Source organism: Puniceibacterium sp. IMCC21224 (genome assembly GCF_001038505.1).
Taxonomy (GTDB): Bacteria; Pseudomonadota; Alphaproteobacteria; order Rhodobacterales; family Rhodobacteraceae; genus Puniceibacterium.
The window spans coordinates 1,035,359-1,091,646 of record NZ_LDPY01000001.1; the positions used below are offsets into that span (position 1 = coordinate 1,035,359).

54 protein-coding genes (2 of these 54 running past the window's edge) are annotated in these 56,288 nt (G+C 61.6%); 26 read left to right on the top strand and 28 right to left on the bottom strand.

The annotated features are described in order from the left end of the window. The 4 genes from IMCC21224_RS04790 to IMCC21224_RS04805 all read left to right on the top strand — a co-directional run. Positions 1 to 237 carry the 3' end of an ABC transporter substrate-binding protein gene (locus IMCC21224_RS04790; RefSeq protein WP_156178127.1) on the top strand. 864 nt of this gene lie to the left of the window's left edge, so only the last 237 of its 1,101 coding nucleotides appear in the window; its start codon lies beyond the left edge, outside the window; the stop codon is at positions 235 to 237. A 63-nt stretch (positions 238 to 300) separates the two neighbouring features. After that, positions 301 to 1,161, top strand: a complete 861-nt coding sequence (locus tag IMCC21224_RS04795) for an ABC transporter permease subunit (protein WP_047994379.1) — start codon at positions 301 to 303, stop codon at positions 1,159 to 1,161. Next, entirely contained in the window at positions 1,158 to 1,940 is a 783-nt protein-coding gene (locus IMCC21224_RS04800; RefSeq protein ID WP_047994380.1) for an ABC transporter permease, read from the top strand. The genes IMCC21224_RS04795 and IMCC21224_RS04800 overlap by 4 nt, the downstream gene beginning before the upstream one ends. Continuing rightward, positions 1,940 to 2,998 carry an ABC transporter ATP-binding protein gene (locus IMCC21224_RS04805; protein WP_047994381.1) on the top strand — a complete coding sequence of 353 codons (1,059 nt, stop codon included), beginning with the start codon at positions 1,940 to 1,942 and terminating at the stop codon, positions 2,996 to 2,998. Before IMCC21224_RS04800 ends, IMCC21224_RS04805 begins: the two co-directional genes overlap by 1 nt. A 66-nt stretch (positions 2,999 to 3,064) precedes the next feature. Here the strand turns inward: IMCC21224_RS04805 and chrA are convergent, their stop codons facing one another. After that, positions 3,065 to 4,345 carry a chromate efflux transporter gene (chrA, locus tag IMCC21224_RS04810; RefSeq protein WP_047994382.1) on the bottom strand — a complete coding sequence of 427 codons (1,281 nt, stop codon included), beginning with the start codon at positions 4,343 to 4,345 and terminating at the stop codon, positions 3,065 to 3,067. Positions 4,346 to 4,440: 95 nt separating this feature from the next. Further along, complete coding sequence (locus IMCC21224_RS04815; protein WP_047994383.1) at positions 4,441 to 5,286, bottom strand: hypothetical protein; 846 nt, start codon at positions 5,284 to 5,286, stop codon at positions 4,441 to 4,443. A 202-nt stretch (positions 5,287 to 5,488) separates the two neighbouring features. On the opposite strand from IMCC21224_RS04815, the gene IMCC21224_RS26385 reads away from it, so the two are divergent. Then, entirely contained in the window at positions 5,489 to 6,850 is a 1,362-nt protein-coding gene (locus tag IMCC21224_RS26385; protein WP_197089165.1) for a YihY family inner membrane protein, read from the top strand. Positions 6,851 to 7,010: 160 nt separating this feature from the next. Here IMCC21224_RS26385 and IMCC21224_RS04825 read toward each other — a convergent pair whose 3' ends face one another. Together IMCC21224_RS04825 and IMCC21224_RS04830 are read right to left on the bottom strand one after the other, a co-directional pair. Then, the gene (locus IMCC21224_RS04825; protein ID WP_047994384.1) at positions 7,011 to 8,057 is read right to left on the bottom strand and encodes a YeeE/YedE family protein; all 1,047 of its coding nucleotides are present in this window, start codon (positions 8,055 to 8,057) and stop codon (positions 7,011 to 7,013) included. A 45-nt stretch (positions 8,058 to 8,102) separates the two neighbouring features. Further along, the gene (locus IMCC21224_RS04830) at positions 8,103 to 8,438 is read right to left on the bottom strand and encodes a helix-turn-helix transcriptional regulator (RefSeq protein ID WP_047996874.1); all 336 of its coding nucleotides are present in this window, start codon (positions 8,436 to 8,438) and stop codon (positions 8,103 to 8,105) included. A 344-nt stretch (positions 8,439 to 8,782) separates the two neighbouring features. On the opposite strand from IMCC21224_RS04830, the gene soxX reads away from it, so the two are divergent. The 7 genes from soxX to IMCC21224_RS04865 all read left to right on the top strand — a co-directional run bounded on the left by soxX (position 8,783) and on the right by IMCC21224_RS04865 (position 15,117). Next, the gene (soxX, locus tag IMCC21224_RS04835) at positions 8,783 to 9,256 is read left to right on the top strand and encodes a sulfur oxidation c-type cytochrome SoxX (RefSeq protein WP_047994385.1); all 474 of its coding nucleotides are present in this window, start codon (positions 8,783 to 8,785) and stop codon (positions 9,254 to 9,256) included. A 39-nt stretch (positions 9,257 to 9,295) separates the two neighbouring features. Further along, positions 9,296 to 9,712: a thiosulfate oxidation carrier protein SoxY gene (soxY, locus tag IMCC21224_RS04840; RefSeq protein ID WP_047994386.1), complete on the top strand. Its 417-nt coding sequence runs from the start codon at positions 9,296 to 9,298 to the stop codon at positions 9,710 to 9,712. A gap of 21 nt (positions 9,713 to 9,733) precedes the next feature. Continuing rightward, positions 9,734 to 10,063 carry a thiosulfate oxidation carrier complex protein SoxZ gene (gene soxZ / locus IMCC21224_RS04845; protein ID WP_047994387.1) on the top strand — a complete coding sequence of 110 codons (330 nt, stop codon included), beginning with the start codon at positions 9,734 to 9,736 and terminating at the stop codon, positions 10,061 to 10,063. An 82-nt stretch (positions 10,064 to 10,145) separates the two neighbouring features. Continuing rightward, positions 10,146 to 10,958: a sulfur oxidation c-type cytochrome SoxA gene (gene soxA, locus IMCC21224_RS04850; protein ID WP_369796040.1), complete on the top strand. Its 813-nt coding sequence runs from the start codon at positions 10,146 to 10,148 to the stop codon at positions 10,956 to 10,958. A gap of 98 nt (positions 10,959 to 11,056) precedes the next feature. Continuing rightward, a complete protein-coding gene (gene soxB / locus IMCC21224_RS04855; protein ID WP_047994389.1) occupies positions 11,057 to 12,760 on the top strand; it encodes a thiosulfohydrolase SoxB in 1,704 nt (567 codons plus the stop codon). Positions 12,761 to 12,854: 94 nt separating this feature from the next. Then, a complete protein-coding gene (soxC, locus tag IMCC21224_RS04860) occupies positions 12,855 to 14,123 on the top strand; it encodes a sulfite dehydrogenase (RefSeq protein ID WP_047994390.1) in 1,269 nt (422 codons plus the stop codon). Then, positions 14,107 to 15,117, top strand: a complete 1,011-nt coding sequence (locus tag IMCC21224_RS04865; RefSeq protein ID WP_047994391.1) for a c-type cytochrome — start codon at positions 14,107 to 14,109, stop codon at positions 15,115 to 15,117. Before soxC ends, IMCC21224_RS04865 begins: the two co-directional genes overlap by 17 nt. A 52-nt stretch (positions 15,118 to 15,169) precedes the next feature. Here IMCC21224_RS04865 and IMCC21224_RS04870 read toward each other — a convergent pair whose 3' ends face one another. Both IMCC21224_RS04870 and IMCC21224_RS04875 read right to left on the bottom strand, forming a co-directional pair. Continuing rightward, positions 15,170 to 16,099: an MBL fold metallo-hydrolase gene (locus IMCC21224_RS04870; RefSeq protein WP_047994392.1), complete on the bottom strand. Its 930-nt coding sequence runs from the start codon at positions 16,097 to 16,099 to the stop codon at positions 15,170 to 15,172. 78 nt (positions 16,100 to 16,177) lie between these two features. Then, positions 16,178 to 17,362, bottom strand: a complete 1,185-nt coding sequence (locus IMCC21224_RS04875; RefSeq protein ID WP_047994393.1) for a LysR family transcriptional regulator — start codon at positions 17,360 to 17,362, stop codon at positions 16,178 to 16,180. 276 nt (positions 17,363 to 17,638) lie between these two features. On the opposite strand from IMCC21224_RS04875, the gene IMCC21224_RS04880 reads away from it, so the two are divergent. The 9 genes from IMCC21224_RS04880 to IMCC21224_RS04920 all read left to right on the top strand — a co-directional run bounded on the left by IMCC21224_RS04880 (position 17,639) and on the right by IMCC21224_RS04920 (position 26,076). Further along, on the top strand, positions 17,639 to 18,373 hold the full coding sequence (locus tag IMCC21224_RS04880) for a PIG-L deacetylase family protein (protein ID WP_047994394.1): 735 nt from the start codon (positions 17,639 to 17,641) through the stop codon (positions 18,371 to 18,373). Between the two features lie 138 nt (positions 18,374 to 18,511). After that, entirely contained in the window at positions 18,512 to 18,997 is a 486-nt protein-coding gene (locus IMCC21224_RS04885) for a cytochrome b (RefSeq protein WP_053078894.1), read from the top strand. 27 nt (positions 18,998 to 19,024) lie between these two features. After that, positions 19,025 to 19,981, top strand: a complete 957-nt coding sequence (locus IMCC21224_RS04890; RefSeq protein ID WP_047994395.1) for a VOC family protein — start codon at positions 19,025 to 19,027, stop codon at positions 19,979 to 19,981. A 10-nt stretch (positions 19,982 to 19,991) separates the two neighbouring features. Further along, positions 19,992 to 20,663: a 4-carboxy-4-hydroxy-2-oxoadipate aldolase/oxaloacetate decarboxylase gene (locus tag IMCC21224_RS04895; protein ID WP_047994396.1), complete on the top strand. Its 672-nt coding sequence runs from the start codon at positions 19,992 to 19,994 to the stop codon at positions 20,661 to 20,663. After that, on the top strand, positions 20,656 to 21,705 hold the full coding sequence (locus tag IMCC21224_RS04900) for a 4-oxalomesaconate tautomerase (protein WP_047994397.1): 1,050 nt from the start codon (positions 20,656 to 20,658) through the stop codon (positions 21,703 to 21,705). The genes IMCC21224_RS04895 and IMCC21224_RS04900 overlap by 8 nt, the downstream gene beginning before the upstream one ends. Before the next feature lie 72 nt (positions 21,706 to 21,777). Beyond that, positions 21,778 to 23,151: an aminomethyltransferase family protein gene (locus IMCC21224_RS04905; protein WP_047994398.1), complete on the top strand. Its 1,374-nt coding sequence runs from the start codon at positions 21,778 to 21,780 to the stop codon at positions 23,149 to 23,151. 112 nt (positions 23,152 to 23,263) lie between these two features. After that, positions 23,264 to 24,256: a TRAP transporter substrate-binding protein gene (locus tag IMCC21224_RS04910; RefSeq protein ID WP_047994399.1), complete on the top strand. Its 993-nt coding sequence runs from the start codon at positions 23,264 to 23,266 to the stop codon at positions 24,254 to 24,256. 3 nt (positions 24,257 to 24,259) lie between these two features. After that, positions 24,260 to 24,769 carry a TRAP transporter small permease gene (locus IMCC21224_RS04915; RefSeq protein ID WP_047994400.1) on the top strand — a complete coding sequence of 170 codons (510 nt, stop codon included), beginning with the start codon at positions 24,260 to 24,262 and terminating at the stop codon, positions 24,767 to 24,769. Further along, entirely contained in the window at positions 24,766 to 26,076 is a 1,311-nt protein-coding gene (locus IMCC21224_RS04920; protein ID WP_047994401.1) for a TRAP transporter large permease, read from the top strand. Before IMCC21224_RS04915 ends, IMCC21224_RS04920 begins: the two co-directional genes overlap by 4 nt. Before the next feature lie 58 nt (positions 26,077 to 26,134). On the opposite strand, the gene IMCC21224_RS04925 is transcribed toward IMCC21224_RS04920, so the two are convergent. From IMCC21224_RS04925 to dctP, 16 genes are all read right to left on the bottom strand, one after another. Beyond that, positions 26,135 to 27,187, bottom strand: a complete 1,053-nt coding sequence (locus IMCC21224_RS04925; protein ID WP_047994402.1) for a permease — start codon at positions 27,185 to 27,187, stop codon at positions 26,135 to 26,137. Positions 27,188 to 27,239: 52 nt separating this feature from the next. Further along, the gene (locus IMCC21224_RS04930; RefSeq protein ID WP_047994403.1) at positions 27,240 to 27,557 is read right to left on the bottom strand and encodes a helix-turn-helix transcriptional regulator; all 318 of its coding nucleotides are present in this window, start codon (positions 27,555 to 27,557) and stop codon (positions 27,240 to 27,242) included. A gap of 169 nt (positions 27,558 to 27,726) precedes the next feature. Beyond that, complete coding sequence (locus IMCC21224_RS04935; protein ID WP_047994404.1) at positions 27,727 to 28,041, bottom strand: YciI family protein; 315 nt, start codon at positions 28,039 to 28,041, stop codon at positions 27,727 to 27,729. Further along, positions 28,041 to 28,886, bottom strand: coding sequence for a class III extradiol dioxygenase family protein (locus IMCC21224_RS04940; RefSeq protein ID WP_047994405.1), 846 nt, complete (start codon positions 28,884 to 28,886; stop codon positions 28,041 to 28,043). The genes IMCC21224_RS04935 and IMCC21224_RS04940 overlap by 1 nt, the downstream gene beginning before the upstream one ends. Continuing rightward, the gene (locus IMCC21224_RS04945) at positions 28,887 to 29,252 is read right to left on the bottom strand and encodes an extradiol ring-cleavage dioxygenase (protein ID WP_047994406.1); all 366 of its coding nucleotides are present in this window, start codon (positions 29,250 to 29,252) and stop codon (positions 28,887 to 28,889) included. 12 nt (positions 29,253 to 29,264) lie between these two features. Then, the gene (locus IMCC21224_RS04950; protein ID WP_047994407.1) at positions 29,265 to 29,966 is read right to left on the bottom strand and encodes an alpha/beta fold hydrolase; all 702 of its coding nucleotides are present in this window, start codon (positions 29,964 to 29,966) and stop codon (positions 29,265 to 29,267) included. A 181-nt stretch (positions 29,967 to 30,147) separates the two neighbouring features. Beyond that, complete coding sequence (locus tag IMCC21224_RS04955; protein WP_231582016.1) at positions 30,148 to 30,888, bottom strand: Asp/Glu racemase; 741 nt, start codon at positions 30,886 to 30,888, stop codon at positions 30,148 to 30,150. Then, positions 30,885 to 32,036: a Xaa-Pro peptidase family protein gene (locus tag IMCC21224_RS04960; protein WP_255347983.1), complete on the bottom strand. Its 1,152-nt coding sequence runs from the start codon at positions 32,034 to 32,036 to the stop codon at positions 30,885 to 30,887. The genes IMCC21224_RS04955 and IMCC21224_RS04960 overlap by 4 nt, the downstream gene beginning before the upstream one ends. Further along, on the bottom strand, positions 32,033 to 33,109 hold the full coding sequence (locus tag IMCC21224_RS04965) for a pyridoxal-phosphate dependent enzyme (RefSeq protein ID WP_082135137.1): 1,077 nt from the start codon (positions 33,107 to 33,109) through the stop codon (positions 32,033 to 32,035). The genes IMCC21224_RS04960 and IMCC21224_RS04965 overlap by 4 nt, the downstream gene beginning before the upstream one ends. A 98-nt stretch (positions 33,110 to 33,207) precedes the next feature. Beyond that, positions 33,208 to 38,007 (bottom strand): translocation/assembly module TamB domain-containing protein, encoded by a 4,800-nt coding sequence (locus tag IMCC21224_RS04970; protein WP_047994409.1) that lies wholly within the window; start codon positions 38,005 to 38,007, stop codon positions 33,208 to 33,210. Next, positions 38,004 to 39,818, bottom strand: coding sequence for an autotransporter assembly complex family protein (locus IMCC21224_RS04975; RefSeq protein WP_231582017.1), 1,815 nt, complete (start codon positions 39,816 to 39,818; stop codon positions 38,004 to 38,006). The genes IMCC21224_RS04970 and IMCC21224_RS04975 overlap by 4 nt, the downstream gene beginning before the upstream one ends. 200 nt (positions 39,819 to 40,018) lie before the next feature. Then, complete coding sequence (locus IMCC21224_RS04980; RefSeq protein WP_047994410.1) at positions 40,019 to 41,536, bottom strand: malonyl-CoA synthase; 1,518 nt, start codon at positions 41,534 to 41,536, stop codon at positions 40,019 to 40,021. A 12-nt stretch (positions 41,537 to 41,548) separates the two neighbouring features. Then, positions 41,549 to 42,793, bottom strand: coding sequence for a malonyl-CoA decarboxylase (locus IMCC21224_RS04985; RefSeq protein WP_047994411.1), 1,245 nt, complete (start codon positions 42,791 to 42,793; stop codon positions 41,549 to 41,551). Beyond that, positions 42,790 to 44,106, bottom strand: coding sequence for a TRAP transporter large permease (locus tag IMCC21224_RS04990; RefSeq protein WP_047994412.1), 1,317 nt, complete (start codon positions 44,104 to 44,106; stop codon positions 42,790 to 42,792). The genes IMCC21224_RS04985 and IMCC21224_RS04990 overlap by 4 nt, the downstream gene beginning before the upstream one ends. Continuing rightward, positions 44,106 to 44,684, bottom strand: a complete 579-nt coding sequence (locus tag IMCC21224_RS04995) for a TRAP transporter small permease (RefSeq protein ID WP_047994413.1) — start codon at positions 44,682 to 44,684, stop codon at positions 44,106 to 44,108. Before IMCC21224_RS04995 ends, IMCC21224_RS04990 begins: the two co-directional genes overlap by 1 nt. Before the next feature lie 65 nt (positions 44,685 to 44,749). Beyond that, positions 44,750 to 45,736: a TRAP transporter substrate-binding protein DctP gene (dctP, locus tag IMCC21224_RS05000; protein ID WP_047994414.1), complete on the bottom strand. Its 987-nt coding sequence runs from the start codon at positions 45,734 to 45,736 to the stop codon at positions 44,750 to 44,752. Positions 45,737 to 45,875: 139 nt separating this feature from the next. On the opposite strand from dctP, the gene IMCC21224_RS05005 reads away from it, so the two are divergent. Further along, positions 45,876 to 46,532, top strand: coding sequence for a GntR family transcriptional regulator (locus IMCC21224_RS05005; protein ID WP_047994415.1), 657 nt, complete (start codon positions 45,876 to 45,878; stop codon positions 46,530 to 46,532). A 12-nt stretch (positions 46,533 to 46,544) separates the two neighbouring features. On the opposite strand, the gene IMCC21224_RS05010 is transcribed toward IMCC21224_RS05005, so the two are convergent. The 3 genes from IMCC21224_RS05010 to IMCC21224_RS05020 are packed head-to-tail and all read right to left on the bottom strand — an operon-like array spanning position 46,545 to position 49,628. Further along, on the bottom strand, positions 46,545 to 47,576 hold the full coding sequence (locus tag IMCC21224_RS05010) for an ABC transporter substrate-binding protein (protein ID WP_047994416.1): 1,032 nt from the start codon (positions 47,574 to 47,576) through the stop codon (positions 46,545 to 46,547). Next, positions 47,576 to 48,970: a sensor histidine kinase gene (locus tag IMCC21224_RS05015; protein WP_231582018.1), complete on the bottom strand. Its 1,395-nt coding sequence runs from the start codon at positions 48,968 to 48,970 to the stop codon at positions 47,576 to 47,578. Before IMCC21224_RS05015 ends, IMCC21224_RS05010 begins: the two co-directional genes overlap by 1 nt. Further along, complete coding sequence (locus tag IMCC21224_RS05020) at positions 48,957 to 49,628, bottom strand: response regulator transcription factor (RefSeq protein WP_047994418.1); 672 nt, start codon at positions 49,626 to 49,628, stop codon at positions 48,957 to 48,959. Before IMCC21224_RS05020 ends, IMCC21224_RS05015 begins: the two co-directional genes overlap by 14 nt. 199 nt (positions 49,629 to 49,827) lie before the next feature. Here IMCC21224_RS05020 and IMCC21224_RS05025 point away from each other — a divergent pair, with 199 nt between their 5' ends. From IMCC21224_RS05025 to IMCC21224_RS28440, 4 genes are all read left to right on the top strand, one after another. After that, positions 49,828 to 50,817, top strand: coding sequence for a tripartite tricarboxylate transporter substrate binding protein (locus IMCC21224_RS05025; protein ID WP_047994419.1), 990 nt, complete (start codon positions 49,828 to 49,830; stop codon positions 50,815 to 50,817). Between the two features lie 121 nt (positions 50,818 to 50,938). Further along, positions 50,939 to 51,370: a tripartite tricarboxylate transporter TctB family protein gene (locus IMCC21224_RS05030; protein ID WP_047994420.1), complete on the top strand. Its 432-nt coding sequence runs from the start codon at positions 50,939 to 50,941 to the stop codon at positions 51,368 to 51,370. A 12-nt stretch (positions 51,371 to 51,382) separates the two neighbouring features. Beyond that, positions 51,383 to 52,921: a tripartite tricarboxylate transporter permease gene (locus IMCC21224_RS05035; RefSeq protein WP_047994421.1), complete on the top strand. Its 1,539-nt coding sequence runs from the start codon at positions 51,383 to 51,385 to the stop codon at positions 52,919 to 52,921. 442 nt (positions 52,922 to 53,363) lie between these two features. Then, a complete protein-coding gene (locus IMCC21224_RS28440) occupies positions 53,364 to 54,149 on the top strand; it encodes a VPLPA-CTERM sorting domain-containing protein (RefSeq protein WP_231582019.1) in 786 nt (261 codons plus the stop codon). Positions 54,150 to 54,233: 84 nt separating this feature from the next. On the opposite strand, the gene IMCC21224_RS05045 is transcribed toward IMCC21224_RS28440, so the two are convergent. The 3 genes in view from IMCC21224_RS05045 to tenA are tightly spaced (each overlapping or abutting the next) and all read right to left on the bottom strand, a layout consistent with a single transcriptional unit that may run on beyond the window. Beyond that, positions 54,234 to 54,974, bottom strand: coding sequence for an ABC transporter permease (locus IMCC21224_RS05045; RefSeq protein WP_047994423.1), 741 nt, complete (start codon positions 54,972 to 54,974; stop codon positions 54,234 to 54,236). Beyond that, a complete protein-coding gene (locus IMCC21224_RS05050; RefSeq protein WP_047994424.1) occupies positions 54,971 to 55,705 on the bottom strand; it encodes an ABC transporter ATP-binding protein in 735 nt (244 codons plus the stop codon). Before IMCC21224_RS05050 ends, IMCC21224_RS05045 begins: the two co-directional genes overlap by 4 nt. Then, on the bottom strand, positions 55,702 to 56,288 hold the 3' portion of the coding sequence (tenA, locus tag IMCC21224_RS05055) for a thiaminase II (RefSeq protein ID WP_047994425.1). Its footprint extends 112 nt past the window's final position; 587 of the gene's 699 nt are visible here — the last part of the coding sequence; the start codon falls outside the window, past its right edge; it ends in the stop codon at positions 55,702 to 55,704. Before tenA ends, IMCC21224_RS05050 begins: the two co-directional genes overlap by 4 nt.

Consider the following 56,288-nt stretch of genomic DNA (forward strand, 5'->3'; position numbering starts at 1 on the left):
TGGATGGAATACCTTTACTCCGACGAAGGCCAGCTGGGCTGGCTATCGGGCTATTGCCACCCGATCCGGTTCAACGATCTGGCCGCACGTGGTGTCATCCCGCAAGAGATGATGGACGCGCTGCCTCCGGCCGAAGGCTATGCCGCCGCCGTATTCCCGACGCTTGATCAGGTCAACGCCAACCGTGAAACGGTTGTGTCGGGCTGGGATCAGGTTGTCGGCGCGAACGTGCAGTAACCTATTGTGACCACCGCGAACCCCGGCCTGTTGGTCGGGGTTCGCCATGAACAGGACTACGATATGGCAGAAAGCTTGCGCGCACGTGCGCTGACCTGGGCGGGGCTGCTGCCGTTCGCGATCTTCGCGATCCTGTTTCTGATCCTGCCCACGCTCTATATCGTTGTCGGGGCCTTTCGTACGCCCGAAGGGGCTTTTACCTTTGACAACATCATTGGTCTGAACACGCCGTCGATCCGCAATGCCTATTGGGTGTCGATCAAGGTCAGTTTTCTGTCGTCGCTTCTGGGATGTGCCTTTGGGTTTGCTATCGCCTGCGCGATCACGCTGGGCAGTCTGCCGCGTGCCGTGCGCGGGCCGATGACCACCTTTTCCGGCGTCGCATCGAACTTTGCCGGGGTGCCGCTGGCCTTTGCCTTTATCGCGACCATCGGCCCGGCGGGCCTGATCACCATGTATCTGCGCACCGAGTGGGGCATAAACCTGCGGGTCTATGGCTGGAACCTGCTTAGCACCTGGGGTCTGATCATCACCTATCTGTTCTTTCAGATCCCGCTGATGATCCTGATTATCACGCCGGCGCTGGACGGTCTGAAACGGGAATGGCGCGAGGCGGCCGAGGTGCTGGGCGCCACCGGGCTGCAATACTGGCGCATGGTGGCGCTGCCGATCCTGTTTCCGTCGATCCTGGGCACCATGGCACTGCTGTTTGCCAATGCCTTCGGCGCTGTGGCCACGGCAATCGCGCTGACCGGGCCGTCGCTGAACATCGCGCCGATCCTGCTGTATGCGCAGATCCGTGGCGATGTTCTGGGTTCTCCTAACCTTGGTTATGCGTTGGCGTTTGGCATGATCGTGCTGACCGGGGCGGCCAACACACTGTATATCGTGCTGCGGATACGGTCGGAACGGTGGCTGAAATGAACAAGCTTTTCGCCTGGATCGCCTTTTTGTTTGGCGTGACTTATTTTATCCTTCCGATGATCGGGATGGCCGAATTCTCGCTGTCGATGCGGCGCGGGGTGTATTCGCTGGATGCCTACAAGGTGGTGCTGGCGGATCCGCAGTTTCAGGCCACATTCGGCTATTCGGTGATGATGGCTGTGGTGACCATCGCCTTTGGCATCCTGCTGGTGGTGCCGACGGCCTTTTGGGTCCGGCTCAAGCTGCCAGAGGTGCGCCCGTGGATCGAATTTATCACCCTCTTGCCGCTGGTCATTCCTGCGATCGTCGTCGTTTTTGGCTACATTCGCCTCTACAATACATCTAGCTGGCTGCCGATGACCGGTTCGGTTCTGGGCACCAATATCCTGCTGATGTTTGGCTATGCCATGCTGTCGCTGCCATATATGTACCGGGCGGTTGATACGGGGTTGCGCTCGATCGACGTGGTCACGCTGACCGAGGCTGCACAGAGCATGGGCGCGGGTTGGGGCACCATTCTGGCGCGGGTGATCCTGCCTAATGTGCTGCCGGCTGTGATGTCGGGCGCATTCCTGACATTTGCCATCGTGATCGGCGAATTCACCATGGCGGCGCTGCTCGACCGTCCAGCCTTTGGGCCTTATATGCAGATCCTGGGGGCAAATCGCGCCTATGAACCTGCGGCGCTGGCTGTGATCGCCTTTGCGATCACCTGGGCCTGTATGGGGCTGATCCAGCTGGTCACACGCTTTTCCACACATACGAGGGCAAACGCCTGATGGCCTTTCTCGATCTCACTCACCTGGAGAAATCCTTTGGCGCAAATCATGTGGTCAAGGATTTCACCCTGAACATCGAACAGGGCGAATTTGTATCGCTGTTGGGCCCGTCGGGCTGTGGCAAGACCACAGTGCTGCGCATGGTCGGCGGGTTCGAAACACCGTCTGCCGGGGGCATCACCATCGACGGGCGCGATGTGACCGGGCTGCGGCCCAATCAGCGCGACATCGGTATGGTGTTTCAGGCCTATGCGCTGTTTCCCAACATGACCGTGGCGCAGAACGTCGCCTTTGGCCTCAAGGTTGCTGGTGTCGCGCGGGCCGAGCGTGAGGCGCGGGTCAAAGAGATGCTGTTACTGATCGGCCTGCCGGATCTGGGCGGGCGCTATCCGTTCCAGATGTCGGGGGGGCAGCAGCAGCGGGTTGCACTGGCGCGGGCACTGGCGGCGCGGCCCAAGGTACTGTTGCTGGACGAACCGCTGTCGGCGCTGGATGCCAAGATCCGCGTCAGTCTGCGGGCTGAAATCCGCGAGATCCAGAAACGTCTGGGGATTACCACGATCTTTGTCACCCACGATCAGGAAGAGGCGCTGTCGATGTCCGATCGCGTCGTGGTGATGAATGGCGGCAAAGCGGAACAGATCGGTGTTCCGTTTGAGATTTACAATGCGCCTTCTACCCGCTTTGTCGCCGGGTTTGTCGGCACGCTCAACACCTTTGACGCCGTGGTGACGGACCCGGCCAACGGTGGGGTGACGCTGGACGGAACGGCGCTGTCGCTGGGGCGTGCACTGGACGTGTCCAAGGGAAAAACCATCGGCATCGCCCTGCGCCCCGAGGCCGCGCGTCTGGGCCGCGACCCCTCGCGTGAGGCGGTTCTGCCCGCGACGATCACTGCCGTGCAGTTCATGGGCGCGGTGGTCAGGATCACAGCGCAGGTTGGCACGGCGTCACTGGTGCTGGACACCTTCAACCGGGTGGATTCCCCGCCGCCGCCCGTCGGTACCAAGACTGAGATCAGCGTCGCCGCACGGGATTTCATCGTCCTGTCAGCTTAGCGGGCGTCTTTGGCCGAGTGCCTGACCTGCAATCGGGCATATCCTTGGTCGGCGTGAACGCGCAGCTTATACTGCGCTGACAAGGCACCAGCCCAGAGCTGCGGACAGCATCAGAATCCAGCCGATCCCCAGATGATACCGCAGCAAGAGCACACCACAGAGCAGCGACAACATGGCAGCGCGCCAGTCCAGTGACGCAAGCTCGGGGCGCCAGAGCGTCACCGGGCCGATCGTTGATTGCGCGACCTCTCGACACAGCACATGCAGGCCGAACCAGACCGATAGATTTAGGATGACACCGACAACAGCCGCCGTGATCGCCTGCAACGCCCCCTTGAGGCGTGGTTGCGCCGCGATCCATTCGATGTAAGGGGCTCCGGCGAATATCCACAAAAAGCAGGGCACAAACGTCACCCAGAGCGTGACCGCCGCCCCACCGAGGGCGATGCCGTACCCCCCAGCACGAAAAGCGGCGATATAGCCAACAAACTGCGTCACCAGGATCAGCGGGCCGGGTGTGGTTTCCGCCAGACCTAGGCCGTCCATCATCTCGTCCGCGCTCAGCCAGCCAAAGCCGGTCACCACATCCTGCGCCATATAGGCCAGAACGGCGTAGGCACCGCCAAAGGTGACCACCGCCAGCTTGGCAAAGAACACGCCGATCTCGGACAGGACAGCGTGGTCGGTGACGGTGTCCAGCATCGCCAGCGGCAGCAACCAGATCAACAGGCCCAGGGTGACCGTAGCCGCGGTCCGGCGCAATGAGATGTGGACCGGGGCAGCAGCCTCTGGGACGGCCCTGCCAAAGAAGGCACCATACAGACCCGCGATCAGGATAATCAGCGGATAGGGCAGTGCCAGAAAGAAGATGCCGACAAAGGCCAGACCGGCTAGAATCCAGTGATCCCACCCGATGAGCGCACGACGCGACACCCGCAGCAGCGCCTCAAGGACAATTGCCAGAACCGCCGCCTTGACGCCCAGAAACAGCGTCGCCATCAGCGGCACATCCCCGTAGGCCACATAGAGCGCGCCCAGAGCCAGCATTACCAACGCCCCCGGCAGCACAAACAACAGCCCCGCGCTTAGCCCGCCCCGAACGCCATGCAATCGCCAGCCGGCATAGGTGGCCAGTTGCATCGCTTCGGGGCCGGGCAGCAGCATGCAAAAGCTAAGCGCGTTCAGAAACCGCTGTTCAGAGAGCCAGCCTTTGTCCTCGACGATGATCTTGTGCATCAGCGCGATCTGCGCTGCCGGCCCGCCAAACGACAACACCCCGATCCGGGCAAAGGTGGCCAGGCTTTCGCGCGCGGGAACAGTGCCTTTGGGGGAGTAGGGGTCCGTCATGGTTCAGATCCGCTGTTTTTTGCGTCGAGGCGTCATGTCATTGCGGGTATCGGGGCAACGCTTCCGCAGCAATATGGCGGTGGCCGGGCCGCCTGTCAGATCGCCATCCCATAGCGTTGATGCAGTGCCTCTAGGTGCCCCGGCAACCATTGCGGCGGTGCGTGGTGTTGCCAGAACGCCCAGAGTTCGGGGTAACTGAGTGCGGCAAATGTTGGCGTCGCGTCGGCCACACGGTCGGCGAACTCAGCGATCTCGCGGCGGTGGGCGGCAAAGATTGGATCGCATTCCGGATTGGCTGGCTCCCAATACAGATACAACAGCGTCACCGGTCGGTCACCAAAGCAGCGGGCCAGACCGAAGGCGTGTTTGATCAACTGCGCAGCGTCCAGCCGTGCGTAGCTGTCAGGGGCCTCTCTCAGGCGCAGCATTTCACGGAAATAGCCCTGAGTGCGGCGAAAATCGGTGATCTGATCCCGATAGGCGTCGGAAAACGCGGCGCGGTGGCGACCCAGCATTTCCGTTAGCTTGGATTCCACGCCGACGACGCTGGTGGCCCCTTCAAGCACAAGATCTAGATTGGGCGCGCGTCCGCCCCGCAATCCGGTCGGACATTTGCGTTCGAACTGCAACCGGGTGAAATCCTGCCCCAAGGGCAGCACCAAATCCGACAAACGGCTGCGAAAGGGTGCAAAGCAATTTACCGCCAGAGCAGACGAGGAATGTGCGGCGCGAAACTTGGTCGCCAGCTCATTGCCATCCCCGGCTTCTAGGTCGGCCTCGAAATCTGCGGGGGACACCAACGGCAAGAGATTGTCGAGATAGGATGCGGCATATCCCTTGTCATCAACGGCTCCTTGCGGGTGCATTTGTTGCAAAGCGTGCGACAGCGCGCCGAGGGTGCGGGGCCGGATCGACCTGGGCGAGAGGGAAGATGAGTTCATGGAGGGCATGCGACCTGAATAAAACGGGATTGTCCCCAGTCTGCCGATCCAGTCGGTCCGCGCCAGTCATTTTATGAGATGCGATTAATCGGGCCGATACATGGCCCCATCCTGCAACAACCGTTGCCCCAACCCATCACAGGCCCGCGAAAAGTTTTGCGGCCCCTGAGTTTCCCGGGGGAATCGTTCTATGTACTGCCGCATGACAGATCTGCGCACCCAAATCGAATCCTGGAAACAGACTCGCCTCGCGGCCATTGCCACCGATGTGGGGCATTTTGTCGTCTTTGCGGTGCGCCGGTTCTTTGCCGAGCGCATGAACAATGCGGCGGCGTCGCTGACCTATTCCACGCTGCTGGCGCTGGTGCCACTGCTGGTCATTGCCTTTGCAATCCTGTCCAGTTTTCGCGCCTTTGACGCGGTCAAAGAGCGCATGCAGGCGGTATTCTTCAACGCTGTTGTCCCCGAGGCAGGGGCGGCTATTTCGGACTATCTGTCGAACTTTACCCAGAACGCCAGCAATCTGACCACCATCGGCGTTGTGGCGCTGGCGGTGGCGGCAGTTCTGCTGCTGTCAACGGTAGAGGATACGTTGAACCGCGTCTGGCATGTCGAACGTCCGCGCCCGATACTGGTGCGTTTTTTGATTTTCTGGGCCATTCTCACGCTGGGTCCGCTGCTGATCGGGGCCAGCTTTACCCTGTCGTCTGACCTGATGAAGTTTGCCAACACGTCGGATCTGCTTACCTTGGGGATTCAGGCCGAGGTGGTGAAAAGCGGCTCTTGGATCCTGGAAAGTCTGGCTGGCTTTGCAATCAATATCGTTGGCTTCACGGCGCTGTTTGTTCTGGTTCCGGCGCGGCGGGTGCGGATTCGGCACGCGCTGATTGGCGCAATCTTTGCGGCGGTGTCCTTTGGTATTCTGGGCTGGGGCTTTAACCGCTTTCTCACCTCTGGATCCAGTTATGAGACGATCTATGGTGCCGTTGCTGCGGTGCCGGTCTTTCTGGTGTGGATCTACACCTCGTGGATGGTGATCATTCTTGGGGCGGTTTTTGCCGCGTCTTTTCCCGACTGGTGGCTGGCGCGGTCGGGTGTTCTGGGGGTGACGCTGCGGCCCTCGGACCGGCTGGAAATCACCATGAGCGTTCTGGCCAAATTGTTGCAGCACGCCAAAACTGGCGGCGTGATCGACGAGGAAGAGCTGGTCACGGCTGCGCCGCTGAATGCGCGAAACGAGGTCCTTGATCGGTTGCGCGACACCGGCTATGTGGTCGAAACCGATGAGGGATGTCTGGCGCTTAGCCGCGATTTGCATGCCACCACGATGCGCGAACTGGCGGTGGATTTGGGTCTGGCACTGGGCGTTGATCCGACGCAGCCCGGCGTTTTGCCGGACGAGGTGACGCGGCAACTGGTTCGAGAAACCGCTGAGACCCGGCGCCTGCTGGTCCAACTGCACAAGGCCGAAGCGCAGATACTGGATATCTCGGTGGCGCAAGCGATCCTTGCCTCGCAGGATGTGACAGCGGCCTTGCCTGCGTCCGCCGCGCAAAAGGATTAAGTCCCGAACAGACGCTGGATTTTCCCTTTTCGACGGTTTGCGTGCAATGCTCAGCGGATAGAGTGATTAGCTCCGCTTCTACGCTGATCATGTCGCGCGGTATCGTCGCCAAGCCTTTACAGACTGGATATATTTTGCACGCTTGCCCCGATCCGGCACCTCAGACCAAATGGCGAAAGCCGACGATCAGTTGCCGCAGCCCCAGTGCAGCGCCGGCCACAATCGCGGCCAGCGTCACCGGCCCGCTGAGGGCCAGAACTGAAAACGCCGACAATCCCTGACCGATGCTGCATCCGACTGCGACGACGGCTCCGACGCCCATCAGTCCGGCGCCCAGAATCTGGCGGCGCAGCTCGCGCGGGTCTTCGCAGGCCTCCCACCGGAACTGGCGGCGCAGCAGGCTGCCCAGAAACGCGCCCGCGAGGACGCCAGTGACCGATCCGATGCCAAAGGTCAGATGGTTGCCCGAGGATGTCATCGTATAGAGGATGGTCTGGCCGACTGGCGCCGAAAACGTGTGTGACATGACCGGTGTGTCTGCGAAACCGTGCGAAGCGACCCAATAGGTTCCAGCCCACCCCGACGCCACGGCAAGTCCCACCACCGCCGCCCACAGGAACCGCGACAGTCGCACCGGGCCGCTTCCGATCAGAAGCGCGAGCAGCACAAGGCCGACCGCCACGCCGATGAATTCTGGTGAGAGGCCGCTCAGGTCTGCCGTCAGATGCGCGATGCCGGGCGGGGTTGTTGATCCGTCGGGCTGAAACAGCACCACGCGCAGCGCCGCCAGGGGCCCGTTGAGCGTGGCATATGCCGACACGCCCATCACCAGAACGATGACAAACGATCGCAGATCGCCGCCGCCCAGCCGCGCCAGCGCGCCGTAACCGCAATTGCCGGCCAGGGCCATGCCATAGCCAAACACCAGCCCGCCGACGATGCTGGCCAGCGGCGACCAGCCTTGCGACAGATAGAGCGTTGTCCGCAGGTCCAGAAATCCTGCCAACGCCAGCCCAAAGGTCAGGACAATCGCCACGCCAATCGCGACTCCCCACATCCGCGCCCGGTCGCTGTTGCCGCCATAGAGCAGATCCTCGATCGCGCCGAGCGTACAGAATCGCCCAAGCCGCGCCGCAAGACCCAGCAGCATCCCGCCACCGAATCCGATCACTGCAATCAGCAGCGGCTCTGAGATATGGTCCAGCAAAATGGCGCGCCCCTCCTCCGGGCGACCGGCAGGTCTGAGGTATCGTCAGTCCCGCCTGCAAAACAGATCATAGACCACTTCCATGATCTGGCGTGGCCGGTCATCGGCCAGTCGATAATATATCGCCTTGCCATCCCGTCGCGGCGTCACCAGCCCTTCGAGGCGCAGACGTGACAATTGCTGTGACACGGCCGCCTGCCGGGCCGACAGCAGATCCTCGAGCTCGGTCACTGATTTTTCGCCCGAGGCAAGATGGCACAGGATCATCAACCGACCCTCGTGGCTGATCGCCTTGAGAAAGTTTGCCGCCGCCATGGCATTTTCCGCCATCTTGTCAAGCTCTTCGGCAGAAGAGGTGGTGTCGAAAACCGGTAGGGCCAAAGGGTGCGTTTCCTCTAGTTCGTTCAGCAATGGGGTCGTCCGTCAAACGGTCAATGCTGCGATGACCAGATCCCGCTGGTGATCAACGTCACAGCCACCCGCCGCCCTGGACCAGCCCTGTTATGATACAACGTAATTTGAATATATGAATAAGACAAGTTCGACCGTGTTGTGGCGCCGCAATTGGCGGGCATTGTGCCGCGTGTGCCGGGAATTTGCGCGCGATCATTGCGATGGCGGGCAGGTCGGATAAATCATAAAATTCATGTTTTTGAATTTGTAGTTGCGTATTTACGTTTGCCTGCGCTAGGCTATACCACGGTCGACATGTATCGGGAGGGCACATGAAACGGTTCACCACCAGTTTGATTGCGATGGGGCTGTCCACGACAATCCTGTCTGCTGAAGAAATCGCACCGACTGCGGTTGCATTCGATTCGGGTGCCATTGCACAATCGCTGTCAGGCCAGCCCGGAGACCCCGCCAGCGGTCGCAAGATCATGGGCAGCCGGTCGGACGGCAATTGCGTCGCCTGCCACGAAATTTCGGCCATGGCGGACGTGCCGTTCCAGGGCAATATCGGACCCATCCTTGATGGGGCCGGTGATCGTTGGAGCGAAGGCGAGCTGCGCGGTATCGTGGCCAACGCCAAGATGATGTTCGACGGCACGATGATGCCGTCCTTTTACAAGACCGAAGGCTTTGTCCGGCCCGGCAAGGCCTTTACCGGCAAGGCTGCGGACGACACATTCGGCCCGCTTCTTTCGGCCCAGCAGGTCGAAGACGTGGTTGCCTATCTCGTGACACTCAAGGACTGAGGCGCGGGTCGCCGGTTCAACAGACAGGAGGCTTTCGACATGGAGCTGACAAGACGCAACGCACTACTGCTCGGCGCCGGGGTCTTTGTGGCCTTTGGCCTGCCGTATCGGGCGCAGGCCGCCACGGACGAGGCGATTGCCGCCTTTACCGGCGGTGCCAGTGTGGCCGACACCGGAATCACCCTCACCGCGCCCGAGATTGCCGAAAACGGCAATACCGTTCCGATCGAGGTGGATGCCCCCGGCGCCACAGAAATCCTCGTGCTGGCGACCGGCAACCCGGTGCCGCCGGTGGCGACGTTCAAATTTGGCGCTCTGGCCGGTGCGCAGCAGGCATCGACCCGCATTCGCCTGGCGAAGACGCAGGATGTGATTGCCATTGCCAAGCTGGCCGACGGTTCGTTTGCGCAGGCGTCCAGCATGGTCAAGGTCACCATCGGCGGCTGCGGCGGCTGATCAGGCACAGGGAGAAGAGACATGGCATCAGATGTAAAACCCCGGGTCAAAGTACCCAAAAGCGCCGCCGCGGGTGAGGTCATCACCATCAAGACGCTTATCAGCCACACGATGGAATCTGGTCAGCGCAAAGATGGTGACGGCAATGTTATTCCGCGGTCGATCATCAATCGCTTTACCTGCGATTTCAACGGTGAGAACGTGATTGACGTGACGCTTGAACCCGCGATATCGACCAACCCGTATTTCGAATTCCAGGCGACGGTTCCCGAAGCAGGCGAATTTGCCTTTACCTGGTACGACGACGACGGCTCGGTCTACGAAGACAAGAAATCGATCACGATCGGCTGAACGGTACCGTTTCAGTGCCGTTTCTGGGAGGAACAGGATTATGAAGAGATTGTCAGCGATCACCGGCGCGGTCGGGGTGCTTATGGCCTCGGTCACGTTTTCCGTCGCGGATCCGGCGGACGACACGCTGGAGTTGAACGAAGAGATACCGATGGTGACGCGCACCGCAGCACCACCGCATCTGGCCGATACATTCGACGAGGTGTTGTCGGGCTGGCTGTTCCGCGGGGTCGAAACGCGGGTCATGCAGGCCGACGATTTCGACAATCCCGGCATGATCTTTGTCGAAAATGCCGAAGAGGACTGGAACACCGTCGATGGTTCCGAGGGCAAGTCATGCGCCAGCTGTCACGGTGCATCCACCGAGATGGCAGCGGTGCGTCCGACCTATCCCAAGTGGAACGAGGCTGCGGGCGAAGTGCGCACGTTGGAGATGCAGATCAACGATTGCCGCACCACCCGCATGGGGGCCGAGGCATGGAAATACACTGGTGGTGATATGGTCGACATGACCGCGCTGCTGTCGTCTGTGGCGCGTGGCCATCCGGTTAACGTCGCCATCGACGGCCCGGCGCAATCCACGTGGGAGGCGGGCAAGGAGTTGTACTACACCCGCACCGGCCAGCTCGAATTGTCCTGTGCAAATTGCCACGAGGATAATTTCGGCAACATGATCCGTGCTGACCATCTGAGTCAGGGTCAGATCAACGGTTTCCCGACCTACCGGCTAAAGAATACCAAGCTGAACGCCGTGCAAGACCGCTTCAAGGGCTGTATTCGTGACACCCGCGCCGAGACGTTCAACCCCGGCAGCCCGGAATTTGTCGCGCTTGAGCTGTATGTCGCCTCGCGCGGCAACGGACTGAGCGTCGAGGGTCCGTCGATCCGCAACTGACAAGATGCAAAAGGCCCCCGCCGCGCGACGGTGAGGGGCCTTTTTCTACTTCAATTCATTCAATAATTCGAATGTATGTGTGATATAGAGGTGCCAAAATGATCTCTCGGCGTGATTTCCTTCAGACCAGCATGGCGACCGCCGCGCTTTATGGCGGTTCGGGCTTTGGCAACTGGTCACGGCTCGCGGCGCAACAAAGTCTGACACAGGATCAGTTGTTGCAGTTCGATACCTTTGGCAACGTATCGCTGATCCACATCACTGATATCCATGCGCAGATGAAACCGCTGTATTTTCGCGAACCGTCGGTCAATATTGGCGTGGGCGCGAACCGGGGGCAGGTGCCGCATCTGACTGGCGAAGATTTTCGCAAGCTATACGGCATCGACGACGGCAGCCCGTCGGCCTATGCGCTGACCCATGACGATTTCAGCGCGCTGGCACGCAGCTATGGCCGCGTCGGGGGACTTGATCGTGTCGCCACGGTCGTCAACCAGATCCGCGCTGATCGGCCTGACGCGCTGCTGCTGGATGGCGGAGACACCTGGCACGGCAGCTATACCTGCTACCACACGCAGGGGCAGGATATGGTCAACGTGATGAATGCGTTAAAGCCTGATGCGATGACCTTTCACTGGGAGTTCACGCTGGGAAGCGACCGGGTGGCCGAAATTGTGCAGGGCTTGCCGTTTGATGCGCTGGGCCAGAACATCTTTGACGCCGAATGGGACGAACCGGCCGAGCTGTTCCCGCCCTATAGTTTCTATGAAACTGGCGGGGTCAAAGTGGCGGTGATCGGTCAGGCGTTCCCATATATGCCGATTGCCAACCCCGGCTGGCTGTTCCCGGAATATTCCTTTGGTATCCGTGACGAGCACATGCAGCAGATGGTGGATGAGGTTCGTGCCCAAGGGGCTGAACTTGTGGTCTGCCTGTCACACAACGGTTTTGACGTCGACAAGCAGATGGCGGGGATAGTGAGCGGCATTGACGTAATCCTGTCGGGCCACACCCATGACGCGCTGCCAGAACCGGTGCTGGTGGGTGAAACGATCATCGTGGCATCTGGATCGAACGGCAAATTCGTGAGCCGCGTTGATCTGGATGTGCAGAATGGCCGGATGATGGGATTCCGTCACAAGCTGATCCCGATCCTGTCCGACGTGATCGCGCCCGACCCGGCATTGACCGCGCTGATTGATGAACAGCGTGCGCCCTATATCGCCGAGCTGAGCGAAGTGATCGGCACCACCGCCGACGACACGCTGCTGTACCGGCGCGGTAATTTCAACGGCACCTGGGACGATCTGATCTGCGACGCGCTGTTGTCGGAACGCGAGGCCGATATCGCCCTGTCGCCGGGTGTACGCTGGGGGCCGTCGATCCTGCCCGGTCAGGATATCACCCGCGAGGATATATTCAACGTCACCTCGATGACATATGGCCAGGCCTATCGTACGGAAATGACGGGCGAATTCCTGCATGTTGTGCTCGAGGATGTGGCCGACAATCTGTTCAACCCCGATCCCTATTACCAGCAGGGTGGCGATATGGTGCGCACGGGCGGTCTGGGCTACCGCATCGACGTAACCAAGCCGCAGGGCAGCCGTATCACCGAGATGACGTTGCTGCGCACGGGTGAGGTGATTGATCCGACCAAGTCCTATGTCGTGGCCGGCTGGGCCAGCGTCAATGAGGGGACCGAGGGTCCGCAAATCTGGGATGTGGTCGAAGACCATATTCGAAAACTTGGCACAGTGACCTTGGACCAAAACACCAGCGTCGAAGTGATCGGCGCCTGACACCGGACTGACGGCGGGCGCTGGGTGGCCTCGTCGTTTTTTAGGGGCTTATTTATTCACATAGTCGAATGTTATGATGCGAAAGGAGGCAAAGATGAGCCAGGATAGCAACAGCGGCACCTCGCGCCGGGCATTCCTGAAGGGAACGTTGGCCGCCGGTGGGACCATCGCGGGCGCGGGCATTGCGCAGGCCGCCGATCCCGATCCACTGATCACGCAGGTGCAACCGTGGGCGCAGGGCTTTGGCGACGGTGTGGATGCGACGCCCTACGGCATGCCCATCGAGTTCGAGGGCGATGTGATCCGTCGCAATGTCGAGTGGCTGACGGCGGATACGATCTCTTCGATCAACTTTACACCGATCCACGCGCTGGATGGGACGATTACACCGCAGGGCTGCGCGTTTGAGAGACACCATTCTGGCGCAATCGAGCTGCGCAAGGATGACTACCGCCTGATGATCAACGGTCTCGTCGACCGTCCGTTGGTGTTCACCTATGCCGATCTTGAGCGGCTCCCGCGCGAAAATCAGGTCTATTTCTGTGAATGCGCCGCCAATTCGGGCATGGAATGGGCCGGGGCGCAACTGAACGGTGCGCAGTTCACCCACGGCATGATCCACAATATGGAATATACCGGCGTGCCGCTACGGACCTTGTTGCAAGAGGCGGGGTACGACACTTCGGCCAAATGGGTCTATGTCGAAGGGGCGGATGCGTCGTCAAACGGGCGGTCGATCCCGATCGAGAAGGCGCTGGATGACATTTTGGTCGCGTTCAAGGCCAATGGCGAGGCGCTGCGCAAGGAACATGGGTATCCCGTCCGCCTCGTCGTGCCGGGATGGGAGGGCAACCTGTGGATCAAGTGGCTGCGCCGGATCGAAGTCACCGACACCCCGGTAGAGAGCCGCGAAGAAACGTCGAAGTACACCGACACCATGGCAGATGGCACCAGCCGCAAATTCACCTGGGCGATGGATGCCAAATCGGTTGTGACCTCACCCAGCCCGCAGGCGCCGATCCGGCATGGTGTCGGGCCCTTGGTCATCACCGGGCTGGCGTGGTCCGGGCGCGGTGCGATCACCCGGGTGGATGTGTCCCGCGATGGTGGCAAAACATGGGAAACAGCCCGCCTGGCCAAACCAGGGGAAAAGATGGCTCTGACGCGGTTCTACCTCGACACCGACTGGGACGGCCAAGAGATGTTCCTGCAATCGCGGGCCATGGATGACACCGGCTATGTCCAGCCAACCAAAACCCAGTTGCGCGGCGTGCGCGGGTTGAATTCGATCTACCACAACAACGGGATCCAGACATGGTGGGTCCGCACCAATGGGGAGGCTGAAAATGTCGAGGTTTCCTGAAACCTGTGCCGTGATTGCGGCGCTGCTGTGTAGCGGGTCTGCTATGGCGCAAACCTATGGTCTGGGGCGCGCGGCTCTGCCCGAGGAGATTGCCGCATGGGATCATGATATCCGCCCCGACGGCACCGGCCTGCCGGTGGGATCAGGTGACGCCCTGACCGGAGAGCCGATCTTTGCCGAGAAATGCGCCGCCTGCCATGGCGATTTTGCCGAAGGGATCGGCAACTGGCCCAAGCTGGCCGGTGGCGCAAAAACGCTGGATCATGACGATCCGCTGAAAACGGTCGGGTCTTACTGGCCATATGTGTCGACCGCCGTGGATTACGTCAAACGGTCGATGCCTTTCGGTGATGCCGGCACGCTGAGCGACGACGAGGTCTATGCGCTGGTCGCCTATATCCTCTATTCCAATTTCCTGATCGAGGATGACTTTGTTCTGTCGAACGACACCGTGGATCAGGTCGAGATGCCCAATGCCAACGGGTTCTTTATGGATGACCGGGTTGCGGTGGAACATGCGCTTTGGGTGGGTGAACCCTGCATGACCGGGTGCAAAGACACGGTTGCGGTGACGATGCGCGCGCGTGTTCTGGACGTGACGCCAGACCAGGTTGCCCCGACGCCCGAGGTCGCCACCAATGCAGACGCTGCTGAGGACGCGGCACCGACACCAGACCCCGCAGTGATCGCAGAGGGTGAAAAGTTGTTTCGCAAATGCAAGGCGTGCCATCAACTGGGCGAAGGCGCCAAGAACCGTGTGGGGCCGGTCCTGACCGGTATTGTGGGACAGCCGGCCGGAGCGGTGGACGGGTTCAAATATTCCAAACCGATGATCGACGCTGCATCCGACGGGCTGGTCTGGACCGAGGATCAGCTGGCGGCGTTTCTGGCCAATCCGCGAAAATTCCTCAAAGGCACCAAGATGTCATTTGCCGGATTGAAATCCGAGGCTGATATCGCCGCCCTGGCGGCCTATTTAAACAGCGTTGACTGATAGTTCGCCGCTCGGTGGCCCCGGCAGTGGCGGGGGGCGCCGTGAAGTTCGGTCAGAGGTCGGCGACAAAGCGGTAGGTGCTGTCGCGCCGCTCGACCCGGCCGATACCCCCCTGGGTCAGATGAAAGCCAATCAATGGCGTCTGCTCATGCGCAAGCTGGTCCAGTAGCGCCACCCGTGTGATCGCCGCCTGCGCCTGATTCTGATCCGACCCGGTGGGCCAGTCTGGCCGCTCAAACGCGACGTGATGGTTGCCGATGCTGTCGCCAACGATCATCGCCGCGTCAGTGCCGGATCGGATTTCGAATGCCATGTGACCGGGCGTGTGGCCATAGGTGGCGCGTGCTGCAACGCCGGGCAGGATCTCGTCCCCGTCGTCAAACAGGGTGATTGCATCTTCGATCATCGCCAGTCGGCGCTGTGATCCAACTGCGACGGCAACGCGTTCCGCACCAATGGTGTCGACCGTCTGTGGATCCATCCAATAGGCCCATTCCGTGCGACCGATCTTGTAGGTGGCATTGGGAAACAGCGGATCATCAAAATCATCCAGCAGCCCCCAAAGGTGATCAGGATGGGCATGGGTAAAGACAATATCGGTGATGTCGTCAGGATTTAGGTCCAGCGCCGCCAGCGTGTCGACCAGACGCCCCGCGCCGGGGTCAAAATGCGGACCGGAACCAACGTCAAACAGCACGGTGCGTGGACCATCCCGCATCAGGGTCACGTTGCAAGGCGGGGTCAGGATATCGGTTGGCAGATTGTAGCGCGCGATAATCTCGGCCAGAGGTTGCTGTGGCATTGGGTCAAAAAAGAACCCTGTCGGCAGCGACAGAAACCCGTCGCTCACGGTGCTTAGCTCGATTGAGCCAAGGTTCAGGCTATTGGCCGCGACGGCGTGGGATGGCGACAGGCTGACGGCTGCGACCCCGGCGGCGCAGGCGCTGCCAGTGGCAATAAAGCGACGGCGGGTCAGGGTCATACTGCGCGTCCTATAATAATTCATGCCTTTGAATATGACCAAATTCCAGCAGTTGGCAAGGTTTGTGTCCGGCCGGGATCATGCGCTGCGGATCGGCTCTGCCATCTGGCGCATTATGTCCAGAAACAGCCGTTGCGCCCGCGTCGGCAGCCAGCTTTTGCGCGTTGTCAGGCCGATGGCCCGTCCGCTCCAAGCGGCATCCACATCGAGCCGAATCAGCAAGCCGCGCGCAATCTCGGCCTTGGCTTGCTGGCCCGAGACGCAGCCCAGAAAATTCCCCAGCGATAGCGTCTCACGCATCAACAGGATGGATCCGGATTCGATGGTGCTGGCAGGGGGCTCACCGCAGGCATCGCCAAAGAACGCGTCGAACTGGGCGCGCAGCGGCGCGTCCGCGCGTGGTACAATCCAAGGGTAGCCGGTCAATTCCTTGGGGCCCAGCCCGCGGAGCGCCGCCAGCGGGTGTCCGGGGCGGCTGACAATTGCCAGTCGGTCGTCGAACAGCGGTTCCTGCCGCACGTCGCCGATCGGGGCGGGGTAGCGCAACGCACCGACGATCACGTCAATTTCTCCGCGGCGCAACCCGGCCAACAGGCTGTCGTAAGGCCCATCGAATACCTTAATCGGCAGGGTCGGGCGCTGCTCGCGAAACGCCGCCAGCGACTGCGGCAGCAACACCGAGCGCGAAAGTGGCAGTGCGCCAACCACGATCCGACCGCCCTCGCGGCCTGCATGTTCGGCCAGATCCGCCTCGGCCTGATCAAGCTCGGAAAACGCCAGCCGCGCGGCATGGGCCAGCGTGTTGGCGACCGGCGTCGGGATCAGCCCCTGCACGGCGCGACGAAACAGCGTGCGCCCGGTTTCGGTTTCCAATTGCGTCACCGCCCGATGCACCGTCGGCTGAGCCAGACCAAGACGGCGCGCGGCCAGGGTAAAATTCTCGGCCTCGCATACCGCAATCAATGCCCGCAACTGCGCTGTCGTAACCGTCAGCGGCAGGCGTGGCGAAAGATCGGCCAGTTTTGGGTCCAATAGCGAAAAGGCGCGCCGCACACGATCCGCGAACACATCCCCCCGGTCTGTCAGGAAAAACCCGCGCCGCGTGCGCTCGAACAATCGCCCGCCTGCCTGCGCTTCGATCCGGGCCAGTGCCTGCGTCACTGCAGGCTGGGTGACGTTGCAACGCGCTGACGCAAGCGTGACTGAGCCAAGTTCGGCCACTGCCAGAAAACAACGAAGATGCCGCAGGTTACGCGCAATCATGCGACAGACGTTAGTAGGACAGCAGATGCCATCCACACCGTTTTGCCATCTGGCGCAACGCTATCAGATCCAGCGCGCCCCTCTCTGCGCTTCGCGCTGACAGCGGTATTGGTTGCGTATGGCATGGTGCGGCCTCTACAGGAAACCCCGTTCACAGGGTATTACGTTTCACCAGCCGGTATAGCCATAACTTATGCTATTGCACGGGCTTTAAAATTGAACTCTGCTGAATCCCTGTGCAGAGTTTGCACGAGCTTTCGTTCAGGGGAGAAACCGATGCCAGCCACCAAATCCGCACTTGTCGTTTCGGCACATGCTGCGGATTTTGTCTGGCGTTGCGGCGGCGCCATCGCGCTCCATGCCGAGCTGGGCTATCAGGTTACAGTGTTGTGCTTGTCGTTTGGCGAACGCGGAGAAAGCGCGAAACTGTGGAAGCAAGACGGCATGACCCTTGATCGGGTCAAGGATGTGCGCCGCAAAGAGGCGGAAAATGCCGCAAAGGCTTTGAGTGTTCACGACCTGATCAGCCTTGATCTGGGGGACTATCCGCTCGACTTCACGCGCGAGAACAAGATGAAGATCGTTGACGTGATCCGTAAGGCGCAGCCAGCCTTTATGTTCAGTCATTCGAAATACGACCCCTACAATACCGATCACATGAACACGACGCAGGCGGTGTTGGAATGCCGGATGATCGCGCAAGCCTGGGGCCACAATCCGGGCGAAGAAGTGCTGGGCGCGCCGCAGCTCTATCTGTTTGAGCCGCACCAGACTGAACAGATGGGCTGGAAGCCGGACACGTTCCTCGACATCACTCCGGTCTGGGCGAAGAAACGCGACGCTGTTGAGTGTATGCAGGGTCAGGAGCATCTATGGGAGTACTATACGCGGGTCGCTGAACAGCGCGCGAACCATTTCAAGCGAAATTCAGGGGGCCAGTCCGGTGGGCGCGATTGTAAATATGCCGAAGGGTATGAATCTATCTTTCCGCGCACGGTCGATGAGCTTTAGGGCGGCAAACGACGGCATGGGTCACTTACGCGGGATGCTGTAACGCTCTATCACAGAGGGCCTTAAGCATTCGGCAAGCCTTGCGTCAATAAAATTGATGTTGGTCATGCGAAGGCGACGCAACATGGAGTACCTCCTTTGACTGATTCTGACACAGAGAGCTACAGCACGGCGCAGAAAGTTCTGCATTGGAGCATAGTCGTTCTGGTTTTCCAGCAATATTTTGTGTTCGATGTGATGGCAGCGCCGTTTCGGGAAACACTGGACGACGGAGCTTTGGTGTGGACGGTGACGTCTGTCGCTCACGCGGCGATTGGATCCGTACTCTCGGTTCTTGCGGTGTGGCGGCTGGCGTTGCGGCTCATTGAGGGGGCACCGCTGCCAGTCGCGAGAGAACCTCATATAGCGCAGAAAATATCAAAGCTGGCGCACGGCGCGTTCTACATTCTGCTGCTTGGCTTGCCTGTGACCGGATTTGGCGCCTGGTTTCTGGGGAATGAAACCATGGCCCGTGCACATGAATATGGAACAACGGCATTGCTGGTAGTTCTTTGCCTGCATGTGGCGGCAGTTCTGGTTCACCAGTTCTGGTGGAAGACTGATTTGTTGCGCCGCATGAGTTGAGGCGGCGCCAACTCCTGGGGGGAGCATATGACTGAGCCTTGTTTCGACCTCGCCCATTTGGGCCATGTCGAGATTCTAACTGATCGATTCGACGACAGCCTCGATTTCTTTACCCGTGTGTATGGCCTGACGCTGTCGGGGCAGGATGCGGACAGCGCCTATTTGCGCGCATGGGATGATTATGAGTTTGCGACGCTCAAGCTGACCCTTTCGGACAACACCGGGATTGGCCATATCGGCTATCGCGCTGCGTCGCCGCAGGCGCTCGAGCGTCGCGCGCAGGCGATCATGGCGAGCGGTTACAAGGTGATTGGCTGGAATGATGGCGACCTTAGCCATGGTCGCGCCTTTCGGTTCGAGGACCCGTTTGGCCATCTGTTCGAGATTTACTATGACACGGTGAAATACCAGCATGGCGATGCCGATCGTCCTGCGCTCAAGAATAACGCCAGCCGGTTCCACCACACGGGGGCCTGTCCGCGTCGGATCGACCACCTGAACCTGCTGGCCGGTGACGTGCGCGAATTTCGCCGCTTTATGGAAACCTGCCTTGGCAGCCGCGTGACCGAGATGATCCAGCTCGACAACGGTCGGATTGGCGGCTGCTGGTTCACCATCAACAACAAGACATATGATCTGGCTTGCACCGAAGAGCATGGCGGCGGCACCGGGCGGTTCCACCACGTCACCTATGCCTGCGATCAACGCGAGGATATCCTGCGCGCGGCCGACATCTTTCTTGAGAATGGCGTGCATATCGAAACCGGCCCGCACAAACATGCCATTCAGGGGACATTCTTTCTGTATGTCTGGGAACCTGCGGGAAATCGGATCGAACTGGCCAATGCGGGCGCGCGGCTGATCCTTGCCCCCGATTGGGAACCGGTTGTCTGGACCGAAGCCGACCGCAAAAAGGGTCAGGCCTGGGGCCTGAAGACCATCGAAACCTTTCACACTCACGGCACCCCGCCGGTCAAATCCTGAGGAGCCGACTATGCCCATTGTTGTCCAGAATATAGCCCGCGCAAACCCTGCCACCATCGACGCGCTGGGCGCTGCTGGTGTCGCCACCGTCCACGAGGCGCAGGGCCGCCGCGGCTGTTTGGCGGCGCAGATGCGCCCCATCTATCGCGGGGCGCGCATAGCCGGCTCTGCGGTGACAATCTCGGCTCCTCCCGGGGATAACTGGATGCTGCATGTCGCGATCGAGCAGTTGCAACCGGGGGATATTCTGGTGCTGGCGCCGACCTCGCCCTGTGACAACGGGTATTTCGGCGATCTTCTGGCGACCTCGGCCGTGGCGCGGGGCTGTCGCGGGCTGGTGATTGACGCCGGTGTGCGCGACGTTGCGGATCTTGAACAGATGGGCTTTCCGGTCTGGTCCCGCGCAATTTCAGCTCAGGGCACGGTCAAGGAAACGCCGGGGTCGGTCAATGTGCCAATCGTCTGCGCCGGTCAGGCCATCGAGGCGGGCGATGTCATTGTGGCTGATGACGACGGTGTGGTTGTCGTCCGCAGCGCCGAGGCCGAAGAGGTGCTGAAGGCGGCACAAAAGCGGTTGAACGCCGAAGAGACCAAGCGCGCCCGCCTTGCTTCGGGTGAATTGGGCCTCGACATTTACGACATGCGCGGACGGCTTGCGGAAAAGGGCCTGAAATATGTCTGACGGCATCCCATGTCTGTGGATGCGTGGCGGCACCTCGAAAGGGGCGGTGTTCAACGCCGCTGACCTACCGCGCGATCAGGATGCACGGGATGCACTGCTGCTGAGGGTCATGGGGTCGCCCGACCCGCGACAGATCGACGGGATCGGTGGTGCCGACCCTCTGACCTCCAAGGTGGCGTTGCTGTCTGTGTCAACGCGCGACGATGCGGACATCGACTATCTGTTCCTACAGGTCTTTGTTGATCAGACGCTGGTGTCGGACGCGCAGGGCTGCGGCAATATCCTGGCTGCCGTCGGGCCCGCAGCGATTGAGATGGGGTTGTTCCCCGCTGTTATGGGCGAAACGAGGGTGCGCATCCATATGGTCAATACCGGCGAAGTGGCCGTGGCCACCATTGCGACGCCGGACGGCCACGTGACCTATCACGGCGATGCGGCCATCGATGGCGTGCCCGGCAATCATGCTGCGATCCCGCTGATGTTCCGGGGCATTGCCGGGTCGATGTGCGGCGCGCTGCTGCCCACCGGCAATGTGGTTGATGTGATCGACGGGACTGACTGCACCCTGATCGACAACGGTATGCCCTGCGTGATCCTGCGCGCCAGTGACTTTGGCATCACTGGTACCGAAACGCGCGACGATTTAGAGCAGAACGCGACCGTGAAAGCCCGTCTTGAGGCGATCCGCCTGAAGGCCGGGCCGCTGATGGCGCTGGGGGAGGTGCGGGACAAATCGGTGCCCAAGATGACGCTGGTCTCGGCCCCGCTGGCTGGGGGGGCGATCAACACCCGCTCGTTCATCCCGCATCGTTGCCATGCCACCATCGGTGTCTTTGCCGCCGTGACGGTGGCAACCGCCTGCACGCTGCGTGGTTCACCCGCTGCGCGATGTGCGGTCCTGCCGGACGATGGGCGGTTCCGGGTTGAACACCCCTCGGGTGCCGCCGAAGTCCTGCTGGAGCAGGGGGGGAATGGCCAAATCACCGGGGCGGGTCTGCTGCGCACCGCACGCAAGCTGTTCGAGGGGCGAGTGTATCCGTGACGACCGGACCACTGGGCAGTCCGGATGACACCATGTCCAGAGACGACACCGTAGGGAAAAGGGAGACGGAGCGTGACCACAACCACATTGGCCGACAAGATCGCACAGAGCGGCGGGGCCGCACGGATGCTGCAAAACGCGCAGGCGGGGGCCTATCCGTTTCCTGTTGCGCCGCAATTCACCAACTGGATCGAAGAAGTCCGCGCCTGGCGTCAGTCGGCGGTGCTGCTGGATCAGTCCTACCACATGACCGACCTTTATGTGCGTGGCCCGGACGCGCAGCGGCTGCTCAGCCATGTCGGCGTGAACTCTTTTGCCAAATTCGGGCGTAACAAGGCCAAGCAGTTGATCTGCGTCAATCCCGACGGCTATGTGATCGGCGACGGCATCCTGTTTGGCCTTGAGGACGACGAATATCTGTTCATCGGACGGCCCCCGGTGGCCAACTGGATCGCCTATCAGGCCGAGACGGGTGATTTCGACGTCACCACGGAATTCGATATCCGCAGTGTCGAAAACCCGGACGCCCCGCGCAAGCTCTACCGGTTCGAGGTGCAAGGCCCCAACGCGCTCGATATCCTGAACGCGGTGAACGAGGGCGGGCCGCTGACCACCAAGTTCTTCAACATGGGTGAGATTACTATCGCAGGCTGTAAGGCACGCACGCTGGCCCATGGTATGGGGGGCGCGCAGGGGCTGGAACTTTGGGGGCCTTACGGCGACCGCGAAACCGTTCTGGCCCGGCTGATGGAAGTGGGCGCTGCTCATGGCTTGTTGCGGGCCGGGTCGCGGGCCTATTCCACCTCGGCGATGGAATCTGGCTGGATTCCGTCACCCTTGCCGGCGATCTATTCCGGCGACGCGATGGCCCCGTACCGGGACTGGTTGTCCGCCACCGGATTCGAGGCAACAACGTCGGTCGGCGGGTCATTTGAGCCGGACAATGTTGCAGACTATTACCTGACGCCCTGGGATCTGGATTATGGTCGGGTGGTCAAGTTCGACCACGACTTTATCGGGCGTGCCGCGCTCGAACGGATGGCGCAGCAGACGCACCGGACCAAAGTCACTCTGGTCTGGGACAAGGACGATGTGCTGACGATCTTTGCCGGCATGATGGAGGATTTTCCCGCGCCCAAGCTGATGGAACTGCCGACCGGAAACTATGCCGCACACCCCTATGATCAGGTGGTGCATGACGGCGAAATGGTCGGGATTTCGACCTATCCGGTCTATTCAGCCAATGAGCGTGCGTGGATTTCTCTGGCCATGGTACGCGATGATCTGGCCGCTACGGATACGGCGTTGTCGATCCTGTGGGGCGAAAAGAACGGTGGCACCGGCAAACCGCATGTGGAACAACATCGGCAGATCATGGTCGGCGCGACCGCGCAGCCATGGCCGATCCACGCGGCTGCGCGGCAGACTTATCGCGCACAAACCTAGACACGGCGCGGCCCCCGGGAGGCGGGATACCGATGCCGCACTAAACGTCCCGCAGGAGCCTGCACCAGCGCAGGTCCGGGCGAATACGAAATAAAAAAAGGGAGGAATACAAATGTTCTATAAGACCGTAGGAAAATACGCCGCGACGGCGATTGTGGCGACCGCCTTTGGCGCGATGCCAGCGGTGGCTGAAACGCTAAGCTTTGCACATTTTGTGCCGCCGCAGCACACCATCACCAGCTCAACCATCGAACCGCTTCAGGCGGCAATTGCCAAGATGTCCCCGGATCTTGAGATTCAGGTTTATCCGGGCGGTGAACTGGGGGCTGGCCCGCTTGAGCAGTATGTGCGCGCGGTGCAGGGCGTCGCGGATATGGTCTGGGGTTTGCAGGGCTACACCTCGTCGCAATTCCCCAAGACCATGCTGTCAGAGCTGCCAGGGGTAAAAACCGACGGCCAGAATGGCTATGACATCCTGTGGGATGCCTATGAATCGGGCCAGATCTCGGGTGAGTTCCCGGCCACTGTGCCGCTGGCGCTGTATCTGTCGGAACCCAACGTCTTTATCATGAAGGACCATGATGTCCGCACACCTGCCGATGTTGCCGGTCTCAAGATCCGGGTTTCCGGTTCGGCCGCGGCGCGCGTGATCGAGGCGCTGGGCGCCACCGCCGTTCAGATGCCCGCGAACGAAATCTACAATTCGTTGCAGACTGGGCTGATTGACGGTGTGGTGACCGGGGCATCCGCTATTGGTGATTTCAAGCTGGACGAAGTTGCCAACAGCTATACCACTGGCGTCTCACTTGGTCAGATCTCGTTTTACGTGGTGATGAACAAGGCGCGCTATGATGGGCTATCCGACAAACATCGCGCGGCCATTGACAGCATCGCGGGGCGTGCGCTGTCGAAATCGGCCGAAGATGGCTGGAATGCGCGGGCCGAACAGGTTCTCGACACCATCCAGTCGACCGGAGATAACACCGTGATCGAACTGACGGCGGACGAGGCTGCGGCCTTCAGTGCCATCACCGATCCGCTGGCCGATGTCATCGCCGCCGAAATCGGTGCCGAGGATGTGCTGGCAACCATGCGTGGCAACTGATCCATGCTAAAAACGCTGGACATGTGGGCTGGCAGGCTGACTGGCCTGGCAGCCCTGATCGGCACTGTCGGTCTGATCGCAGAGGTCGTGGTGATCCTGGTGGATGTTGTCGGACGGTATTACGGCAGCCCGCTCAGAGGGGCGCAAGACATCTCGACCATGGCGATGGTGCTGCTGGTGTTCGGCGGCATGGCCTTGTGTGACCGTCGCGGCGGTCACATTGCGGTCGATCTGTTTGAGAAATCCATGCCGGTCTGGCTGCGCCGGACGGGCGATGTGCTTTCGGCCCTGCTGGGCGCTGCAATCTTTGGCGGTATCGCCTGGACCATGCTGGAAAGCGCGGCATTGTCGCGGATGCTGAACCTGGCCACCAACATCATCCAACTGCCCAAGGTTTGGTTCCAATACGCGGTTGTTTTCTTTTCCATCGTCACAGCGCTGGGAATGTTTCTGCGTGCCATCACACTAATTTTCACGGATGCACCGCCACCCCGGCCGGAGGACGCACATTGAGCGATTTTTCAACCGGCGTTGCCGGTATCCTGCTGCTGTTTGTCCTGTTGGGGCTGCGGGTGCCTGTGGCCTTTGCGATGTTCGCTGTCGGCTTTGGCGGCATCACATTGCTGCGCGGGTTCGACGCCGCCAAGGGTTTGCTGGCCTCAGAGAGCTTCACACTCGCCTCTTCGGCGGAACTGGTTGTCGTGCCGCTGTTTATCCTGATGGGCAACGTCGCGACTGAAACCGGGATGAGCCGTAAACTTTATGACGCCGCCTATGCGGTGATCGGGTCGGTGCGTGGCGGTCTGGCCTCGGCCACCGTGATCGGCTGCGGTGGCTTTGCGGCGCTGTCCGGCTCGTCCGTGGCCTCCGCCTTGACCATGGGCAAGGTGTCGCTGGGCGAAATGGACCGCTTTAACTATGATCCGCGTCTGTCGACCGGCGCGGTTGCGGCTGGCGGCACGCTGGGCATCCTTATCCCGCCCTCAACCGGGTTTGTGATTTATGCCATTCTGGCACAGGAAAGCATCGGGCGGCTGTTTCTGGCGGGCATTCTGCCGGGCCTGCTGCTGCTGGGCATGTTTGTGCTGACGATATCGTTGCTGTGCTGGTTCAACCCTGCGCTGGCACCACTGGGACCGCGCACCACGCTGCCGGAAAAGCTGCGCGCAGTCGGGGGGGCCGCACCGATTGGGCTGGTCATCGTGTTGACCATCGGTGGTATCTACGGCGGGCTTTTTTCGCCGGTCGAGGCGGCTGCGGTTGGCGCCGGACTGGTGATCCTGTTTGGCATTTTCACCGGCACGCTCAGGCTGCCAACGTTGTGGAGCGCAGCCAAGGATTCAGTTGTGACCACAGCCACGGTCATGCTGATCCTGATATCGGCGCATCTGATGAACCCGTTTTTGGCATTGTCGCATATCCCGCAGGCGCTGGGTGAATTCCTTGCCGCGCTCGATCTGCCGGCCATGGCGATTCTGGGGCTGATCCTGCTGTGCTATCTGGTGCTCGGCTGCTTTCTCGAAGGGTTCGCCATGCTGGTTCTGTCGATGCCGATCTTCTATCCCGTGATCCTGTCACTGGGGATCGACCCGATCTGGTTTGGCGTTCTGGTGGTGTTGACGCTGGAAATGGGGTTGATCTCGCCCCCAGTCGGGGTCAATGTGTTCATCGTGAAATCAGTGGCCCCCAAGGTGCCGCTGGGCCAGATCTTTCGCGGGGTTATTCCGTTCTGGTTTGCGATGCTGGTGACGCTGGGCATCCTGATTGCGTTCCCATCTATTTCACTGTTGCTGCCCAACACGATGATCGGCGCGCAGTAGCGCGACATCTGCATTTCTGAGTTCATCGCCGGGGAAACGACCCCCCCGGCGGTATCGTTCAGAGCGTCGTCCATAGCTGGAACAACAGCCCGGCTGCAAACGACCCGATCAGCGCAATCCCGAGATAGAGAAAGAACACCTGCCGTTTGACCAGCGCCCAGACGGCAATTGCCGCAGGCAAAGAGGTGACACCGCCCGCCACAAGAAAGGCAAGCCCAGCCCCCGGTGCCATGCCCTGACCAATAAGGCCACCGACAAGCGGCAGCGCCGCATAGCCGTTGAGGTAGGCGGGCACGCCAACCAGTGTCGCGATGCCGATAGGCGCCAGACCGCTGCCACCCAATGCACGGGCCACCAGATCCGCAGGTAGCCACGCCAGCATCAGGCTTTCCAGCAGAAAGGCGAGCGTCAGCCATTTGGCAAGAAACAGCGTCGTCTTGATGCCTTCACGCAGGAATTTGGCGACACGGGCATCGTCTTTCCAAAACGACCAGACCACGGGCTGTGCTTTGCGGACTTTGGTGCCGCCGCAACCGCCATTGCCGACATCTTCGCGCAGCGGGTCGGTCAGGCCGCCGGCTTGCGACAGCATATGCGTCACAAACCCGCCGGTTATTCCCAGCCCGACTGCGGCCAGAGTCTTGGCAATGGCAAACTCGACCCCCAGAACACCGGTGGTCAGGACAAACATCGACGGGTCCATCACCGGTGATGCCAGCCAAAAGGCCATGACTGCAGACAGTGGCACACCCATCGCCAGAAGGGCGGCGATCAGCGGGATCACCCCGCATGAACAAAACGGCGACAATCCCCCGGCTGCAGCTGCAATCAGGATCATCACTATCGGAGACCCGGTAAAGGCCCGCGCAATCAATCCATCCGCGCCCGTCGCGCCCGCATAGGCGGCAATGGCGATGGACAGCACCAGGAACGGTGCCACATCCAGCAGATTGCGGGTCGCAAAACCGGCGCTATCCATTCCCTGTTCGGGTGCCAGAACAAACAACGCGGCAAGCAGCGCCGCGCAAACCAGCCAGACCCGTTCACGGCTCCAGAGGTAAAGTAGCATATCCGCGACCCGTGATCGGACGCCAAGTACAAGTTCAGTCATGTCTATATCCCTGGGATTGTAGTTATATTTAAGTAAGAAAAAGCAATACCGTTCAAGCCGCAGCCCCCGCTTTGGTCAGCGTGACGCCGACGCAGCATTCCGACGTCAGAAAGGATACAGTTTGTTGCATGGCGTCGAAATTCACCCGATTTATGATCTGGCGGCCCTGCCGTTCCTGGATCACCAGATCGGCATCGACCAGCGCCCCAAGATGATGCGCCAAGGTTGACGCGGCCATACCCAGATGTTGACCGATTTCCCCCACATTCAGCCCCCCATGCCCGGCCCGCACCAGCAGACGGAAGATCGCCAGACGGGTGTCATGGCCAAGAGCAGCAAGAGACTGGGCGACTGAAGTATGTGTGGTCATGCCGAAATTATAACTATAAATATAGTTATGTCAACGCGACGCAGAATGCGCACCTGACCCCCAACCAGACCAACGGTCTAAGCCGTCTGAAAAAATAGAAAATTACAGGTTCGCGACGCTGATTGCGGGGCCCGCGCACCCGGTTCCACGCAATCAAGTATAGCGCGACTCAGCCTTTGGTCATGGGGTCGATCCGCTGCGCCTGGAATCCGTCGGCAAGACGGGTCAGGCGAATCTCGGCCACGACACCGCCTTTGGCAAACGGATCCCCATCGGCAAAGGCCTGCGCCAGCGCGCGGCTGTCAGCCTCAAGAATACCAAAGTTGCCCAAGGCGTTGCCATCCGCATCCATGGTCGCACTCCCGACAAGAACACGGGCCAGCCCACCCCCGCCCGAGGCAACCCAGGCCCGATGTTCGGGGCGCAGGGCGTCGCGGCGGGCGTCCATGTCGGGGTGATGGGTGTTCTGCATCAGGAAATACATCACGCCTCACTGTTTTCTAGCACAACCATACCCGCGCCGGTCATCGAGGCGGGCGAATAATAGTGGCTGTGAACCGTGTGCACCTTTTCATCCATCGCGCCGCGCATCACCAGCCACATGATCAACTCGGCTCCTTCTGAGCCGAAGACTTCGACATAGTCTTCGCGGGTCATGTTGCGGTATTTTTCGGGGTTGTCACCGATCTCGGCGATCCAGGCGCGGTCGGCCTCGGGATTTATGAACCCCGCGCGGCTGCCTTGCAACTGATGCGACAGGCCACCTGTGCCCAGAATGGCGACCGTCTCTTCCGTGTCCCAACTGGCAATCGCCTTGCGCAGAACCAGCCCCAGATCCCACATCCGCTGTGGCGTCGGGATCGGAAACTGGATGGTGTTGACAAGGATCGGCACCACACGCGCCGGCCAGGCTTCGGGGCGGCCAAAGAACAGTTCCATCGGCACCTGCATCCCGTGATCCACCTCAAGCTCGCGACAGACCAACGGGTCAAAATGGTTCTCGACCATTGTATCGACCAGATGCCAGGAAAACTCTGGGGCACCGGGAAAATCCGGCACGGCGCGCGGGCCCCAGCCCTCGTCGATGGGGCGGTAGCTGTCCGCGACGCCAACTGCAAGGGTTGGCACCTGATCAAGGAAAAAGGCGTTTCCATGGTCGTTAAAGATCACCACGGCGATGTCGGGTTTCTTGTCCGCCATCCAGGCACGGGCCGGGATATAGCCGTCAAAGAACGGTTTCCAGTCGGCGGTATCCGCCAGCCCCTTGTCTATTGCCACCGCGATCGAGGGTACATGGCTTGTCCCCAAGCCTCCGATAATCTTGGCCATTCAGCTTTTCCCCAGTCTTTCGCGCAGGAATTCTTCGTGAGTCATACCGGCCTGTGCGGCCCCGATCAGGGTGATCGGCACTGGGTCCACCGCGGCTATCTTGAGAATGAAAAACAGGTTGCCGCCCAGTCGCATCATCTCTTCCCAGTCGCGGTTGGTCACTGCCGTCTTTTGTTCGTCGCTCAGGCCAAAGCGGTCAAGGTAGGCCGCCTCGTCGGCGCGAAAGGCGTCGCGGTTTTCGGGTTTCATCAGGCTGCTGCCCATCTTATTCAACTTATAGCCGGCATTTGCCCTGTCACGGTCAAACAGCGGCGTTTCAGGCAGCCTGTCGCCGTCGGCGCGACTCTTGATCGGATTGGATGGCATTGGCTCTTCCTTTCAGGCGCTGGTCAGGAACGGGACCAGCGCGTCGATCACCGCCTGCGGCTGTTCCACCGGGGCAAAATGGCCGGCATCTTCGATGACGACAAGATTGGCGTGGGGCAGGATCCGCTGCATATCCTCGTGCTGCGACACTGGCGACCATGCATCCTGACGCCCGACAATCAGCTGCACGGGGCAGGTGATACCGCCCAGATAGGACGCAGCGTCGGGCCGGTTCACCAGCGCGGTAATCTGGCGTTCGTGAATCTTGGGATCGTGGCGCAGTACCATTTCCGTCAATAGCGACATCAGCGCCGTATCGCCGTGTCGGTCGGGGTGCACCATCCCCGGCAACCAGCGCGCGGCCAGCGCCTGCATCCCGTTGTCGCGGGCGAAGGCAACAATTTCTGCACGCTTTTCGGTTTCGCCGTCTTTCAGCGGGTGGATGCCAGTGTCAAGAAGGGCCAGCCGTTCAACGCGTTCGGGTGCCAGCCGTGCCATCTCCATCGCGACGCGGGCCCCCATGGAATGCCCGGCAATGCGCAGCGGACCGTCAGCCAGATCAAGGCAATCCCGCGCCATGTCAGTCAGGCTGTCGCGGGCGCGCAGGGACGGCACCTGCACCTTTGCGTCGGGGCCAAGCGCGGCCAGAACCGGCTCCCAGACCACCCGGTCGCAGAGCAGTCCCGGAATCAGCAAAATCGTGTCATCGGTCATTGCAGGTTTGGGTCCTTTTGTCAGCCAGGTATCGTGCGATCCGGCATGGCAAAAGGCGCGGTTCGGCACAGCGTTTGTGTCAGACTAGGGATCATGGCGAGGATTGTCCCTCAGAAATTGTCCGGTCACACCCGATACCAAAGTCTGCATATTCGCGGCGCTCTGTCATGTTGAAGGGGGGTTACTGCAACTCAAGCAGCCTGCCAAGGCCCTGAAATCGGTCGCCGATTTGGGCGCAGCGCATCAGGTGCCAACCCAAAACCTGATTGCTGGACAGGACGGGCAGGTCGGTGCGGTCCTCTAGCTCGGGTATGACGTTGAGCGTGCGCAGATTGGTGCAGGACAGGAACAGCCCGTCGATATCGCCCTGCGCGGCCAGCGTTGTCGCAGCGGCAATGACTGACGCAGGGGCGATCCGCACCACGCGGGCCTCAACCGCCTCGTTAAAGCTGCCGAACACCGGCGTTGCAATGCCGTCGGCGGCCAGCACGCTTCTGAGCCGGTCCGACACCGTCGCCACATAAGGGGACAGAACGCCCAACTTTCGTATCCCCAGCACATTGCAAGCGGCCAGCAGCGCAGTCACCGGGTTGGTCACCTGTCGCGCTGGCGCGCCGCTTTGGACCAGCCTGGCCACCTCTGATGGGCCAATGACGGCAGCCCCTGACGTGCAGCCATAGCCCACCACCGCAAAGTCCTGCGCCTTGGGCAGCAGTGCGGCGGCGGCGGGCAGATCTGTGGCCATGCGGCCCAGCGTCGTTTCGGTCACTTCGTCGCCGCTGGGCACACGGCTGACCAGCAGGTTGACGCGCGACGGGATCAGGCGGCGCATGTCATGCTCGAGGCTCTCGTCGGACTGAAGAACGATCAGCCCGATCCGCGTCTCGGTTGTGGTCTCCATGTCACAGGAAAAATGTGTCACGCCGCGTCTCCGATCACGGGAATGTCGGGGCCTGCGGGCCTGGTCAGCCATTCGGCACCGTGGTCGCGCAGCACGATATTCTCTTCGTGGACCATGATCCGCCCGTCATCGAGCGTCACACAAGGTTCGAGCGTCAGGACCATCCCAGCCCTCAGGACAGAGCTGTCGGATGGCAGGATCGACAGCCCCTCGGTCAGTTGCAGCCCCAACCCGTGACCAAACCGCCCCGGCCGCGGCGACGGATCCTGACAGATTGCATTCATCACGTGGAATACATCCGCTGCGGTGGCCCCCGGCCGGGCGGCGACCAAGCCCGCCTCGGTCGCGGCGATCAACCGGGTATGGGCGTCGACTGTGCTCGGGCTTGGTGGCCCGACAGAAAAGTTGCGGTCAAAATCGCAGAAATAGCCCTGATGCACCAACCCCGTGTCCAGCATCAGCACATCACCGGCGGCCAGCGGCGCAGACGTCGCGGGCGAAATCACGTCGCGATACCCGCCCGGTTCCGCCGCCCCGGCCAGATAGGGCACCCAGTCGGCACCCTCTTCAAGGCAAAGGCGCTGAAAACCGCGAAACACCTGATCCAGACCAATGCCGACGCGCGCCACCTCGGGCACCCGGTCAAAGGCGCGTCCGGCGATGGCACAGGCGGTGCGGATCAGCGCGATCTCAGCTTCGGATTTGATCGCGCGCAAGTGCCGCAGGATGTCGAAATCCGGCACACACGTGCGCTGACCAAGATCCTGTTGCAGCCGGTGAAAGTCGCCGAGCGGCATCCGCAGATGGGTTTCGTGCCCCATTGGCAGGCCGATCATTCCGCACTCTGGCACCAGCGCGCGCAGTGTCTCGCCCAGCAGGGTGACGCCGTCGTCGCTCAGGTCCGGCGCGGCCCAAGTGCGGATATCCGTGACCCAGCCTCGTGCCATCAGCGGCGCACCAATTGCGGGGATTACCGCCACCGGCGCGCCCGTCGCAGGAAGGATGACAAACCATGGTCGCGTCGGGCTTTCCCAGAATCGGGTGAGAAATCCAGTGAGGTATAGGATGTCCGGCCCGGTGGTCAGTAGCAGCGCGTCAAGCTGGTGTTCTACCATCAACGCCTGGGCCCGGGCGGCGCGCGCCTGATACTCGGACGCCGGAACGCTCACTCCGGGGGCTCTTCGGTGACAAAGGTCAGCACCCGTGACGCGGTGGTAAGGTCAAGCGCGTCGCAGAGCGGTGCGCAATGCAGCAGCGCGGCAAGGCCGGCCGCGCCAGAGGGCGTTGTGCCAAGGCCAAGTGCGGCAAGATCCGGCAGCACAGCCGCCACCTGTGCGTCTGTCACCGTCAGTACAGCGTCAGCGTCGCGGGCCAGTCCGGCCAGCGCGATCATCGACGCCTCTTTGCAGTCTAGCCGCCCCATGTTGGACACCGGGCCAAACGCCGCGCGAAATTCCTGGGCGGCGAGCGAGGCGGCGACACAGTCGGCGGCATCGGGTTCGACCACGATGACCTTGGGTGCATCCCCCCAGGCGCTGCGGGTCCGCGCTGCCACAGATGCGGCCAACCCGCCGACACCGGCCTGCACAAACACGTGCGTCGGCGGGGGATCCATCGCCGTGACCACTTCGTCCATCAGCGCCAGATATCCCTGCATCAGCCGCCAGGGCAGTTCGGTATAGCCGGGCCAGGAACTGTCCGATAACAGAGTCCAGCCCTTTTCCTCTGCGGCATGGGCCGCCGCGTCCATGCTCGCCTCATACGTCTGGCCGGCACGGACAACCTCGGCACCCTTGTCGCGCAGCCTCAGGGCAAAGCTGTCGGGCACGGTGTCAGACAGATACACCACCGCGCGTGCGCCAAAGACCTGCGCGCCGGCTGCGACTGACAGCCCATGGTTGCCGGCGCTGGCGGTCACATAGGTACGCCCGGCAAGTGCGGTCCCTGGGGTGTCGGGTGCGACCGCCATTGCCTCGTGTGCGATTACAAATGCTGCGCCCAGCGCCTTGAAACTGCCCAGCCCCATGCGGGCGCGCTCATCCTTGGCCCAGACGCTGGCGACCTGCGCGCGTGCCGCGAGATCCGGCAGCGACACCAGTGGGGTGATCGCAGCGACCGGACAGCGGTCGAGCAGGGCACGTACCGGGGCGCCATCCTCGGCTGGGAGCGGAATATCGTCCGGTAACGCAAAATACGCACCGGTCAGGCGGCAAGGGTTCGAGGTTAGTTTTATCTGTGTCATGCCGCCACTTGGCGCGGGGCAGGGGCCGTCTGTCAAACGCTTATGTTGGAACGAGGGGCAGAATTGCGCTGCGCCACGCCTTGGCGCAGCGCAATGCGTCAGTAATCTTTTTCAAAGAACACACCGATCCCGGTGTTGCCGTCACTGCCTGCGGACCCGCGCGCGGTGATGTTCGGGGTAACCTGAAGGTTCAGGTTGATCGAACTGCCGCCATTCGCATCCACGGTCACATCGGAATATATCTTTTCCGTCAGGTATTTGCCGACCCGCAATTCAGTTGTGCCATCGGCCGCTGTTTGCACGTCCAGATCATCGACGCCAAAGCTCATCCGCAGCTTATCCACGATGCCGTTGCCGCCGCGCCCGACCAACGTATTGACCGCCGCCGCGATCCGCAGCGCCTGAAACGCCGAGATTTCGCTGACATCGCGACCAAAAAGCAGCATTGCCAGCACCTCATCCTCGGGCAATTCCGGGCTTGAGGTGATCGACACTTCGGGTTCCGATACGGGTCCGCTGATCACGAACTGGATGGTGGTGTCGTCGCGGCTGGTTTCTGCGACCACCTGGATCTCGGGGTTCAGATTGCCCTGAAGCACGATCGAGGCTTCGGACAAGGCGATCCGCTGGCCAAGGATGTCCAGACGCCCGCGCACCAGATCAAACCGTCCCAGCGGTTCGATATTCTGGATTGTCCCGCCCAGGCGCAGTTCTCCTCCCAATTCGGCATCCAAGCCGCGCCCCCGGATAAAGATCCGCGACGGGGCCTGAATCAGCAGATCAAGGCCGTAGTTGACGCCGCTGCCCCCACCACCTGCGCCCCCGCCGGCCTGCTTTTCAATCAGTCCGGCGCGTTCACGCGTCAGTCGCGAGGCGGTGGGTTCGTTGACATGCCTGAGGGCAAAGCTGCTGCCCGCTACGCCACCGCCGGTCGACGGCACCCGCACCTCAACCGGCCCCAACTGGATCGCGCCAGCCAGCCGGGCCGTCGAGGCAAGCGACCCTTGCAGTGTCAACTGACCATCAAGGGTGGTTTCAAACAGACCGGGGTCCGCCGCCACGACCTGATTTATTGCAATCGCAAGGTCGCCGTTGAAGGGCGCTGACAGTGTGACCGGGCCTGTGGCGCGCACCCGACCACCATTGGTCACGGCCGCGTCGACGTCCAGATTGGCCCGCCCGCCGGCCAGTTCAATCCGCGCATTGATGTCCGACAACGATTGCCGCGCTGCCGGGACGACAAAGGTTGCCCCCGATGCGGTCACAGCGCCTGACAACGCCTCAAGCCCGGGTCGTCCGTTCAGCCGCAGATCGAAATTTGCCTGACCGGTGATGAGGTTAGGTTCCAGAAATGGGTTGATCAGCGCCAGCGCCGCCGCGCCGGTGATGCCAAGGTCAGCCTGACTGGCGTCCGGGGCCACGGTGCCGCCGACCTGGGCGGTGATGCCGCCCGGCCCAGTCAGGTCGGCATTGATACGATAGTCGCTGCCAGCAGCAAGGGCAGACCCGCGCGCCGTCACCGGACCGGGAAAGCCCGGCACAAACAGCGCCAGATTGCCCAGCTCGGCGTTGAAGTCGAGCGCGGTGTCCGCCCCGCCATAACGACCGGACGCATCGGCGCTGACCTGCGGATTGGCCAGATCAAAGGTACGGATTGTAAGCACGCCGTCTTCCGTGCGTTCGGCGTCGAGGGTCAGCGTGGTGCTCCCGGCAATCAGCTTGTCAGCCTCGGCGATGCCGCTGCCCAGATTTTGCGCCGTGCCGTCCAGTTTGACGGCAAAGGTCTGGTCCGTCAGGTGATATTGCCCGGATCCGGTGAAATCGAAACCGCCGCGCAGAGGGCGGTTGACCAGCGCGCCGTAGGGGGCAATCGAGTCCGCACTGACCTCGCCCGATCCGCGTACCAATCCCGGAGTGCCATCTTCGACGGTGGCGACAATCTCGCCGCCAAAGGCCAGTCCGCCGGGGCCCGACGCGGTGACATCCAGCGTATAATCATTGCCGGTTTGCGTCAGCGACCCGCTGGCCTGCGCCGAACCAGTGAGGCCGGGCACCACAAGCGCCGTGTCCCTGATTTGGGCGTCAAAGCTGGCGACGCTGCCACTGTCGCGGATCACGCCATCTGCGCTTAGTGCGGCGGCGTCGGTTTCGACATCAAGGGTGCGGATGCTGATCCCGTCAGCATCGCGTGTGGCATCAACATTCAATCGCCCGCTGCCGGTCAGCAAACCATCCGCCTGCGCGATGCCGGTTTTCAGATCCTGCGTGGTGCCGGTGGCGGTGGCGGTAAAGAACTGTGTCGTCGGGTCGAAACTGCCCGATCCAGTGATGTCCAGCCCGCCGCCCAAGGGGCGCTTTGCGAGTTCAGCGTAGGCCCCCAGATCGGTTGCACGCAGGCTGCCCGCGCCCCGGATCAGGCCCAGCGTGCGGTCGATCACGGTTGCGGTTACATCCCCTGACAGCGCCACACCACCGGGGCCGTTGCCCTGCGCATTGAGCAGATAGTCGTTGCCAGTCTGCGTCAAGGTCCCCGTCAGTCGCGCCGGTCCCGAAAGACCGGGTGCGATGACTGCGGTGTTGACCAGCGTAGCCTCGAATTCGGCGGTGCTGTCCTGATCTGCCAGTACGCCCTTGCCGGTGATCGACGCGGCGTTGGTCGACACATCAAGATTGCGCAGCATGATACCATTGTCATCGCGCGACGCATCCAGCGTGATCTGACCGGGCCCCCGCAGCAGGCCGTCCGCCTCCGGGATGCCGGTGCGGATGTCGCGGGTGTCGCCGGTCACGCGGGCGTTGAAGAACAGTGTTTCTAGCTCAAAACTGCCGGTGCCGGACAGATCAAACCCACCACCCAACTGCCGCCCCGCAAGGGTCGAGAACGGAGATAGCGCATCCGCCTTGAGGCTGCCGGTGGCGGTGATCCGCCCCGGTTTGCCATCGACCAGTGGCACATCCACCCGACCATCAAAGACCGCGCCGCCGGGACCGGTGGCATCGGCGGCCAGCGTCCAGGTATCGCCCGCCTGATCCAGTGTCCCCTGCACCCGTGCAGGGCCGGACAGGCTGGGTTCAACCAGGCCCGCGTCCCGCAATAGGGCCGTGAATCGCGCAGCAGTTGCCCCGGTGCGCAGCACACCTTCGGCGGTGATGTCGGCGGCGGGGGAGGACATCTCAAAATCGCGCAGAACAACGCCCGTGGTGTCGCGGGCCATATCGACGCGCAGCACCGTCTCACCCGCGAGCACGGCGTCAGCTTGCGCTATGCCGGTTTTCAGGTTGCGGGCGCTGCCCGACACAGTGCCATCGAACGTTCCGCTCAGCGGAGCCGCGTCGGCGACCACGGTCACATCGACAGCACCGCCCAGCGGGCGTCCTGCCAGATCAGAAAACCGCGAAACGTCCTGTGCGGCAACCTGCACATCTGCGGTGACAGTGGGGTTAAAGTCGCCCTGAATGCCGCTCAGGCTCATGACGCCGGTCAGGGCATAGTCATCGCCTCGCAGCGCAAGATTGGTGATGTTAAGCGGCGCGTCCTCGGTCCAGTTCAGCGCGATCACCCCGTTCAGCGACGATCCCAGCGCCGCCTGAAAGGCGGGGTCGGTCGGCGACAACCCGTCCGCTACAATGTCGAATTGTCCCGCCAAGGCGCCCAATGCAGAACCCTCACCGCGGGTCAGCGAGCCAGAGCCATTGATCGTCGCCGTGTCGAAGGACAGATCCTGTCGCACAAGCCGATCAACAGCAAAATCCGCAGTCCAGTTGTCGCCTTCAGCGGCATTGTAGGCCACGTTCAGATCAACGCCGTTGACCCGAGTGTCAACGCCGGGCACCGGCAACAGCACCGGCTCGCCATCCGGCAGGGCCAGACGACCGCTAAGTGCCACGATCTCGGGCCACTTGTCGGGCCCCAGCGCCACATTGCCCTGTAACCGCACCGCCTCAGAGACAAGATCAAGCGTGTCGATGACCAGACGTCCGTCGTCGAAAGTGTCGCCGCTGACCGTAAGCGACAGGTCCGGCCCAAAGAAGGCGCGGTGCTCTTGCTCCAGCAGGGGGCGCACGTCGCCCGCCAGCCGCGCGCCAAACGCACGGCCCGGTGTGGCAGCGTCAGCGGGCAGGGCCGCCAGTGTGACGCGCCCGGTTAGGCGGTCGACATCCTCGGTGCTTAGCCCAAGGTCGGCCGCAAAATCATCGAGCGGACCTTCGCCCTTGACGGTCAGCGCCAGCGGCGGGCCGTCGGGCAACCCAGTCAGCGTGGCGAGCAAACCATTCGGCCCCTCGATCAGCGACAGGTCAACCGCCAGAACGCTGGTTTCGTTGGCGAAGCTACCCTTTAGCGCCAGGGTGCCTGTGGCCCCGTCCAGTCGTTCGACGGTCAGATCGGCGGTGCCCTCACCACCGGCAAGACTGGCGGAACCGTTCAGTGACACTTCGGCGGCGATGCCGATCACCGGCGCGCCCAGCGTGACGCGGGCAATCTCAAGCAGGTCGATCTGGACCGACACCGGCAGATCCGGCAGGCTGAATGGCTTGGCTTCGGGGTCGGGCAGATCTTCGCCCGCCGTGGGCAGGCGCGGCAACAGGATTTCCTGGGCCGACAGCTCGGCGATGGAAATCCGACCGCGCAGCAGCGCCGCGCGGTTCCAGTCCAGTCGAACCTCGCGCAGGGTCAGCCAGATGCCGTCATCGTCGGCAATCGTCAGCTCTTCGATGGTGGCTTGCGAGGACAGCGCACCGGCAAACCCCTTGATCCGGATATCGCGCCCGGCCCCCGACAGGTTATCCTCAAGCAAGGCTTGAAGGTAGCCGCGATCCTCGTCTTCGGTCTGCGCGACAATCGGTGCGCCAACCACCAGAACCGCAGTGATGGCGACGGGTAGAAGTATGCGTTTCAAAACGATTGTCCTATGCCGATGTAGAATTGCACGCCGTCGCTGGTTGATCCGCTGATCGGCGCCGCCACGTCAAAGCGGATCGGCCCGATCCCGGTGTTGTAGCGCAGTCCCAGACCGCCGCCTGAATGCCATTCGCCGGTGCCGTCATAAAAGCTCTCGGAACCGATATACCCCGCATCGACAAAGGCCACCGCCCCCAGTGCCCCACGCAGCAAGGTGCGGTATTCCAGCGACGCGCCGACAAAACTGCGTCCGCCAGTGCTGTCACCGCCCCCCAGATCCACATCCAGAGATTTATAAGGCTGGCCCCGTACGGTGCCGCCGCCGCCACTGGTGAACAGGTATTCTGGCAAGGTTTCATCAATGTCCGATCCCATGACCGACCCGAATTGGAGACGTGCAGCTATGGTCTGGCTGTCATCTTCGCTGAACGATTTGTAGGCGCGCAAATCTGCCTTGGCGCGCGCGCCGCTGGCTGACCCGGACAGGCCGATATAGGGCAGCAATTCGACCTTGGCGTAATAACCGTTCTTGGCATCCAAGGCGTTGTCGCGTTCGTCCAGCGTGACGGTGGTGGGCAGGGTCAGCAGGGTAAAGGTTCGGTCGCCCAGATCGTCCTGGGTTTCGGAATAAAGAAAGCTCAGTCCGGTTTCGGCCGACAGTTCATTGGTGTAGATCCGCGATACACCGAACCCCAGTTCAATCCGGTCCGAGATATAGGTTGGTTCGTCTTCATGCGCGATCTCGCCCAGAAGATATCCATCAGTGTCGCCGCCATAGATCGCCGGTACGCTCAGCCGTGAGGTCAGTGAATAATCCATACCACTTGTCGAGCTGCCGATATTGGCAATCTCGGCATCAAAGCGCAGCCGTTCAGCGCCGCCAAAGATGTTGCGGTGCATCCAGAAACCGGTCAGCGCCACCCCGTCGAGCGACGAAATCTCGAACCCGGCGCCGATGCGGCGGGGCTTTTCATCCACCACCGAGATGCCAATATCGAGGGTATCGTCCGGGTTCGGTACGTCGGCTTCGGTCACCGCGACCGACGAAAACGCGCCGGTGCGCCGCAGCCGCGCCGCAGCCTTGTCCACTTCTTCCGGGTCGAAACGTTCGCCCTGTGGGATATCGGCGATGCGGCGGATCGTGTTGCTTTTGACCGCGCTCTCTGTGGTGGTGCCGGTTTTTCCGAACCGCAGCTTGGGGCCGCGATCCACCCGGATCACTACGTCCAGAATGCTTTTCCTGTGATCGGCGGTGATCTCCTGGCTGGCGATGCTGGCCTTGGCAAAGCCCTTGTCGCGCCAACTGGAAATGGCGACATCCAGCGCCTCGCCAACCTTGCCGCTGCGGGCGCGGCGCGTGGTGGCAAAATCTTCGGGCAGGACGGCATCGGGTGACAGCGGCGCGATCTCGGCGCGGCCAAAGCGGAAAGGTTTGCCGGGATCAATTATGATCTCGATGTTGTCGATGGTTTTGGGCACCGAAAGCAACGGAATGTCGGCGGCCTGACGACCATCGACCAGAACATCGACCCGGCCGTCATAGAACCCAAGCGCGTACAGCGTGCTTAGCATGTTGCCATATTCTGAAAGAGCCGCAGCAAAAAGATCCTGCGCATCGGTGGTCCCGTCGTCCAGCGCTGACTGCACGACCGAGGATGCCTTGAGCACCGAGCGCATCTCGTCATCATCTCGGTTGACGCGGATCTTGACCTCGTCAACGGCATTGGCGGGCGCGGGAACCACGATGGCACAAAACGCCATGCCCACCAATCCGAAAACACCGGATTTGTACTGTCCAATCATGCCCATATCACCGATCCCACCGCATTTTTTGTCTATTCTAGCGGTGGCCGACCGCATCGGCTACTAAGGATGTATCACTTTTCGTTTGTTTCCACCCCTCCCGGACCAAGCCATTGATCCGCAAGCGGATTACTTTCTGCAGGTGCGGCGAGGGGAGGGATTCCAGTGTGTTGGGCGTCATTCACCGCGCGGATCTGCGCCGTGTCTCAGGCTGGGGCAAAGAGATCGCCAAATTCATCGCGCAGCAGGTTCTTTTGCACCTTACCCATGGTGTTGCGCGGCAGTTCGCCAACCACCACCAGCTTGCGCGGATGTTTGAACCGGGCGAGGCTTTGGCGGACCTGCGCGTCGATTGCTTCAAGGTCCGGTGTCGCCCCCTGCGCGGGCACCAAAACGCCGACAACCGTTTCGCCAAAATCCGGGTGCGGCACGCCGATCACCGCGCTTTCCAGCACACCAGGCTGATCATCAAGCAGCAGTTCAATTTCTTTGGGGTAGATGTTGTAGCCGCCCGAAATGATCAGATCCTTGTTGCGCCCGACGATCGAGATATAGCCGTCCGCGTCGATCTGCCCCAGGTCGCCGGTGATAAAGAACCCGTCGGCGCGCAACTCTTCGGCGGTCTTTTCCGGCATCTGCCAATAACCGGCAAAGACGTTGGGTCCACGCACCTCGATCTGGCCGATCTCGCCCTGCGGCAGCTCTGCGCCTGTGGCGGGATCGGTGATCTTCAGCTCGATCCCCGGCAGGGGAAAGCCGACTGTACCGGCCCTGCGGTCGCCGTCATACGGGTTAGACGTGTTCATGTTGGTTTCGGTCATGCCATAGCGTTCAAGGATGCGGTGGCCCGTGCGGGCCTCAAAGCTCACATGCGTTTCTGCCAGCAGCGGGGCCGAGCCGGACACAAACAGTCGCATATGCCGGGTCAGGTCGGCGTCAAAGCCTGGCTCGTCGAGCAGCCGGGTGTAGAATGTCGGCACACCCATCATAGTGGTTGCGCGAGGCAAAAGACTGATGGCCCGTGCGGCGTCAAACTTGGGTTCGAACAGCATCGCGCCACCGGCAGCGAGCGTGATGTTGGTGGCGACAAACAGTCCATGCGTGTGAAAGATCGGCAAAACGTGCAGCAGTACATCGTCGGCGGTGAACTGCCAGTAATCGACCAGCATCCGTGCATTCGACAGCAGGTTGTCCTGCGTCAGCATTGCCCCCTTGGAACGGCCAGTGGTGCCCGAAGTATAGAGGAACGCCGCAAGATCCGAGATGTTCCGCGCGACCGTATCAAAGTGCTCGGACAGGATGGCCGCGTCGTCGCTAAGGCTGCCGGTGCCGTCGCCGTTCAGCACTCGCAAGGCGATGCCGCAGCTTGTGGCCAATGGCTGCAACGCTTCGGCTTTGGAACCGTCGCAGACCAGCAGCCGCGCGCCCGAGTTTTCGACGAAATAGGTGACTTCCGGTGCCATGTACCCGGTGTTGAGCGGCAGAAACACCACCCCAGCCTGCACGCAGGCCGCATAAAGTGCCAGCGCCTGCGCCGATTTGTCGACCTGCGCCGCCAACCGGTCGCCGGGGCGCAGGCCCAGGTCCGTCACGGCATGGGCGTAGCGCGCTGTCATCCGCAGGAACTGATCATGCGTCAGGGTGCTGCCGTCGGGCAGGTGCAGAAACGGGGTATCCTGTCCGGCGTGGCGTCCGAACAGCGAATCATACAGGGGGTTGGCCATGAACTTCAGTCCTTATGTATTCTGTGGCACAATTGCAGCGGCAAGATTTCTGACCTCGGACGATGCCGCAATCTTGCCTGTCGCGGCAAAGCCTTCGTGGTTTTGGGTGATCTGGCGCAGGTCATAGAGATAGTTAACCATGACGCCACCGGATTGTGCCAATCCGTTGGGCGATGTGTCCGCACCGGCGTGAATGGCATGGACCTGTGCGCCGTTGCCCAGATGGAACCGCGCCACCGGATCAACCGGGCCGCCGTCGGGCCGCTTGGCCAGTGTCAGGTAATGCGCGGCAAGTTGGCGCTGGCGCACCGGGTCGGCGTCGATGCTAAGCCCCTGACTGTCCAGCCAGCGCATCAGACCGGGGATTGGCGACAGGGTGACATAAGTTTTCAATCCCGGAAGGTCGCGCGATAGATCCGCCACCACCTGTTTGATCAGCGAATTGCCGAACGAGATGCCGGCCAGCCCCGACTGGCAGTTCGAGATCGAATAGAATACCGCCGTGTCGGCATCACGCGCCGCAAGTTCGGTGCGTGTGCCCGACAGCAGTGCCTGTACCGACCCCGGCACACCGCGGGTCAATGCCACCTCGACAAAAATCAGCGGCTCGCTTGGCATTGACGGGTGGAAGAACGCAAAGCAACGCCGGTCCGTCGGGGCTAGCCGTCCGCGCAGATCTTCCCAGCTGTCAATGGCATGGACTGCCTCGTAGGCGATGATCTTTTCCAGAATCTCGGCCGGGCTTTCCCACGAGATTGGGCGCAGCACCAGAAAGCCGCGATTGAACCACGAGGCAAAGAGATGCCTCAGGTCCAGATCCAGCATGGCGAATTCCGGGTTCTGCGGGATCATGCGCAAAAGATCGCTGCGCATGTCGACCAGTTGCCCGGTTGCGCCCGGCACCTGATTAAGTCTGCGGGCCAGTTCCTGACGCGGAGGTTCGGACACGGCCATGTAGGCGCGGTAACTGGCCTTGTCAGGCGTGACTTCATAGTCGTCGAGCGCGGTGCGCACCTGGGCCACGTCGATGCCCTGCGCCTGCGTCAGCCAGGCAAAGAACGCCCGCTTGTCTTCCCACTCTAACCCGGCGTAGCGATCGAGGATCAGCCGTGCCAGCGCCATGCCGGACACTTCGCCGACGTTGCCCAGCAGGTCGGTACACAGTTCCTCAAGGGTGCGGCCCTTGCGGTCGGGTGCGCCCGCCCCGCGATAGCGCAGATCAAAGACCGAGTTCATCAGATCGGCAAGCAGGCTCACAATGCGACTCCCATAACTGCATCGGGCAGCCATGTGGCGAGGCCCGGAAACAGGCACAGCAGAACGATGCCCAGCACCATACATGCGACGTAGGGCAAGGACCCCATCAGGATGGTGCGCAAGGAGATATCGGGCGCAATGCCATTGATGACATACAGGTTGAGCCCGACCGGCGGTGAGATCAAGCCGATCTCCATGTTGATGGTCAGCACAACCGCAAACCAGATCGGATCAAAGCCAGCCGTGGTGATGATTGGCAACAAAATAGGCGCGGCCATAAGGATCACCGCCACGGGCGGCAGAAAGAAGCCCGCGATCAGCAGAAACACATTCACCGCCGCCATCAACACCCAGCGGTTCACATCCAGTGTACCGATCCATTCAGCAATGCTCTGGGTGATGAACAGCGACGACAGCATGTAGCTGAACACGCCCGCGGCTGCGACGATGAACAGGATCATCACGCTTTCACGGGTTGAATCCCGCAGCACCACCCACAGGTCGCGCGGGTGCCACATCCGATAGATCAGCACGGCGATCACAAGGCACAGCAGCGCGCCGACGGCTGCCGTCTCGGACGGCGTGGCGATGCCGCCATACATGGCATACAGCACACCAAGGATGATAAAGAGGAAGGGCAGGACCTTTGGCAGGATCTCGAACTTCTGCTTCCAGGTGTAGGTGGTGGCGGTCAGCACGCGGGCATCGCCGGACTTCCAGGTGGCATAGATTGACCATGCCATGAACAGTGCCACAAGCATCAGCCCGGGAAACACACCCGCCAGAAACAGCCGTCCGATCGAAGATTCTGTGGCGATGCCGTAGACGATCATCGTGACCGACGGCGGGATCAGAATACCCAGCGTGCCGCCTGCCGCAATCGACCCTGCCGCCACGCCATCGGGATAGCCACGCTTGCGCATCTCGGGGATACCCATCTTGCCAATTGCGGCGCAGGTGGCGGGCGAGGATCCCGACATTGCGGCAAACAGAGCACAGGCGCCAAGGTTTGAAATCACCAGACCGCCCGGAATGCGCGTCAACCAGCGCTCCAGCGCCTCGTAAAGATCGGCACCAGCGCGGGTCGAGGCGATGCTGGATCCCATGATGATGAACATCGGGATCGACAGCAGCGCAAAATTGTCGAGCTTGCCAAACAGGATTTCGGGCATCAGCTCAAGCGAGCGCATCCCGTCAAAGGCCATCAGGAACCCGGCTGACACGATCAGCAGGCCAATGGCGACCGACACGCCCGAAAACAGAACAAATATCGTTGTCAGCGCGACGAGCGCGCCCAGTACCAGCGGATCCATCAAATATCTCCTGCCGCGCGACCGGCCAGGCCCTCGGTTTCAATGCCAAAGGGTTTGTCGATACCGACGACAACCGCGTAAAGGTCTGCCAGCAGTTGCAGCAGTAGTAGTCCCAGGCCGATGGGCAGTGACAGGTAGGGTTTCCACAACATCACGCCCCAGACAGTGTCGGACCGCCAGCCGCGCGCCCAGGCAAAGTGCCAGAAATCAACGGCGTAATATAGCATGACCCCGATGATCAGCGCCGACATTGCCAGCGTGATTACCGCCAATACCCGCCGCGCGCCCATCGGCAGCGCCAGCGGCACCAGATCGACGTTCACATGCCCGCGCAACCGCTGCACATAGGGCAACCCGACCAGCGTGGCCGCGATCATCAGATAAATCACCGCTTCGGTCTGCCAGACGGTCGACCCGTTCAGCACAAAGCGCACAAAGATCATCTGGCAGGTGATTGTCACCGCAGCCACGATCATCGCCGCCGAAACCCAGCCCGCAAAGGTCGAGATTGCCGCGACGGCCCGCAGAAATGGATTGTTACCGGTGCGCGCCGCACCTGCCGAAGTTGCACCGGACATCGGGGCTCCTTTTTCGGATATGGGATGCCGGGGCACCCGCTGGGCACCCCGGTGATTGGTTCAGATCACTCGACAGCGAGCGCAAGGTCGAGCAGCGCCTGACCGTTGGGTGTGTCTTCAACAAAAGCCTTGTACGAGGTTTCCGCCGCCAATGCGCGCCAGGCGTCGAACTCTTCGGCGGTCATGTCGTCGATTTCGACGCCGTTGTCGGCAAAGATCTTGCGGCTGTCGGCATCTTCTTTCTTGGCCTCATCAAGATAGAAGGCCTGTGCCTTGGCCGATCCGGCTTTCAGCGCCGCCTGCTGTTCGGCCGTCAAACCCTCAAAGGTGGATTTGTTCATCAGAAGCGGCTGATACATGAACCAAAGGGCATATTCGCCCGGCGGGGTGTAGCAGGCGACCTGCTCGTAAATGCGGTAGCTGACAAAGGACGAGGACGAGGTGTTGGCCGCATCCAGAACGCCGGTCTGCATGGCATTGTAGATTTCGGAACTGGCCATCGACGCGATTGACGCGCCAGCCCCGGCCAGCATCTGCTCAAACGCTTTGCCTGCGGCGCGGGTCTGCTTGCCCTTCATGTCCTCGATTGCGGTGATGCAGCCATCCTTGCCGGCGAAACCGCCCGCCAGATAGCCATGCACCAGAACCATGACATCATCGCCTGCCATTGTCTCTTCAAGGGCGTCCATGAACGGGCTCGACGTCAGGCGCGCGGCGTGGTCGTGGTTCTTGACCAGACCCGGCATCAGGGTGAGGTTGTAGGCGGGTTGCTGCCCGCCCGCATAGCTGAGCGGCAGCACAGTCATGTCAAGCTGACCGCGTGACAGCGGTGTATACTGCTCGCGCGCCTTGAAAAGCGATTGCGAGCCAAAGATCTTGATATCCAGATCGACATCCGCGGCGGCGACTTCGTCGGCCACGATCTGCGCCACCTTGTGGCGCACATCGGAATTGGACCACTGGTGCGACAGGCGCAGTTCTGTGGCATGAACGGTTGAACCGATGGCGGCGACAGTCAGCGCGGCCAGGGCGGTCTGCAATGTGTGTTTCATGGTTGTCCTCCCAGACTGTCCCTCCTTCCTCCCGGAGAGACTTGGGCAAAACGTCCGGGATTCCGCATTCAGAGTCAACCGTATTGTATACAAGAAATACCTTCTTGCCGACAATGACGCCGATCTCTAGGCTGGGTGCATGGAGAAAATGCGTCCAAACGAGATTGCCGATACGCTTGAAGAGTTGGTTTTTACCGGCAGTTTCAACGATGGTGATCGTCTGGACGAAATCCGGCTTGCTGCGCGGTTTGGCGTATCGCGCACCCCAATTCGTGAGGCATTGCAACGTCTTGTGGCCAGCGGCCTGGCCGAGCAGATCCCCCGGCGCGGGGTCTTTGTGCGTCAGCCCGGTCCGGTCGAGCTGCTCCAGATGTTCGAAACCATGGCCGAGATCGAAGGCGTCTGTGGTCGCCTTGCCGCCGCGCGGATTTCCGACATCGCCTTGCAGGATCTTGAGCAGACCAACCAGCGGTGCGAACAGGCGGTCGCGGCGCAGGATCACGACGGCTACTACCGCGAAAACGAATATTTTCATCATGTGATTTATCACCAGACAGGGAATGGGTTTCTTGAACAAGAGGCGCTGCGTTTGCACCGTCGGCTCAAACCATTCCGCCGCCTGCAACTGCGCTGGCGTGGACGCATGTCGCAGTCGATGGCTGAACATCAGCGCATCGTCACCGCATTGCGCGACGGCGACGGCACGGTGGCCAGCGAAACACTGCGCAATCACGTCGCCGTGCAGGGCGAGAAATTCCACCAGCTGATCGCCAGCCTGAAGATGGCAGCGCAGTAGCGCCCTGTCGCCCTATGGCCCTGGAAATGTTTCGCGCCAGCGTCGGATAAACCCCTCGCGCTTTTGCCGGTCCATCGCGACCAGCAGCGACGGCGTCAGGCCGATGGGCCGCAACGCGGTTTCGTTCATCGCTTCTTCGCCGCCATCCAGCAGCGGTGCGATCAGCAGGGCGCGGGTCAGCGCGGCCTGACCGCCGGGCGACAGCACATACTCCAGCAACGCCTGAGCGGCCGCCGGATGTTGCGCACCGCGCGGGATCATCAGCGCCCGCGACAGCACCAGCGTATAATCCTGCGGCACGGCGATGCCGATCCGGTCGTCATCCTGCGCAATGGCCAGCGCGTAAGAGCCCAGCACATTGTAGGCCAGCAGATAGCGCCCTTCGGCCACGCCTCCGATGATCTCGGCAGAACAACAGGTCGCCACGGCACCGCTGCGTCCCAGAGATTCCAGCAAAGCACCAAAGGTTGTCGCCTCGCGCGAATCCATGAAGGCAAAGAGATAGCCCAGCCCCGACGTTTCGATGTCATAGGTCGCGACCCTGCCACCATAGCGCGAATTTTCGGGCCGCAGCAGATCGAGCAGGTCGAACCGTGTGCGCGGCACCTCTGCGGGGGGCACCTGGGCGCGGTTGTAGACCATCACGGCGGGTTCGCGCGTGATGCCCCATAGCTCGTCCCGCCAGCGCAGGGCCGGGGACAGCGCCTGCGTCCCGGCGGATCGGTAGGGCGCGGCGCAGGATGCGTTCACCAGCGCAACCATCTGTTGCACACCCGAGCTGATGACGGCATCGGCGGGTGTCTGGCCGTTGCCGCAATCAGCCAGACTGAGGTCATAGAGGTTGTTCGATCCCCATTGCTCATAGCGGACAGCCAGCCCGGGCACGGTTGCCAGAAAGGCGTCCATCACCGGGCCAAACACCGTGATATCGGTGGTGGAGCGTACCAGTATCTCGGTTGTGGCGGTGGCGGGTCCAAAGCGGGCGACAGCCTCTTGTCCCTGCGCGGGCAGGGCCAGAGAGAGCCACAATAGTACCCATCGCATCAGTGTACCTCCTGCAAGGGCAGGATCAGCGCAGCGCGAAATCCGTCCGGCCCCGGTGCCAGTTCCAGACGCCCGTCAAACGCCTCGGCCACGGCGGCGGCAATTGACAGGCCCAGCCCGGCGCTGTCGCCCTTGGATGCGGCTGTCCGGGCAAAGCGGTCAAATCCTTGCGCGTGCATGTCCTCTGCGGGGCCGGGGCCCGCATCCTTGACCCAGAGCAGGCCGTGCCCGGCCTCTTGCGACGCGCCGATCCGCACCGGTGCTTGCCCGTGTTTCAGCGCATTGCCCAGCAGGTTGCGCGCAGCTTCAGCCAGCGACAGCGGATCGCCCAGCACTGTCACCGGGTCGGCGCCGATATCCAGCCGCACCTCGGCCCCTGGTGCCAGCAACGTGTGATCCCCGGCCTCGAACACTACGAGCGCAACATCGCGCAGATCGACCTGTTCACGGCGCACGGAATCGATGCGGTGGATCACCAGCGCGCGGCTTAGCATCTGATCCAACAGCCGGCCCAGCGCCACCGACCTGCGGTGGATCCGTTCGACCAGCGCGCGGCGGCGGTCCTCGTCCGGCTCATCCGCGGCAAGGTCAGCCTGCGCGCGCAGCGCCGCGACCGGCGTGCGCAACTGATGCGCGGTGTCCGAGATCAGTGAACGCATTGCCCCCATCTGCCGATCCAGCCGCGCCATGAAGCCGTTCAGCGCCTCGATCATCACAGCGGCTTCGCGCGGGGCGTCCGGGTCCATCGGGGTCAGGTCATAGGGGTCGCGCGTGGTCAGGGTCGCGCCGATGCGGTCCAGCGGCTTCAACGCTTGCCGCAGCACCAGCCATGCCAGCGCCAGCAACACCGCGCCGAACAGCCCCAGCGCCAGCAGCGCCTTGCGTGTGAGGTCCAGCGCCAGAGCCTCGCGGGCGCGGACGGTCTGGCCGACGATGACCTGTACCGTGCCCGACAGCGACCGTTCGGCAAAGCGGCGCGTCAGGGCGGCATAGCGCGCGGTTTCGCCCAGAAAGGGCGCGTCATAATACACCAGCGTCGCGCCGCGAGTTGCAGATGGTGGTGACACGTCGTCAAAGCCGGTCAGCGTATCGCCATTGGGGCCGATCACGCGGTAGGCGATGCGATCATCGGGCGCCAGCGCCAGCAATTCGAATGCCGACACCGGCAGATCCACCACTGCGCGCCCGTCCTGCACCGTAACCGACGCGGCGATGTCGCGCGCTGCGCCGACCAGCAGCCGATCATAGGCCTCGCGTGCGGCCTGCCGACCATAGGCAAAGGCCGCCAGCGACACAAATATCCCGCTCAGTATAAGCAGAGCGGCAAAGGCCAGCGTCACCCGCGATGTCAGCGACAGCCGCCGCAACGCGCGAACCCGCCTAATCATCCGCATTCAGCCGGTAGCCCAGCCCGCGCTGGGTTTCGATGCCGATCCCCGTGCCGGACAGTTTCTTGCGCAGCCGCGCGATATACAGCTCGATCGCATTCAGGCCGACGTCTGCCTCGTCGAACGAAAACAGCCCCTCGAACAGCCGCTCCTTGTTCATGATCCGGCCACGGTTGCGCACCAGCATGTCGAACAGCGCAAACTCGCGCCGGGTCAGCGGCACCGGCGCGCCGTCGCGGTGCAGCGATTTGGCCGCAGCGTTGTAGGTCAGGGTGCCAACGGCGATCTCTTCGCTCAGCGGGCCTTGCTCGCGGCGGTGCAGGGCATGGATGCGGGCCTCAAGCTCGCGCTGATCAAACGGTTTCACCAGATAGTCATCCGCCCCAAGGTTCAGCGCCGACACCCGGTCATCGACCGAAAACTGTGCCGTCAGCATCAGCACCGGCGTTCGGTCCCCCTGTGCCCGGCGTTCGTTCAACAGCGTGGTGCCCAGCCCGTCGGGCAGGTTGATGTCGAGTACGATCACGTCATAGCCCTGTACATCCAGAAACCCCCGCGCCGCGTCCAGCGTGTCGGCCACGTCACAGGCGATCCCGGCGCGGTCCAGCCGCACCGCGATGGCATCGGCCAGATCGCGCGTATCCTCGACCAGCAACAGGCGCATGGTTTGGGCATCCTTTCGTCGTTCGCCCAGTCTTGGGGCAAAATGTGAAAACCCTCAACCTCTGACAGGTTGGTGACAGGTTCACGCCCTATGACGGGACAGCCTTCGCGCATCGGGGGGCCGGGATGCCCCCGGAGGATGCACGTCGGACAGGATTCCGGGCCAGCCCCGGACCCATGGATCATAGGAGGAGAGACCCATGACTTTTACACCCACACGTGGCCTGATGGCCGCAGCGTTTCTGGGACTGTCAGCGCTGGGCGCGCAGGCGCAGATGTTCACACCCGAAAATCCGGAATGCATCGCACCGGCCAACCCCGGCGGCGGCTGGGATTTCACCTGCCGTCAGGTCGGCAAGTCGTTGCAGGATCTTGGGCTGCTGGACGGTACGATGCAGGTTGTCAACCTTGCCGGTGGCGGCGGAGGCGTGGCCTATGCCGAAGTCGTCAACAAGCAGAACGACAACAATGATCTGATCGTCGCCGCATCAAGCGCCACGGCCACCCGTCTGGCGCAGGGCGCATATCCCGGCAACACCATGGATCAGGTCCGTTGGGTCGCGTCGGTTGGTGCGGATTATGGCGTGATCGCCGTGGCGGCTGACAGCGCGATGGAGTCGCTGACCGATCTGCTGGACGCGATGAAGAATGACCCGACCTCGATTTCGGTTGCGGGTGGGTCGGCGGTTGGCGGCTGGGATCACCTCAAGGTGCTAATCGCCGCAAATGCCTATGGTATCGACGATGTGCGCACCGTGAAATACATCGCCTTTGATGGTGGCGGTGAGGCGGTGACCCAGCTTTTGGCTGGTTCGGTTCAGGCCTTCACCGGCGACCTTTCCGAAGCCAAGGGCTTTGTCGACAGTGGCGATATCAAGGTGCTGGCGGTCCTGTCGCCCGAACGTCTGGCAGGCGAATTCGACAAGTTCCCGACCGCGAAAGAGCAAGGCGTAGATGCCATCGGTGCCAACTGGCGTGGTTTTTATGCCCCTGGCGGCATGTCGGACGAAGCATATGACGTCTGGGTCGCCAAGATCGGCGAACTCTATGCCTCGGACAGCTGGAAAGCGACGATGGCCGCCAACGGCATGGCGCCGCTCGACCTTCAGGGTGCCGCATTCGAAGAGTTTGTTGCAGGCTCTGTCGCGCAGATCGAAGGCATCTCACGCGAGATCGGCATCATCAAGTAAGCCATCAAGCCGATGCTGACCCGGGCCGGCGCGCAGTGAGGCGCCGGTCTATCCCATTTGGCCGCGCCGCAAGGCTGGCGTTGCCACCATCCCCGCATACCCCTTCTTGAAAGGAGTTCCCATGAGCGACCGTATTTTCGGAGCCATCGGCCTCTTGCTGGCCCTTGGCTATGCCTTTGCCGCCCTCTACATCGAAGAAAGCTTTCTTTCGGATGCGGTTGGTCCCAAGGCGTTTCCGCTGATTATTGCCGCCGTTCTGGCGTGTTCATCGCTGGCTATCATCCTGCGCCCCGATCCCGAACCGATGTGGCCCGGCCTGCCGCGACTGCTGGAAATCCTGTTTGCGGTGCTGGTGATGGTGCTCTATGCCACGCTGCTGCCCGAAATCGGCTTTGTCATCGCCACCGCTGTCGCCGCCGCCTATCTGACCTGGCGTCTGGGCACTGCGCCGCTGTGGTCGCTGGTGGTGGGGATTTCGACCTCGGTCGGGATCTACATCGTGTTTCACCTGATCCTTGGACTGAGCCTCGCGCGCGGCCCGCTCGGATTTTAAGGAGCGATTTACATGGAAACTCTTTCCTCACTTGCCGATGGCTTCGCGATCGCGATGACCTGGCAAAACCTCCTGCTGGCGGCGCTTGGCTGCTTTCTGGGCACGATCATGGGCGCTTTGCCGGGGCTCGGCCCGTCGAACGGCGTCGCGATCCTGATCCCGCTGGCGTTTTCTCTGGGTCTGGATGCAACACCTGCGCTGATCCTTTTGACCAGCGTCTATTACGGCGCGATGTATGGCGGGCGAATCTCGTCGATCCTGCTGAACATTCCGGGGGATGAACCCGCGATGATGACCTGTCTCGACGGCTATCCTATGGCGCAACAAGGTCGCGCCGGTGAGGCGTTATCGCTGTCGGGTGTCGCATCCTTTATCGGCGCGTTTTTAGCCACCTGGGGTCTGATACTGCTGGCGCCGCAGCTGGTCAAGATCGCGCTGCTGTTTGGTCCGGCGGAGTATTTCGCGCTGTTCACGCTGGCCTTTGCCACGCTGGGCGGCGTTAGTTCGACCAATCAGGCGAAATCGGCCTTTGCCGCCGCACTGGGCATCGGGCTCGCCACCATCGGCGTTGATACCCAGACCGGCGTGCCACGGTTCACCTTTGGCGAGGTGCATCTTTATGATGGCATCGACTTCCTTGTCGCCATCGTCGGTCTGTTCGCGCTGTCCGAGGTGTTCATTTTCCTCGAACACCGCCACGGCAGCGCCGATGCCGAGGGCAAGAAGATCGAGATCGGGCGCATCACACCGTCATGGTCGCTGCTGAAATACTGCATGCCGACCATGCTGCGCACGTCGTGTCTGGGCTTTCTGGCCGGGGTTTTGCCGGGGGCAGGGGCATCGCTGGGGTCGTTCATCAGCTATTCGATGGAGAAAAAGCTGGTCGACAAGGACGGCACCTTTGGCAAGGGCGATCCGCGCGGTGTGGCAGCCCCCGAGGCGGGCAACAACGCCGCCGCCGGTGGCGCGCTGGTGCCGATGCTGGCGTTGGGTGTGCCGGGGTCGGGGACCACGGCGGTGCTGCTGGCGGTACTGCTGTCGCTGAACATCACGCCGGGGCCGCTGCTGTTCACGCAGAACCCGGATGTGGTCTGGGGCCTGATTGCGGCGCTGTTCATCGCCAACTTCATGCTGCTGGCGATGAATATCCCGATGGTGGGCATTTTTACCCGCGTGCTGCTGGTGCCGCCGCGCATCCTGATGCCGATTGTCGCGATGGTCAGCTTTGTCGGGATCTACGGCATTTCGGGATCCAGCTTTGATCTGCAGGTGATGATCGGGTTTGGCGTGATGGGCTGGGTCCTGCGCAAGTTCGACGTGCCGCTGGTGCCGATCATCCTTGGCACGCTGCTGGGCAACGCGATGGAGAACAATCTGCGCCGCGCCGTGACCATCGACAACGGCAACTGGTGGACGCTGGTCGATTCGCCGTTGGCGTTGGGCCTGTGGACGTTGGCCATCGTCGGCTTCATCCTGCCGCTGTTCTTTGGCAAGATCGTCAAGGCTGGCATGACCCGCAAAGCAGATGCCGAAGGGTCAACGCGCGACTGAGCCGGATCATTCATGCACCTCACAATGGCGCAGCGAGAAATCGTTGCGCCATTTGACATGCGATCTCTATCCCCAAACTTACGTGTCGCGACCGGTTTGAAGGTCACACGCCCCGCAATACATTCAGGGCCACTGCACAATGGCAAAGCGCTAATCTGATCGGCACTTGGCGTTGTCGTCTGCGTGCAGTCGACCTGAAAATCGAATAATGGCGCAATTTATCATTGTCGCATTTTTATGGGGTATCGGAATCCCGCCCGTAGATATGGCTCATACCAATCGCAACTCCAGCGCCCCGCAACACCTAGATTTGGCATATAAATAACCGCAGCGCCATCTTTCCGGACAGATTCTATTTGTTGACACAGCGCAGTTTTTGGTTCCTGCTGCCACGTGGGAGAATCATTTTTAGATTTAATATTTTATTTTGGAGGGAAATTTTGTGTCAAAATTCGGAAAATCCACGCTAGCGGCCGCTGCATTTCTGGCTCTGACTGCGGCGTCGGGGTCGGCGGCAACATTGTACCAAGCACCTGCAAATGTGGTCGGTGGCTACTGCCCGACTTGCGCTGGTACAGCGACGACGCTGGGCGACGATATCAGTCTGGATGGCGGCCCTGCGCGGCTATCACAGCTGACTTGGGATACGTCCAATTATGGCACAGATTACAACGCTGACATTGTGGTCGAGTTCTTTAATGTCGATCTGAGCGGCGCTTTCCCGGCATTGGGATCGCTGATTGCGTCGCAAACAACAACCCACTTTCTGACCGGACAAGCGAGTGGCAACACGCGCAGATCTTTTGTCGACATTCTTCTCGACCTGGTTGTGCCAGAGCGGTTTATCTACACGATCAGCGTAGAGAACAACAATGGCGGCACCAATTGGAACATGGCCGGGCAACTCACTGATAGCGCGGTAGGAGAGGATGCCACTTTAGCCGACGCACAGGTTGGTACCAACCACGAGACTGACTATTTCTTTGCAGATTGGGTTTTGGCACCGGGGACGGATACGGCGGCGTTGTCTGTTGGCCGGATGGGTATGGGGGCATTCCAGCTTGGTTTGCCAGGCAGCGAGGACGCGGCGGCGTTCAGCAATGTGACGCCGAACGTGACATTTCAGGGGACGTCGCTTGCCGCGGTTCCACTTCCGGCGGGTCTGCCGTTGCTGATTGCTGGGTTGGGTGCGTTGGGCTTGATGCGGCGTCGACGCAATCCGGCCTGATACTCATTTTATTGTCAGCGTCGAAGCGATGACGTTCGCTGACAATGGCGGTGCGCTTTTTTCATTGGTCTTGGCCGCGCCAGATTAGGTTTCGCCTGCATACCGATCCAGCCGCCGGGCCAGAAATCCCACGGCCCAGTGCAGGATCACTGTCAAAAGAGCCAGCACGATCAGGCTGGCGAACATCAGGTCGATCTTGGCGCGGCCATTGGCCAGCAGCATCAGATATCCCAACCCTTTGGATGCGCCCACCCATTCTCCGATCACTGCGCCGATGGGGGCATAGACCGCGGCGAGCCGCAGGCCCGACCCGAGTGCGGGCAGGGCTGACGGGATTTGTATCCGCCGCAGCACCTGCGTCCGGGTTGCGCGCATGGTTGATGCCAAATCCAGATAGCCCGCAGGCGTCCGCATCAGCCCGTCCAGAAACGCCGAGGTGACGGGAAAATAGATGATCAGCACCGCCATCACGATCTTGGATCCGATGCCATAGCCGAACCACAGCGTCAGCACCGGAGCGAGGGCAAAGACCGGCACCGCCTGCGTGAACACCAGCAGTGGCATCACCAATCGTCGCACGGTGGCTGACAGCGACAGCCACACCGCGCTCATCACGCCAAGGCCTGCGCCAATGATAAGTCCCGCGATCACCTCGGTCGCTGTTATCAATGCGTTTTCGGCGATCAGCACTCGTGACGCCCATCCCGCCTGCGCCACCCGCAGCGGCGAGGGTAGAATAAAATGCGGCGCCCCGGTCAGCCAGACCAGCGCCTGCCATAGACCGAGTCCCAGCAGCAGCGCCGCCAGCAGATCCCAGCGCCTCATATCACGGGACTCCTGTCGCGCAGATGATCCAGCAATGCGGCCTGACAGGCCAGCGTGTCGGGGGCGTCGTGTTTGCGCACGGGCGCTGTGTCGGGCACCGGCCAAACCGTCGCCTCAGAGGGGGACATGACCACAATTCTGTGCCCCAGGCGCGCCGCCTCGGTCGGATCATGCGTCACCATCAGCACGGTGCGCCCGGTCAGTACATCCGCCGCCAGATCCTGCATATCCGCCCGCGTGCTGGCGTCCAGCGCTGAAAACGGCTCATCCAGCAAGACAACCGGCGTGTCCTCCATCAGGGTGCGGGCCAACGCAGCCCGCTGCCGCATCCCGCCCGACAATGCACCGGGTCGTTTGTGCCGGTGCGCGGCCAGTCCGACCTGATCGAGCAGCGCGTTGGCGCGGTCGAGATCGGGCACCGCACCGCGCAGCCGCGCGCCCAGCACCACATTGCCCAGCACATCAAGCCAGGGCAGCAGCAAATCCGTCTGCGCCATGTAGCTGACCCGCCCGGCGAGTGCTGAACCATCCGAGGACGCAATCGCTCCGGCAAACTCCGCGCCGGTCGGCAGGTCAAGGATCAGCCGCAGCACCGTGGATTTCCCGACACCCGAGCGACCCAGAAGGCATGTCCATTGTGCGCCCGGAACCTCAAGCGTCAGCGGACCGAATAGCGGCAGTCCTGCCATTGTGCAGGTGCCGTGCAGCGTGATCCCCGGTGCTGATGTCATTGGCTGGTCGCACCCCCGCGCATACCCATGTCCCAGAATCCGACCTCCAATGCCGTGGCTCGGGTGAAACGCGCCTGCACTGCGGACCATCGCGGCGTGTCCTCGAACCCGGCGCCTATCCGGCGGATGCAGGCGGCGTCCAGCATCGCGCCGACGTCACGGCAGACCTGCTGATATTCGGTGACCGCGTAGGTGTCGATCCAGCCCTTGTACGGCCCGTCTGAGCCAGCCAACGCCAACCCGATCTCTCCGTATCCCATCACACACGGTGCCATCGCCGCCATCAGTTCGATAAAATCGCCCGACAGTCCCGCGTCCATGACGTAGCGGGTATAGGCGAGGTTCTCGACCTCTTCGGTGGCGTGGAACAATTGGTCTTCGCTGATCCCCTCGGCGGCACAGACCTGCACGTGCAGCCCCATTTCGTGGTTGACCAGCGCGTTAACCGTCCCGGCGCAGGTGCGCATTTCATCCAGGGTTTCGGCCTTGACCACCCCCAGTGCCCAGGCGCGGGCAAAATGCACGAGGAACACGTAGTCCTGTATCAGATAGTGCAGGAACGCCGCGCGCGGCAGGGTGCCGT

What these genes read in the sequence shown, in the direction of transcription:
- IMCC21224_RS04795 (WP_047994379.1), top strand. Translation starts at nt 301, where the DNA reads ATGGCAGAAAGCTTGCGCGCACGTGCGCTGACCTGGGCGGGGCTGCTG.
- IMCC21224_RS04800 (WP_047994380.1), top strand. Translation starts at nt 1,158, where the DNA reads ATGAACAAGCTTTTCGCCTGGATCGCCTTTTTGTTTGGCGTGACTTAT.
- IMCC21224_RS04805 (WP_047994381.1), top strand. Translation starts at nt 1,940, where the DNA reads ATGGCCTTTCTCGATCTCACTCACCTGGAGAAATCCTTTGGCGCAAAT.
- chrA (WP_047994382.1), bottom strand. Translation starts at nt 4,345, where the DNA reads ATGACGGACCCCTACTCCCCCAAAGGCACTGTTCCCGCGCGCGAAAGC.
- IMCC21224_RS04815 (WP_047994383.1), bottom strand. Translation starts at nt 5,286, where the DNA reads ATGAACTCATCTTCCCTCTCGCCCAGGTCGATCCGGCCCCGCACCCTC.
- IMCC21224_RS26385 (WP_197089165.1), top strand. Translation starts at nt 5,489, where the DNA reads ATGACAGATCTGCGCACCCAAATCGAATCCTGGAAACAGACTCGCCTC.
- soxX (WP_047994385.1), top strand. Translation starts at nt 8,783, where the DNA reads ATGAAACGGTTCACCACCAGTTTGATTGCGATGGGGCTGTCCACGACA.
- soxY (WP_047994386.1), top strand. Translation starts at nt 9,296, where the DNA reads ATGGAGCTGACAAGACGCAACGCACTACTGCTCGGCGCCGGGGTCTTT.
- soxZ (WP_047994387.1), top strand. Translation starts at nt 9,734, where the DNA reads ATGGCATCAGATGTAAAACCCCGGGTCAAAGTACCCAAAAGCGCCGCC.
- soxA (WP_369796040.1), top strand. Translation starts at nt 10,146, where the DNA reads ATGGCCTCGGTCACGTTTTCCGTCGCGGATCCGGCGGACGACACGCTG.
- soxB (WP_047994389.1), top strand. Translation starts at nt 11,057, where the DNA reads ATGATCTCTCGGCGTGATTTCCTTCAGACCAGCATGGCGACCGCCGCG.
- soxC (WP_047994390.1), top strand. Translation starts at nt 12,855, where the DNA reads ATGAGCCAGGATAGCAACAGCGGCACCTCGCGCCGGGCATTCCTGAAG.
- IMCC21224_RS04865 (WP_047994391.1), top strand. Translation starts at nt 14,107, where the DNA reads ATGTCGAGGTTTCCTGAAACCTGTGCCGTGATTGCGGCGCTGCTGTGT.
- IMCC21224_RS04870 (WP_047994392.1), bottom strand. Translation starts at nt 16,099, where the DNA reads ATGACCCTGACCCGCCGTCGCTTTATTGCCACTGGCAGCGCCTGCGCC.
- IMCC21224_RS04875 (WP_047994393.1), bottom strand. Translation starts at nt 17,362, where the DNA reads ATGATTGCGCGTAACCTGCGGCATCTTCGTTGTTTTCTGGCAGTGGCC.
- IMCC21224_RS04880 (WP_047994394.1), top strand. Translation starts at nt 17,639, where the DNA reads ATGCCAGCCACCAAATCCGCACTTGTCGTTTCGGCACATGCTGCGGAT.
- IMCC21224_RS04890 (WP_047994395.1), top strand. Translation starts at nt 19,025, where the DNA reads ATGACTGAGCCTTGTTTCGACCTCGCCCATTTGGGCCATGTCGAGATT.
- IMCC21224_RS04895 (WP_047994396.1), top strand. Translation starts at nt 19,992, where the DNA reads ATGCCCATTGTTGTCCAGAATATAGCCCGCGCAAACCCTGCCACCATC.
- IMCC21224_RS04900 (WP_047994397.1), top strand. Translation starts at nt 20,656, where the DNA reads ATGTCTGACGGCATCCCATGTCTGTGGATGCGTGGCGGCACCTCGAAA.
- IMCC21224_RS04910 (WP_047994399.1), top strand. Translation starts at nt 23,264, where the DNA reads ATGTTCTATAAGACCGTAGGAAAATACGCCGCGACGGCGATTGTGGCG.
- IMCC21224_RS04915 (WP_047994400.1), top strand. Translation starts at nt 24,260, where the DNA reads ATGCTAAAAACGCTGGACATGTGGGCTGGCAGGCTGACTGGCCTGGCA.
- IMCC21224_RS04925 (WP_047994402.1), bottom strand. Translation starts at nt 27,187, where the DNA reads ATGACTGAACTTGTACTTGGCGTCCGATCACGGGTCGCGGATATGCTA.
- IMCC21224_RS04930 (WP_047994403.1), bottom strand. Translation starts at nt 27,557, where the DNA reads ATGACCACACATACTTCAGTCGCCCAGTCTCTTGCTGCTCTTGGCCAT.
- IMCC21224_RS04935 (WP_047994404.1), bottom strand. Translation starts at nt 28,041, where the DNA reads ATGTATTTCCTGATGCAGAACACCCATCACCCCGACATGGACGCCCGC.
- IMCC21224_RS04940 (WP_047994405.1), bottom strand. Translation starts at nt 28,886, where the DNA reads ATGGCCAAGATTATCGGAGGCTTGGGGACAAGCCATGTACCCTCGATC.
- IMCC21224_RS04945 (WP_047994406.1), bottom strand. Translation starts at nt 29,252, where the DNA reads ATGCCATCCAATCCGATCAAGAGTCGCGCCGACGGCGACAGGCTGCCT.
- IMCC21224_RS04950 (WP_047994407.1), bottom strand. Translation starts at nt 29,966, where the DNA reads ATGACCGATGACACGATTTTGCTGATTCCGGGACTGCTCTGCGACCGG.
- IMCC21224_RS04965 (WP_082135137.1), bottom strand. Translation starts at nt 33,109, where the DNA reads ATGACACAGATAAAACTAACCTCGAACCCTTGCCGCCTGACCGGTGCG.
- IMCC21224_RS04975 (WP_231582017.1), bottom strand. Translation starts at nt 39,818, where the DNA reads ATGGGCATGATTGGACAGTACAAATCCGGTGTTTTCGGATTGGTGGGC.
- IMCC21224_RS04980 (WP_047994410.1), bottom strand. Translation starts at nt 41,536, where the DNA reads ATGGCCAACCCCCTGTATGATTCGCTGTTCGGACGCCACGCCGGACAG.
- IMCC21224_RS04990 (WP_047994412.1), bottom strand. Translation starts at nt 44,106, where the DNA reads ATGGATCCGCTGGTACTGGGCGCGCTCGTCGCGCTGACAACGATATTT.
- IMCC21224_RS04995 (WP_047994413.1), bottom strand. Translation starts at nt 44,684, where the DNA reads ATGTCCGGTGCAACTTCGGCAGGTGCGGCGCGCACCGGTAACAATCCA.
- dctP (WP_047994414.1), bottom strand. Translation starts at nt 45,736, where the DNA reads ATGAAACACACATTGCAGACCGCCCTGGCCGCGCTGACTGTCGCCGCC.
- IMCC21224_RS05005 (WP_047994415.1), top strand. Translation starts at nt 45,876, where the DNA reads ATGGAGAAAATGCGTCCAAACGAGATTGCCGATACGCTTGAAGAGTTG.
- IMCC21224_RS05010 (WP_047994416.1), bottom strand. Translation starts at nt 47,576, where the DNA reads ATGCGATGGGTACTATTGTGGCTCTCTCTGGCCCTGCCCGCGCAGGGA.
- IMCC21224_RS05015 (WP_231582018.1), bottom strand. Translation starts at nt 48,970, where the DNA reads ATGCGGATGATTAGGCGGGTTCGCGCGTTGCGGCGGCTGTCGCTGACA.
- IMCC21224_RS05020 (WP_047994418.1), bottom strand. Translation starts at nt 49,628, where the DNA reads ATGCGCCTGTTGCTGGTCGAGGATACGCGCGATCTGGCCGATGCCATC.
- IMCC21224_RS05025 (WP_047994419.1), top strand. Translation starts at nt 49,828, where the DNA reads ATGACTTTTACACCCACACGTGGCCTGATGGCCGCAGCGTTTCTGGGA.
- IMCC21224_RS05030 (WP_047994420.1), top strand. Translation starts at nt 50,939, where the DNA reads ATGAGCGACCGTATTTTCGGAGCCATCGGCCTCTTGCTGGCCCTTGGC.
- IMCC21224_RS05035 (WP_047994421.1), top strand. Translation starts at nt 51,383, where the DNA reads ATGGAAACTCTTTCCTCACTTGCCGATGGCTTCGCGATCGCGATGACC.
- IMCC21224_RS05045 (WP_047994423.1), bottom strand. Translation starts at nt 54,974, where the DNA reads ATGAGGCGCTGGGATCTGCTGGCGGCGCTGCTGCTGGGACTCGGTCTA.
- IMCC21224_RS05050 (WP_047994424.1), bottom strand. Translation starts at nt 55,705, where the DNA reads ATGACATCAGCACCGGGGATCACGCTGCACGGCACCTGCACAATGGCA.